This window comes from Actinophytocola sp., assembly GCF_035942955.1.
Classification (GTDB): Bacteria; Actinomycetota; Actinomycetes; order Mycobacteriales; family Pseudonocardiaceae; genus DASYTH01.
Genome location: NZ_DASZCQ010000261.1, coordinates 1 through 55871 on the forward strand (window position 1 = coordinate 1; position 55871 = coordinate 55871).

Sequence of the window (55871 nt, forward strand, 5' to 3'; positions counted from 1 at the left end):
ACGCCGAGCGGGCCGCGGGCGCGCGCCGGGCGGACCTCGACCGCCGCAACGACGACGCCACCAACCGGGCCGCCGCCGTGTCCTCGGAGCTGCGTGAGTTTCTCACTGAGACTAACTCCGCGGTCGTCGCGCAGCAGCGCACCCAGCAGGAGCGCAATGCCGCGACCGCCGCCAACTGGCGGTCCTATCTGGACCGGCTCAAGGCCCTCGGCATCGTCCCGCCGAGCGCCGGGCAGCTGCGCGACCCGGCCCGCCTGCCGGCCGGGCTGGCCCCGCTGCCCGGGTCCGCCGGCCCCCAGCCCGGGGTGGCCCAGGTGACACTGCCCTCCGGCGAGCGGATCCTCGTCCTGCCCGCCGAGACCATCGCCGCGGTCAGCGCCGCCGTCGACGCCCTCGGCACGCCCTACGTGCCCGGCCAGGACGCCGTGGGCCCGGCCGCCTACTCGTGCGACGGCCTGATCCGCGCCGCCTACGCCGCGGGCGGCCGGTCCGTGCCGGCCTCCGCCGCCGATCAGCTGGCGTCCCTCACTCCGGTCCCCGCCCCCGACGCCCAACCCGGCGACCTGGTCTTCCTCGGCCCCGCCCGGTACGGCGTCCAGGGCGTCGGCATCCTGCTCGACCAGCACACGATGCTCGTCGCCGACGCCCGGCTGGCCGGCGTCGTCGTCGCCGACCTGCCCGCCGGCGACACCGTGCTCGGCATCGCCCGCCCAGCTCTCCCGCCGCGTGCTCCGGAGCCCGTGCCCCGGCCGTCCGACGGCGGCCTGACATGGCGCTGCGGCGGCGTCGAGCTGCCCCCGCGGGCCGCGGGGGAGGCCGCCGGCGCCTGGGGCGGTTACCCCAACGGTTTCATCCCGCTGACCGCGCTGTGCTCCATCGGCCTTGCCGGCCACGCCCTGCGCTGCGACGCCGCGCAGGCCTTCCGGGCGATGAGCGCCGCCTTCGCCGGGTCCTTCGGCCGCCCGCTGTGCGTCACCGACTCCTACCGCACCTTCGACTCCCAGGTCCGCCTCTACGGGATCAAGCCCGCGCTGGCCGCCATTCCCGGCACCAGCAACCACGGCTGGGGCCTGGCGGTGGACCTGTGCGGCGGCGCGCAGTCCTACGGCACCCCCGAGTACGCCTGGCTGGCCCGGTTCGCCCCGACCTTCGGCTGGTCCAACCCGCCGTGGGCGCTGCCCGGCCGGGGCCGCGAGGAGCCATGGCACTGGGAATACGTCGGCTGACCAGCCACAGTGTCAGATTCAACGTGAGGGCCGGGCTGGAAGCACTACTCGTCGTCGTCGGCCGGCGGCTGGCAGACACCGACCCCTCGGCGAGCCTTCGGCCCGGCCTCGGCGCCGGTAAGCCCTCACAGGCGGGTGCATGTCTGGCCGGCGTTCGAACATGTGACCGGAATTGTCGGTGGGGCGGCCTAGCCTGCGTGGCAGTGAAGGACCGTGCAGGAAGGAACCGCCATGTCTGCTCTGATCGTCGACTGTGACACCTGCGTCGTGCGGGGTCTGTCATGCCAGGACTGCGTCGTCAGCGTGCTGCTGGGGGCGCCCCCCAACGTGGAGCTCGACCCGTTCGAGCGGCGCGCCATCGACGTGCTCGCCGGAGCCGGTCTCGTGCCCCGACTACGGCTCATCCCCACCGAACCGGAGGAGAAAACTGCTTGACCAACCGCCGACACGCCCGGACGAAAACTGTCCATCGGTGAGCGGTCGGCAGCAGTCGACGAGCGGCACACGACCAGGTGAACGGGGGTGTAGCGGCGGTCACAGGCCGCAGTTGGTACTGCTCCAACGGGGTGTTCGCGGACGTTCGTCGCGTTTTTCGACGGGTCCGGTAGACGGGTTGACTCACGTTTCGTAACCTGTCCGAGATCTCGCGGCCGACGGCCGTCTACCCCGAGGACGGCGACGCGGGATCGCCGCTGATTCAGCCTTGTCGGGAGGCTGGACCGGAATCCCCCACGGTGGGGTGGAGCCCTGCAGCATGCGGGCTCGCCCCGTCAGCGGTCCGATGCCGAAGGAGACACCCGCCGACGTGGCGTCGCATCGAACGAAGCGCGCAGTCCGTGGAGCCGTCAGCATCTCCGCCGTGATCACGGCGGTGAGCTTCTCCCCCGTCCCGGCGCTCGCGCAGCCACCAGCCCAGCCCCCGCCCCCGAACAACGCGTCCGAGGCCCTCGCGCAGTACAAGGAGATCTCGGAGCAGGCGGAGAAGGCGAACGAAGACCTGCTCGCCGCCAAGGACGCCTTGGTGGCCCGGCAGGCCGACCTGGACAAGGCCACCGCCGACCTCGGCGTGGCCCAGCAGGCCGAACAGGCCGCCAAGGCCGAGGAGGAGAAGTTCCGCGGCACCGTGGACGCGCTGGCCAGCGCCTCCTTCCAGGGCGCCCGGTTCAACAAGATCTCCGCGCTGCTGACCGGTTCGTCGCAGCAGGAGTTCCTGGAGCGCGCGTCGGCGTTGAGCGTGCTCGCCCAGGAGAACCGCGAGGTGCTGGACAAGTTCACCAGCGCGGTCGACGCGGCCGCCGCGGCCCGCAACAGCGCGCTGGACGCCCAGCGCCGCTCGCAGGAGGCCAGGGACGCGGCCGAGAAGCTGGTCACCGACATCAACAACGCGGCGGCCGAGCTGGAGACCCGCAAGGAGGAGGCAAGGAAGGCCTACGACCGGCTCAGCGGCAACGACCGCAAGGCCCTCGTTGGCGAGCCGGACACCGGCGTCTACCTCGCGCCCCCCGGCGTCGCCGGCCGGGCGATGGAGGTCGCCCTCGCCCAGCGCGGCAAGCCGTACGTCTACGGCGCCGAGGGCCCGAACTCCTTCGACTGCTCCGGGCTGACCAGCTACGCCTACGCGCAGGCCGGCCTGACCATCCCGCGCTCCAGCCGCCAGCAGTACACGATCGGCAAGCCGGTCGCGTACGGCGAGTGGCAGCCCGGTGACCTGCTCTTCTACGGCGGCAGCGCGGGCAGCATCCACCACGTCGCCATGTACATCGGCGGCGGCCGGATCGTGCACGCCTCCACCTCCGGCGTGCCGGTGAAGACCGACACCGTCGCGGGCGGCGGCAGCGACTACTTCGGCGCCAAGCGCGTCGCCGGATAGCTGGATAGGGGACACTTTCTCGGGGCCGGCGGTGCGACCGCCGGCCCCGAGTCGTATGCGCCGTACCATCCACTCCCGTGACCGACAGACCCGCCCTTCGCGCCGTCCTTGGTGCGGCGGTGGCCGTGGCCATCGTCGGGGGGATCCACCTGGTCGCGATGCCGGCGAGCGAGCCGGTCGCGCCGCCGCCGGCCGGGCCGGGGCAGCCGCTGGGGGGCGTCACACCGGCCCTGCCGCCGGTCGACCTGATCGACATCGATCCGGCGCGCGAGGAGTCGGTCACCGAGCTGCTGCGCCGCCGGGCCGACGCGATCATGCGGCGGGACGAGGGCGCGTTCCTGGCCACCGTCGACCCCACCGCGGACGCCGAGTTCGTCGGCAAGCAGCGCGAGCTGTTCGCCAACCTGGCCGGGGTCGCCTTCGACGAGTGGACCTACCTCCTGCACGCCGACGAGTCGATCGATCTCTCCGCCGTGCCGTTCCCGCCGGCCAGCCCCGGCACCGACGAGCTGTGGGCACCGGCGGTGGAGCTGCGCTACGCCCTGCGCGGCGCCGATCTGCTCCCGACCACCCGCGGCATGGGCTACCTGTTCGCCCGCCGCGGCGACACCTGGTACCTCCGCTCGGACACCGCGCTCGACGAGCTTGGCCGGCGCACCTGGCGCGGCCCGTGGGATTACGCGCCCTGCCTGGTGACCGCGACGCGAACCGGCATCGTGCTGGCCCACCCGGGCAGCGAGCCGATGGCCGAGCGGCTCGCCAAGGAGCTGGACGCCGCCGTGCAGGCGGTCAGCGCGCTGTGGGGGACCGGCTGGTCGCAGCGGGTGGCCCTGATGCTGCCGGACAGCGTCGCCGAGATGCGCTCGCTGGTCGGCCCGGACTTCCCGGTCGAGTCGGTGGTCGCCGTCGCGGTGGCCGACCGGGTGGACACCAAGCGGCGTACGGTCGCCGGGCAGCGGGTGGTGCTCAGCCCGTCGGGGTCGCGGGCGCTGTCGGTCGCCTCGCTGCGGGTGGTGCTGCGGCACGAGATCCTGCACGTGGCCGCCCGCGCCGACACCGTGGACGGCGCGCCGATGTGGCTGCTCGAGGGGTTCGCCGACTACGTGGGCTACCGGGACAGCGGCATCACGCTGCCGCAGGGTGCGCCGGATCTGACCGACGTGGTCAGGCGGGACGGGCCGCCGCAGTCCCTGCCGGACGACGCCGCCTTCCACGCGCACGGCCGCGACCTCGACCTGGCCTACCAGCAGGCCTGGTCGATCGCCCGGTACGTCTCCGACCACTACGGGGAGGACCGGCTCGTCGCGCTCTACCGCAAGCTCGCCGGCGCCGGACCCGCGTCGGCAAGCGACACCGACGAGATCCTGCGCCAGGTGATCGGCCTGGACCGGGCCGGGCTGATCGCCGGCTGGCGGCAGTACCTGCTGGACACCATCGGGTGAAACGGCCCCGGGTAGGGTGCACGGAGTGCCGAGAACCCTGCTGGTGACCAACGACTTCCCGCCTCGACCGGGCGGGATCCAGTCCTACCTGCACGCGCTGGCCACCCGGCTGCCCGGGCACGACCTGATCGTCTACGCGCCGTCCTGGGAGTCGGGGACCGGTTCGCACCGCGAGTTCGACGCGGCCCAGCCGTTCGCGGTGGTGCGGCATCCCGGCACGCTGATGCTGCCGACACCCGTGATCGCAAGGCGGGCGAGCGAGATCATCCGGGCCGAGCGGTGCGAGTCGGTCTGGTTCGGCGCCGCCGCGCCCCTCGCCCTGCTGGCGCCGCGGCTGCGGGCGGCCGGGGCACGCCGGATCGTGGCGAGCACGCACGGCCACGAGGTGGGCTGGTCGATGCTGCCGGTCGGCCGGCAGGCGCTGCGCCGGATCGGGACGACCACCGACGTGGTCACGTTCGTCAGCCGCTACACCCGCTCCCGGTTCGCCTCGGCCTTCGGGCCGATGGCCGCGCTCGAGCACCTTCCGTCCGGAGTAGACATCGAGCAGTTCCAGCCGGACCGTTTGGGGCGCAAGGAGATCCGCGAGCGATACGGTCTCGGCGACCGGCCGGTGGTGGTGTGCGTTTCCCGGCTGTGGCCGCGCAAGGGCCAGGACATGCTGATCAGGGCGCTGCCGGTGATCCGGCGCCGGGTGCCCGACGCGGCCCTGCTGCTCGTCGGCGGCGGCCCCTACCAGGGCAGGCTGATCGCGCTGGCCGAGCAGCTCGGCGTGGCCGGGCACGTGGTGCTCACCGGCCGGGTCCCCTGGGCGGAGCTGCCCGCCCACTACGTCGCCGGCGACGTGTTCGCCATGCCCTGCCGCACGCACGGCCGCGGCCTCGACGTCGAGGGCCTCGGCATCGTCTACCTCGAGGCGTCCGCGTCCGGCCTGCCCGTGGTGGCCGGCCGCTCCGGCGGCGCCCCGGAAACCGTCCTGCCCGGCGTCACCGGCCACGTGGTCGACGGCCGCCAGCTCGACCAGATCGTCGACACCGTCGGCGGCCTCCTCGTCGACCCGGACCGCGCCGCCACCCTGGGCGAAGCCGGCCGCCGCTGGGTCTCCGACCACTGGCGCTGGGACCGCATCGCCGCCCGCCTGTCCGCCCTCCTCGACGGCCGGCTCGCACCGCCGCTCTAGCCCCGGTCCCGTGGTGTGCAAAGAGGCCGCGGGCCAGACCACTGCAACGATCGGGTCCGCGGATCGCGCGACACATCGATCCCCCGTGGGCGGCCACCATACGGATAGACCGTCCGACGACGATGAACCGCCCTGTATGCCCGCACAGTCACGTCATCCCGCGTACTCGGCTCGGTCGCGGCAATGCGCCGGAGGCCTGGCCGTTGGCACCGGGTCGCCGGGTCTCCGACAGATTGCCGGGGTTGCACGATGGTTGCCGGACCCGACCCGGCGAGTGTTTCCCCCGGCGAGTTCGTCAGCTCGGGTCCGGCAATGCCGGTGGACGGATCACCGGGGATGAGCGGCGGCCCGCGCCGCGCGCTCGGCGCGGCCCGCCCCCCATGCGCGTTCCCGACCCGCCAACTTGGTTTCTTACCGCGGGACCGCCCAGCTCTCGATGGCGGAGAAGTCCTCGACCGGCGCGGGTGTGGGCTCGGGCACGGGTGGCACCAGTAGCTGCAGGAGTTCATCTCCGGCAAGGGGTTCGAGGGTGGTGATGCCTTCGGCGAGGGCGGTGGCGGAGGCTTGGAGGGTGAGGCGGTGGATTTCCGATGCCAGGTGGGTGGGGGCGAGGCGGAGGGCGGCGTCGGTGAGGTCGAGGCCGATCAGCTGACCGTCGAGGTTGACGGTGACCGAGATGCCGTGCTCTGTTGCGCGGGCGGTGATTCGGGCGAGGCGGTCGAGCAGGCCGTCGGCGCGGTCGTCGAGTGCGGCGCTGGCGGCGATCAGCTCGTCGATGGTCAGGGTGGCCGGGGCCATCAGACCCTCCAGGTGGGCGGGGTGGTGGTTTCGACCCGCTCCGCCAGGTCGGGGTCGGTGGGCAGGCCGATGATCGTGAGCGCGTCGGCGAGGGCGTGCCGGGTGCGCTGGTTGGCCCGCGCGGTGGCCTCGGCGACGGCGTCGAGGATGGTTGTGGCGAGGGTGCGGGCGCCGAGGGCCGTCGCGCGGTCGGAGAGGGTGAGGGCGGACAGGGCGCCGCCGGGGTGGACCTCGACGGTGACGGGTCCGCGGCGGGCCGTGCCGGTGATCTCGTGGTTCATCGGGGGTGGACTCCGCCGTAGAAGGTCGAAGGGGACAGGGTGTGGGGCACCCGCTGGACCCGGTCGCTGGAGTTGCCCTCGATCAGCGTGACCGTGTTGCCGTGCACGGATTCCACGATCCCGATGTGGGTGCTGGTGCTGGTGCTCTGCGGGCCGGTGCCGAACAGCAGCACGTCGCCGGGGCGCACCTCGTCGAGGTGCTTGCTGTTGTACGCCAGGCCGTGGCGCTGGCCCCAGGTGTAGACGTCGCCGGTGAACGGCAGGATCGGAATGTCCACACCGGACTTTCGCCAGACCCAGGTGGCGAACGACGAGCACCAGGCGGCCGCGGGGCCGTACTTGTTGCTGTTGCCGGGACCTTCGTGGTAGCCGAGTTGGCTCCGCGCCACCTTCTTGATCTTGTTTCGCAGGCCGGACCGGGTCTTCTGGTTGCCACCGGGGTGCTTCGGCCGGCGGTCCGGGCGTTTGTCCGGGCGCCGCTCGCGCCGCTCACCCTGCCGGCGCCGGCGCTGCGGGTCGACGATGCCGTCGTGCTCGACGGCGCGCTCGAGGGCCGTCAGCTGTTTGGCCGACTCCCGCAGCTGGTGCTGCGCCGCGCCGAGGTGCTTGGCGGATTCGCTGGTATAGGTCCGTACCAGGTCGACCACCTGACCCACCGCGCGCACCAGCGCCGCTTGGGCGCCCGCGCCCTTCACCGCGAGCCCGGCGTCGAGGGCCTGCGCCGCCTTCGTCGTGTACTCCTCGACCAGCCGGACGACCGCTCGATGGTTACCGTCCACAGCGGACGCCGCGGCCGCGACGATCTCCGCGCCGCGGCCGGCGGACGTCGCGGTGACGTCCAGCGATCGGGTCATCCGCCGGGCCCGCCGGTCGAACGCGGTGGCGTTGGCGCCGGTCCAGTGGCTGGTCGCGGTGGCGGCGCCGGCCTTGTGCTCGTCGCGGTGCTCGGTCAGCGCCGTCGCGGCGGCGGTGAGCGCCTCCTGGGCCAGCAGCGCGTCCTCGGCCTTGCCGGCGAGCCGGTTGCGGTGCTCGATCAGCTGACCGGCGACCTTGCGCGCGATGAGCCTGGTGTCCAACGTGACGTCCTTACGTGAGCAGGTTCATGAGGTCCTCGGCCAGCTCCTGGTCGTCGCGGCGGTAGCCGCGCGCGGTCTTGGCGACCCCGTCGCTGAGCTTGTCCGCGTTGCGCGCCACGCCGTGCACCTGGTGCTCGAGCGCGCCGGCGAAGCGGTTGAGCGCGGCCGCGAAGCCGGTCTCCTTGCCGATCTTGCCGAAGCCGTCCTCGGCGATCGTTTGCACCGAGTTGATCTTCCGCTTGGCCAGCCGGTGCAGCTCCTCGGCCAGGTTCCTTGTCTGCCGCACGTAGCCGGTGAGCTCGTCGGTGGCAATGCTGAAGCCCTGTTCCACGCCGCTCACGATGGCGGGTCCATGCGCGGCGCGGCCACCGGTCGTGCACGGGTGAGCAGCGGGGTTGCTCAGACGGAGTGGACCGGGATCCCGATGCCGCGGAAGAAGTGGCCGAGCCGTTCGGGCACCGGCGCCCCCACGGCGACCACCGACGTGCACCGCCCGCCGAGCGCGACCCGCAGCTTGGGGTAGACGAACTTGCTTGCCATCAGGTGCTTTCCACGCAGCGTCACGGCCGGTCCGAACCCGTCGAGCGCGCGGCTGAACTCCACCGCGACGGCCTCGGCGGCGTCGAAGAACCGGCCCCGGTCCTCGGCGTGTGCCCGGCGCCGGGCCGCGTCGTGCACCTGCGCCAGCAGCGCCGGCTCGGTGACCACCACGGTCGGCCGGAACGTGCCGAGGTCGGCCAGCGGGTCGTCGGCATTCGGGCTGTGCGCCAGCGTGGTTCTGGTGTACACGCAGCACAACGCCATGACCCTGGCCACCACGTCGGTCAGCGGCACCCGGATCAGCATCGAGTTGCCGGCGCCGAACCACCGGTCGGCATGCCGGGCGATCGTCGACCGCACCCGGCCGAGCAGCGCGCGGTGCGACAGCGTGCCCGGCCCGTCGGGGCCGTAGACCAGCGTCGCGACGTCGTCGCTGCGCACCCCCAGCCGCCGGGCGTGCGCCTCGGCGTCGTCGACCCGCCGGCCAAGCTCGGTCAGCTCGGCGCCGAGCCGCCACACCGGGATCTCGGTGCGCGGCCGCACCAGCTCGCGGTGCGCCTCGGTCTCCACCACGACCGCCCTGGCGTCCGAATCGGACAGGATGAACGCGGCCCGCTCGGCCGGCGCCCCGTCGGTGATCGGCACCGTGACGCAGCCCGCGGCCCAGATCGCGAAGTCGATCAGCGACCACTCGTACCGGGTGCCGCACAGCAGCCCGATCCGGTCGCCCGGCCGCATCCCGGCCGCGATCAGTCCCTTTGCGACGGCCAGCACCTGGGCGGCGAAGTCCCGCGCGGTGACGTCCAGCCAGGAATGATCAGCCCGGCGGCGAAAGCTGATCGCGTCCCCGAACCGCTCCGCGTTCGCCCAGACCATGTCGGTCAGGCTCTCCTGATCGGTGACCGACACCCCAGCACTAGGCACGCACCGTAACCTACAACTGTCACAGTTCAACATGAGGGCAGGGCTGGCAGCGCTACTCGCCGTTGTCGGCTGGCGGTTGGCGGACACCGACCCCTCGGCGAGCCTCGGGCCGGCCTCGGCGCCGGTAAGCCCGCACAGGACAACCTATGCTGGCCGCGTGCCCGATCTGGACGTCGTCGACGAGACGTTTCTCGCCGTGCCGCCGAAGCAGGTGGCCGCGGTGTTCGCCGAGCCCGCGACCTGGCGGCGGTTCTGGCCCGACCTCGAGCTCGAGGTCTACGCCGACCGCGGCGACGAGGGCCTGCGCTGGACCGTCCGCGGCGCGCTGGTCGGCACCATGGAGGTCTGGCTCGAGCCGATGCTCGACGGCACGGTGCTGCACTACTTCCTGCGGGCCGACCTGCCCGCCGCCCCGCCCCGCCCGCGGGCGATGCGACGCGAGCGCACCCGCCGCCAGCTCGCCGCGAAGTCCGTGGCCCTCGACCTGAAGCTGGAGCTGGAGAACGGCCGCCGGCCGGGCTTCCCGCCGGACCTGACGTAGGGTCGGTGGACGTGCGCGTTCATGTGGTGTCCGATGTGCATGGCAATGCGGACGCCCTGGCCAGGGCCGGGCAGGGGGCCGACGCGCTCGTCGTGCTGGGGGATCTGATCGACTTCGTCGACTACCACGACCATTCCCGCGGCATCCTCGGTGCGGTGTTCGGGCCCGAGAAGGTGGCCACCTTCGCCAAGCTGCGCAGCGAGCGGCGGCACCACGACCTTGCCGCGTACGCCACCTCGCTGTGGACGAGCCTGACCGATCCGGCGGCCGTGGTCGAGGATGCCATCCGGGACCAGTACCGCACGCTGTTCGGCGCCATGACCGCGCCGACCTTCGCCACGCCCGGCAACGTCGACGCGCCCGCGCTGTGGCCGGAGTTCGCCGGCGAGGGGGTGCGGGTGCTGGACGGAGAGGTCGCCGAGATCGGCGGGCTGCGGTTCGGCTTCGTGGGCGGCGCGCTGATCCCGACCAACGTGATCAGGCGGCGGCGCGGCGGAGGGTTCCGGCCGTACCTGCGGACCGAGGAGGACTACGCCGCGGCGGTCGAGCGGCTCGGCGCGGTCGACGTGGTGTGCAGCCACATCCCGCCCGACGTTCCCGAGCTGACCTACGACGTGGTGGCCCGCCGGCCGGAGTACGGCTCGGCCGCGCTGCTGCGCCTGATCCGCCGGCACGCGCCGCGCTGGTCGGTGTTCGGTCACGTCCACCAACCGCTGGCCGAGCGGATGCGGGTGGCGCGCACCGAATGCGTGAACGTGGGCCACTTCCAGCGAACCGAGCGGCCGTACGTGCTGCGCTGGTGACCGGGTAGCCTCCCGGCATGGCCGATGAGTCCACTCAGTCGATCGTGGTCGATGCCCCGCCCGCGGCGATCATGGCGGTGATCGCGGACTTCGCCGAGTACCCGGAGTGGGCCAAGGCGGTCAAGAAGACCGAGGTGCTGGAGACCGGACCGGACGGCAAGGCCCAGCAGGTGCGCTTCACCCTGGACGCCGGGCCGTTCAAGGACGTCTACACGCTGTCCTACGACTGGGCCGACGACGGGCTGTCGGTGAGCTGGACCCTGGTCAAGGGCCAGATGCAGCGGGCCCAGGAGGGCACCTACCGGCTCACCCCGGAGGGCGACTCGACCCGGGTCACCTACACGCTGTCGGTGCAGCTCGTGGTCCCGATGATCGGCCTGTTCCGGCGCAAGGCCGAGAAGGTGATCATGGACACCGCCCTCAAGGAGCTCAAGCGCCGCGTCGAGGGCAACTAGGCTCCCGCCTTGCGAATCCTGCTGTTCACCGGGAAGGGCGGGGTGGGCAAGACCACCCTCGCCGCGGCGACGGCCGCCCGACTGGCCGCCGGCGGGCACAAGGCGCTGGTCGTGTCGACCGATCCCGCGCACTCCCTTGCGGACGCGTTCGGCGTACCGCTCAGTGCCGATCCGTCCGAAGTGGATAGTTTGCTGTTCGCGGCCCATGTGGACAGTAGGAGACTCGTCGACCAATCGTGGCGAGAGCTGCGGGCGCAGCTGAGGACCGTGCTCACCGGCGCCGGGCTCGACGAGCTGGACGCCGAGGAGCTCACCGTGCTGCCCGGCGTCGACGAGCTGCTCGCGCTCACCGAGGTGGCCCGGCTGGCCGGCACCGGCCCGTGGGAGGCCGTGATCGTCGACTGTGGACCGACCGCGGAGACGCTGCGGCTGCTCGCCCTGCCCGACGCGATCGCCGGCTATCTCAACCGGACCCACTGGAAAGGCGTTGCCGGCGCCGCCGGGCGGCTCGCCGCGCATCTCGCGTCGCTGCGTCGGCTGCTGGCCGATCCGGACGTCGCCGCCGTGCGGCTGGTGCTGACCCCGGAGCGGATGGTCCTCGCCGAGACCCGGCGCACGCTCACCGCGCTGGCCCTGCGCGGCATCCACGTCGACCGGCTGGTGGCCAACCGGCTGGTGCCGAGGGCGCGGAAATGGGGCGGGCCGGCGGCGAGCTGGCTGCGGACCCGGCGCGCCGAGCAGGACGCGGTGCTGGCGGAGCTGGCCGCGTCGACCCCGCTCCCGGTGCAGGTGGTCGAGCACCGGGCCGCCGAGCCGGTCGGGCGTGCGGCGTTGCTGGAGCTGGCCGCGGAGCTGTACGCCGGGTCCGAGCCACTGGAGCGCAGGCACGATCCGGCCCCGCTGCTGCGGGTGCGGACCGCCGGGTCGGGCTACGAGCTGACCGTCGCGATTCCGCTGTCCGACGCGGCGGACCTGGACCTGGCCAGGGTCGGCGACGACCTGGTGATCACCGTGGACGGGGTGCGCCGCCTCGTCGCCCTTCCGGTGCTGCTGCGGCGTTTCGCGGTCACCGACGCCGAGGCCGACGCGGGCGGGCTGGTGCTGCGGTTCCAGCCGGACGGGGCCGGGCGGTGACCGCCGCCGAGGGTCCCGGCTCGCGGCTGGTCGAGGAGCTGCGGCTGCTGCTCGACGCGGTGGCCGAGCGGGCCGGGCCGTGGCTGGACCGGGTCGCGGCCGGCGCCCACGACGAGCACGCCGACCTCGCGGGTGCGGGGACCTGGTGCCCGGTGTGCGCGGTGCTCGCGTTGATCAAGGGGGAGTCCTCCTCGGAGCTGGCGGCGCGCAGCCTGGAGCGGGCGGCCGATCTCGTGGCGCTGCTGCGTGCCGTGCTCGCCGACCGGTGGGAGCCCGGCGTGCCGCACATGCCCGGCTTCCGGCCGCCGCCGCGCCCGTCCAAGCGGGTCCAGCGGATTCCCGTGCGCCGCAAGGGAAAACCGGATTGAGGCGGACCATCGGCGTGGACGTCGGGGGCACCAGCGTCCGGGCTGGGGTCGTGGACCGCTACGGGACCGTGCTGGACACCGCGCGGGCGCCGACGCCGGCCGGGGAGGCCGCCCTCGAGGAGGCGGTCGCCGCGGTCGTCGGCGCCCTGCTGGCCCGGCACCGGGTGAGCGCGGTCGGCCTTGCGGTGGCCGGGTTCGTCACCGCCGACCACCGCTCGGTGATGTTCGCCCCGCACCTGGCCTGGCGCAACGCCCCGGTCGCCGACCGGGTGGCCGATCGGCTCGGCCTACCCGTCGTCCTCGAGCACGACACCAACGCCGCGTTGCACGCCGAGTACCGGTTCGGCGCCGCGCGCGGCGCCCGGGTCGCCGTGCTGGTCGCGATCGGCACCGGCATCGGCGGAGCGCTGCTGCTCGACGGCACCCTGTTCCGCGGCGCGCACGGCGTCGCCCCCGAGTTGGGCCACCTGTGCCTCGTGCCCGGCGGCCGACCCTGCTCGTGCGGCAAGTACGGCTGCTGGGAGCGCTACTGCAGCGGCACCGCGCTGTCCGCCACCGCCGTCGAGCTGCTCGCCCGGCACCCCGGCCGCTCCACCGTGCTGGCCCGCGAGGCCGCCGGCGACTCCCGCGCGGTGACCGGCCGCAAGGTGGCCGCCGCCGCCCGCGACGGCGACCCGCTCGCCAAGCTCGCCATGGCCGAGCTGGCCAGCTGGCTGGGCAAGGGCCTGTCCCTGGTCGCCGACATCTACGACCCGGAGATCGTCGTCATCGGCGGCGGCGTCTCCGAGTCGGCCCCGCTGTTCCTCGACGACGCCCGCGACCACTACAAGTCGACCATCACCGGCGCCGGCTACCGCCCCCTTGCCCGCATCCGCACCGCCCAGCTCGGCGACGACGCCGGCCTCGTCGGCGCCGCCACTCTCGCCGCCGAACTGGATTAGGGCCAGTTCGGTGAGGTCTTGGTCCTGCCAACCGCACCTCAGGGGACCGTGACGGCGCCCAGCGACAATCAACCTGGCACCCGCACCATCCGCTGGAACGCAACAACAGCAGTTAATTCCGGAGAGGCGGAACAGCTAGACCTGGGCGCCGTTGTCGGTGGGGGGTGTGCGGCGGATGCGGAGGAACAGCAGACCGAAGCCCGAGGTCAGGGCGAGCAGGGCGATGGGGGTGCCGATCCGGCGGTCCAGGCCGATGAGGTCGGGGATGAGGAGCAGGACGCCGGCCACGACGAGGAGCAGCGCCACGATCGTCAGCGGGCGCAGGCGGGGGAGTGGGGGTGGCTCGGGCGGGACGTAGTGCTCGTCGTCGGTGCCCCAGGACCAGTCCCACTCGGTGTCGTGGCCGCGCCAGGCCGCGATCGGGGCGGTGGGCTCGCCGAGGGGGGCGGTCTGCTCGCCGGCCGTCTCGATGCGGTCGGTGTCCTCGAGCGCGCTCGCCTTGAGCGGGTGGGTGAGATCCTCGGTACGTTCGGTGGCGTTGTCGAGGTCGGCCCCGAGACCCTCTCGCTCGAGGTCGGCCACGATCGCGGCGAACGCGGCGTCGACGTCCTCGGGTCGATCCGACACCTCGGCCTCCTCGCAGCACCCGGGCCGGTGGTTGGTGATGTGCCCATCGTCGCATGAACTCACCCCCGCTTGGCCAGTCGCCAGGGGATGTTTCGTTGTTATGTACCGTGTTACGTGTCCGGCTCGGGATTGTGCCAGGCAGTGGGCCTTCGTAGGCTCGTCGAGCGGACGGGGGTCGGTGGGACGAGAACGGGAGGCGCGTGTCGCGGTGCTGTATTGGCTCATGAAGCGGGTGTTCCTCGGCCCGCTGCTGCACCTGTTCTTCCGGCCGCAGATCGAGGGCGCGGAGAACATCCCTGACCAGGGCGGTGCGATCCTGGCCAGCAACCACCTCGCCGTGGCCGACTCCTTCTTCCTGCCGCTCAAGGTGCGCCGCCGGGTGACCTTCCCGGCCAAGCTGGAGTACTTCACCCAGCCCGGCATCAAGGGCAAGCTCAAGAAGTGGTTCTTCACCGGCTGCGGGCAGATCCCGATCGACCGCTCCGGTGGCGCCGCCGCACAGGCCGCGCTGGACACCGGCGTCCGCCTGCTGCGCGAGGGGCACCTGCTCGGCATCTACCCGGAGGGCACCAGGTCGCCGGACGGACGGCTGTACAAGGGCAAGACCGGGCTGGCCCGGATGGCGCTCGAGGCCAGGGTGCCGGTGATCCCGGTGGCCATGTTCGACACCGACAAGGTCAACCCGATCGGTTCGAAGATGTGGAAGCCGCACAAGGTCCGGATCAAGGTCGGCAAGCCGCTGGACTTCTCGCGGTACTACGGCCTCGCCGGGGATCGGTTCGTCGAGCGGTCGATCACCGACGAGATCATGTACGCGCTGATGGAGCTGTCCGGTCAGGAGTACGTGGACATGTACGCCGCCAAGGCCAAGGAGCTGATGGGCTTCGCGGCCACCGGCCCGCTGGTGCCGCGGCAGAAGTCGTCCGCCGACGCCGACCGGATCTCGGAGATCAAGGCGGGCTGAGGCTTCGCCGATGCGTTTCTTCTACGACACCGAGTTCATCGAGGATGGGGTGACCATCGACCTGGTGTCGATCGGTGTCGTCGACGAGAACGGGCGCGAGTTCTACGCGGTGTCCACCGAGTTCGACGCGTCCAAGGCCGGCGGCTGGGTGCGCGAGCACGTGCTGGCCAAGCTGCCGCCGCCGGCCGACCCGGCGTGGTGCGACCGCAAGACCATCCGCGAGCGATTGATCAAGTTCCTCAGCCCGCACGGCGAGAAGGTCGAGCTGTGGGCCTGGTTCGCCGCCTACGACCACGTCGCGCTCGCCCAGTTGTGGGGCGACATGCCGGCGCTGCCGAGGGCGCTGCCGCGGTTCACCCGGGAGTTGCGGCAACGCTGGGAGGACGTCGGCAAGCCGCCCCTTCCGGTACCGCCCGACGACGCGCACGACGCGCTCGCCGACGCCCGACACAACCTCGCCCGCTGGCGGGTGATCGAGGCCGAGCGCGTTCGCCGAGGATTTCCCGCCACTTAACCGGGGTCGGTTGCTGCACCGATCAAGCTGGTGGGACCCTGGCGGCGGAACAGCGTGGTTCAGTTTTGGGGCGAGTCTGTCTCGAGCCGCTTGATGGAGGATGGCGCACATGCGCGTTGGCTTGCTCACCGGTGGTGGTGACTGTCCGGGGTTGAACGCCGTGATCAGGGCGGTGGTTCGCAAGGGAATCGAGACGTACGAGTGGGACGTCGTGGGGTTCCGCAACGGCTGGCAGGGTCCGCTCGAGGGCAACCTGCGGCCGCTGGGGCTCACCGACGTCGAGGACATCCTGGCTAGGGGCGGCACGATCCTCGGTTCGTCGCGGACCAACCCGTACCGCGACGAGGGCGGTGTCGACCGGATCAAGGGCGTGCTGGCCGAGCACCAGGTGGACGCGCTGATCGCGATCGGCGGCGAGGACACCCTCGGGGTGGCCAAGCGGCTCACCGACGACGGCGTCGGCGTCGTCGGCGTGCCGAAGACCATCGACAACGACCTGGCCGCCACCGACTACACGTTCGGCTTCGACACGGCGGTGCACATCGCGACCGAGGCGATCGACCGGCTGCGCACCACGGCCGAGTCGCACCACCGAGCGCTGGTGGTCGAGGTGATGGGCCGGCACGCGGGTTGGATCGCGCTGCACTCCGGGCTGGCCGGCGGCGCCAACGTGATCCTGGTGCCGGAGCGGCCGTTCAGCGTGGAGAAGGTCGTCGAGTGGGTGAAGCGGCGCTTCGAGCGGCAGTTCGCGCCGATCATCGTGGTGGCCGAGGGCGCGGTCCCGGAGGGCGGCGCCGAGGTGCTGGCCCGCGGGGAGAAGGACGCGTTCGGCCACGTCGCGCTCGGCGGCATCGGGGCCTGGCTGGCCGACGAGATCGCCAAGCACACCGGCGCCGAGTCGCGGGCCGTGGTGCTCGGCCACACCCAGCGCGGCGGCACCCCCACTGCCTACGACCGGGTGCTGGCCACCCGGTTCGGGCTGCACGCGGTGGACGCGGTCCGGGACGGCGACTTCGGCGTGATGGTCGCCCTGCGCGGCACCGACATCGTGCGGGTCAAGCTGGCCGAGGCCACCGCCGAGCTGAAGACCGTGCCGCTGGAGCGCTACGAGGAGGCCGAGGTCTTCTTCGGCTAGGTAATGGACCAACGCGTGAGGTCTTGGTCCTGCCAATCGCAGCTCAGGGGTACCGTGACGGCACCCAGCCACAATCAACCTGACAACCGGACCGCTCGCTGGGACGCAACAACCGCATAAAAATCCCGGAGAGGCGGAATGGCCGACGAGTTGCTGTGGGCCGGGGCGGACGCGCAGGCGGCCGCGTTGCGGGACGGCGCGGTGTCGTCGCCCGAGCTGACCGCGGCGGTGCTGCGCCGGATCGAGGCGCTCGACCCGAGCCTGAACGCGTTCCGGATCGTCTACGCCGAGCAGGCCGGGCGGGCCGCGGCGGCCGCGCAGGAGCGGATCGACGCGGGGGAGCGCACGCCCCTGCTCGGCGTGCCGGTGGCGGTCAAGGACGACCTCGACGTCGCCGGCGACGTGACCGGCATGGGCGGGCGCCCGCAGTTCCCGCCCGCCGAGCAGGACAGCCCGGCCGTGGCCCGGTTGCGCTCGGCCGGCGCGGTGATCGTCGGGCACACGCGCACCCCGGACCGCTGCCTGTGGCCGTTCACCGAGTCGCTGACCCACGGCGCGACCCGCAACCCGTGGCACCTCGACCACACCCCCGGCGGCTCGTCTGGCGGTTCGGCCGCCGCGGTGGCCGCCGGGATCGTCGGCGTGGCAACGGGTTCCGACGGCGGGGGGTCGATCCGCATCCCGGCGGGGGCGTGCGGCATCTTCGGCCTCAAGACCACCCGCGGGCTCATCGACACCGGCCCGGAGGAGCACTGGCACGGGCTGGCGGTGATCGGCCCGCTCGGCCGCCGGGTCGCCGACGCCGCCGCCATGCTGGACGTGGTCGCCGACGTGCGGGCCGCGCTCGGCGACGGCGAGTCCGGCACCTACCGGGCCGCGGCCGACGCCGACCCCGGCCGGCTGCGGATCGCGCTGTCCTGGCGCACGCCGCTTGGCAACCCGCCGATGGAGGCGCAGCGCAAGCGGGCCGCCGAGGACGCCGCCGAGCGGCTCAGCGCGCTCGGCCACGACGTGGTCGTGGCCGACCCGCCGCTCGGCGCCCGGCCGTCCCCGCAGTTCCTGGTCCGCTGGCTGCGCGGGGTGGCCGACGACGTGGCCGGCCTGCCGCACCCGGAGTGGCTGGAGCCGCGCACCCGGCGGATCGCCGCGCTCGGCCGCCGAGTCCCGGACCGGACGCTGGCCTGGGCCCTGGCCGCCGAGTCCGATTTGGACAGTCGGATGCAGGGGTTCTTCGCCGACTACGACGTCATCCTGCAGCCCGGGTGGACCCGGCGGCAGCCGCGGATCGGCCGGTACCACGGCGCCGGGGTGGCCAACACGCTCGCCGGCGTCTCCATGGGGATCCCGTACTTCCCCACCTGGAACGTGCTCGGCTACCCGGCGGCCGCGGTGCCGGTCGGCCGCGACTCCGCGGGCCTGCCGATCGGCGTCCAGCTCATAGGCCCGGCCTTCTCCGAGCGGCTGCTGCTGTCCCTCGCCGGCCAGTACGAGCGCGCCCACCCGTGGACGGGCGACCGGCCCCCGCTGTAGTGCTCAATCACGAGCCGGCGGCCAGATCTCGGCGCTCTGCACGTACCGCATCGCCTCGATGAACTCGGGTGCCGCGGCCCGGCGCGCCAGCTCGTCGGCGTCCGGCTCGGCGACGCGCTGCTGGATCCACCAGAGGTTGCCAAGCGGGTCGCGTACCCGCCCGACCCGGTCGCCCCAGAACAGCTCGGTCAGCTCGGTCACCGGGGTGGCCCCGGCCGCCAGCGCCCGCCGGAACACCGCGTCGCCGTCTTCGACGTACAACCGGAGGAACCCCGGGGTGTCCGGCCATTCCGGGCGGGCGTCGAACATCATCACCACCGCGCCGCCGATCACCACCTCGGCGTGGCCGATGCTGCCGTCCTCGTTGTGCACGCGGGCCTTCTCCTCGGCGTCGAACGCCATCGTCACGAAGTCGATCAGCCGGGCGGTGTCCTTGGAGATCAGCCAGGGCGTCACGGCGGTGTAGCCGTCGGGAATCGGTTTGATCGTGTTCATGCCGGCCACGGTATCGGCCATGTAGGTCAGAATCTGTCCTACATCGCTGGCATTCTTGACGCCGTGAGTGAGACGTCGGCCCGGCTGCTCGCCCTGCTGTCCCTGCTGCAGACCCCGCGCGAGTGGTCGGGCGGCGAGCTGGCCGAGCGCCTCGGGGTCAGCCGGCGCACGATCCGCCGGGACGTCGAGCGGCTGCGCGACCTCGGCTATCCGGTGCAGGCCACGATGGGCGCCGACGGCGGGTACCGGCTGGGCGCGGGCGCGGCCATGCCGCCGCTGCTGCTCGACGACGAGGAGGCGGTGGCGATCGCGGTCGGCCTGCGCACGGCCGCCGCGCACGCCGTCGGCGGCATCGAGGAGGCGTCCGTGCGGGCGCTGGCCAAGCTCGAGCAGGTGCTGCCGTCCCGGTTGCGGTACCGGGTCGGCGCGCTGACCACCGCCACCGTCCCGATGCTGGCCTGGAACCGGCCGACCGTCGAGCCCGCAGCGCTGACCCTGCTGGCCACCGCCATCGCCAACCGGGAGCGGCTGCGCTTCGCGTACCGGGGCGCCGGCGGCGCCGAGAGCCGGCGGCACCTCGAGCCGCACCGCCTGGTCTCCGCCGGCCGCAGGTGGTACCTCGTCGGCTTCGATCTCGACCGCAACGACTGGCGGATCTTCCGGGTCGACCGGATCTCCGCGCCCGCGGCGACCGGAGCCCGGATCACCCCGCGCAAGCTGCCCGCCGAGGACGCCGCCGCGTTCGTCACACGCACGCTGTCCGGGCTCGCCCCGGTCTACCGCGCGGAGGCCACCCTGCACGCGCCGATCGAGCGGATGGCCGCCCGCCTCGGCGACGGCGCGGTCGACCTCGAGCCGATCGACGAGCACAGCTGCCGGCTGCGCGGCCACACCGACACCCTGGACTGGCTCGCGCTGCGGCTGGCGACGCTGGGCTGCGAGTTCGAGGTGCACGAGCCGCCCGAGCTGATCGATTACCTGCGGGCGCTCTGCGACCGGGTCAGCCGGGCGGCCGGTACGGCGGAAGGGCCCAGTCCCAGGCCGGCATCGGCGACTCGGCGGGCGCCTCGACGCCCGGCTGGGAGAGCATGACCGCCATCCGGGTGCCCCACTCCAGATAGCCCACGAACGACGCCCGGAACTCCGGGTCGTCCGGCAGCCCGACCTCGTCGGCGGTGTCCAGCAGCAGGGCCAGCCACCGCCGGCGATGCTGCTCGGTCAGCGCCCGGCCGAGGTGGCGCCTGACCATGTGGGCGTGCCCGCCGCGCGTGGTCGAGTAGTCCTTGGGCCCGCCGAAGACCTCGCCCAGCCAGGCCGCAACGTGCTCGGGTGCTCGGGATCCATGCCGGCGAACACCGGAGCGAGCAGGTCGTCGGCCCGCACCCGCTCGTAGAACCGCTCGAACAGCTTCCGCAGGGCCGCGGCGCCGCCCGCCCACTCGTACAGCGTCGGGGTCACGCGGAGAACGCAATCACCCCGGCCCGTCACGATCAAGTCATTACCTCCTACCCTTGGCATGTGAACTGGACCGTGGACGTGCCGGTGGACACGCTGCCCGAGCTGCCCCCATTGCCCCCGACGTTGCGAACCCGGCTCGACGACGCGCTCGCCCGGCCGGCCGCCCAGCAGCCGGAGTGGCCCGACCCGGAGCTGGTGCGCCAGGTCCGCACCGTGCTGGAGAGCGTCCCGCCGATCACCGTGCCCGCCGAGATCGACCGGATGCGCGAGCGGCTGGCCGAGGTCGCCCTCGGCGAGGCGTTCATGCTGCAGGGCGGGGACTGCGCGGAGACGTTCGCCGACAACACCGAGCCGCACATCCGGGGCAACGTCCGCACGCTGCTGCAGATGGCCGTCGTGCTGACCTACGGCGCGAGCATGCCGGTGGTCAAGGTCGGCCGGTTCGCCGGCCAGTACGCCAAGCCGCGCTCGAAGCCGACCGACCACCTGGGACTCCCGGCGTACCGCGGCGACATCATCAACTCGCTGGTGGCCACGCCCGAGGCGCGGGTCCCCGACCCCGGCCGCATGATCCGCGCCTACGCCAACGCCGGCGCGGCGATGAACCTGCTGCGCGCGCTCACCGCGGCCGGCATGGCCGACCTGAGCAACCTGCACGAGTGGAACAAGGACTTCGTGCGCATCTCGCCGGCCGGGCAGCGCTACGAGGCCCTGGCCACCGAGATCGACCGGGGCCTGCGGTTCATGGCGGCCTGCGGCGTGCAGGACAGCACCCTGCACACCACGGAGATCTTCGCCAGCCACGAGGCGCTGCTGCTGGACTACGAGCGCGCCATGCTCCGGCTGGACACCACCGGCGACGAGCCAAGGCTGTACGACCTGTCCTCGCACTTCCTGTGGGTCGGGGAGCGGACGAGGCAGCTCGAGGGCGCCCACATCGCCTTCGCCGAGCTGCTGGCCAACCCGATCGGCGTCAAGATCGGCCCGACCACCACGCCGGATCAGGCCGTGGAGTACGTCAAGCGGCTCGACCCGCACCGGGTTCCCGGACGGCTGACGCTGATCAGCCGGATGGGCCACGCCAAGGTGCGCGAGGTGCTGCCGCCGATCATCCAGGAGGTCACCGCCTCCGGGCACAAGGTCATCTGGCAGTGCGACCCCATGCACGGCAACACCTACGAGTCGTCCACCGGCTACAAGACCCGCCACTTCGACCGGATCGTCGACGAGGTCCAGGGCTTCTTCGAGGTGCACCGCCGGCTGGGCACCCACCCCGGCGGCATCCACATCGAGCTCACCGGCGAGGACGTCACCGAATGCCTCGGCGGCGCCCAGGACATCTCCGACGCCGACCTGCACGGCCGCTACGAGACCGCCTGCGACCCCAGGTTGAACACCCAGCAGTCGCTGGAGCTCGCCTTCCTCGTCGCCGAGATGCTCAGATCTTGATATCCGGCGTGTTTGCCGCTCACGTCGTCGTGTTGGCGTCGTGCGCGGCCAACACGACGACGCCAGGCGCAAACACAGCGACGCCAGGCGCCAACACGCCGGACTGGTCGAGCAGGACCTGCAGGCCGAAGGGGAATCAGGGGAAGCCGAAGATCGACACCTTGGAGCCGGCCTCGACCCGGGAGCCCGGGAGCGGGTTCTGGGCGATGACGCGGCTCTGGTCGGGCGGCGCCAGGTGGGCGGCCTCCACCTGCAGGCCGAGCGCCTGCAGCGCGTTGCGGGCCTCGGTGACCGTCCGCTGCGACACGTCGGGCACGGTGACCGCGCTGGACAGGAACACCCCGACCCGCTTGCCGTCGGTGTCGCCCAGCTCCTTGCCGGCCGGCGGGTTGGTGCGGACCACCTTGCCGCCGTCGACGTCGCCGGCGAACTCCGCGCCGGCGTCGAACGGCTCGAAGCCCGCCTCGCGCAGCACCTGGAACGCCTCGTCGCGGGTCTTGCCGCGGACGTCAGGAACCGGTTTGGGCTTGGGCCCCTTGCTCACGACGATCTTGACCGGGGTGTCGATGGTCAGCTCGGTGCCCGGCGCCGGATCCAGCCCGACCACGGCGCCCTTGGGCACGGTGTCGTTGAACTCGTTGCGCCCGTCGTCGCGCTGCGGCTGCAGGTCGGCGTCCTCGAGGGCCCGCGCCGCCTCCTCGAAGGCGATGCCCGGCTTGACGTTGGGGACCTTCGGGCGGCCCATCGAGACGATCAGCTTGATCTGGTCGCCGCGCAGCGCCTCGGCCCCGCCGGCCGGCTCCGTCGTGATCACCAGGCCGGCCGCGATGTCGTTGTGCCGCACCTGGACCAGCTGCGGGCTCAGGTCGGACTCGGTGAGCTGCCGCTCGGCGCTGGCCCGGTCGAGGCCGGCGACGCTGGGCACCGACGTCCAGCGTCCGGCGGCGAACCACCAGGTCGCCGTGCTCACCAGGGCCACGACGAGCACGCCGACGAGGCTCAACAGCACGATCCGCCGGTTGCGGTTGGGCGGCCGGGGCGGCGCATGCACCGGCTGGCCACCGGTCGGCGGGTGCGTGCCGTACGGGGGGCTCTGCGGGGTGAACGGCGGCGGGGCCGCGGTCAGCACCGGCACCGGCGCGCTCGGCGGCGCACCGGGGGGCGGGCCGGGCGGCTCGAGGTCGGTGCGCAGCCAGGCCTTGGTGCCGCGCGGTCCGACCGCCTGGAACCCTTGCGGTGCATGGCTTACCAGCGTGGCCGACGCGACCGGGGCGACGGTCCCGGCGTCCGGACCGTGCGCGTCGAGCGTGCCCGAGGTCGAGCCGGCGTCGATCGGCACCTCCAGGCCGAGCGCGCGGACCTGGTCCTCGGCGGTCACCGGCAGCGTGCGGTCCACGAGGTGGTGGCGCGGCACCGGAATCGGCACCGCCGGAATCGGCACGGTGGCGCGGATCCGCTGCAGCTCGAGCAGGAACGCGCCGGCGTCGAGCGGACGGGCCGACGGGTCCCGGCGGGTGGCCCGCAGCACCAGCTCCGCCAGCTCCGCGGGCAGGGCGCCGCTGGCCGGGGTCGGCGCCGGGACGTCGTCGTTGACGTGCCGGTACGCGATGGACAGGGCGTTGTCCCCGGTGTACGGCGGAGTGCCGGTGAGCATCTCGTAGAGCAGGATGCCCGCCGAGTACACATCGCCGCGCGCGGTGGCGGTGCCGGTGGTGACCTGCTCGGGCGACAGGTAGGCGACGGTGCCGAGGATGACGCTGCTGCTCGTCGTGCCCGCGCTGGCGACCGCGCGGACCAGGCCGAAGTCGCCCACCTTGACCGCGCCGTTCGCGCCGATCAGCACGTTCTCCGGCTTCACGTCGCGGTGCACCAGCCCGGCCCGGTGCGCGGCGGCGAGCGCGCCGAGCACCGGCTCCATGATCGACAGAGCCAGCGGGACACCCAGCGCGCCGCGCTCGGCCAGCAGGTCGCGCAGCGTGCCCCCGTCGACCAGCTCCATGACCAGGAAGACGTGGTCGCCGTCGAGCCCCTGGTCGTGCACGGCCACGACATTCGGATGGTGGATCCTGGCCGCCGACCGGGCCTCGCGCTCGAACCGGTCGACGAAGGCCCGGTCGGCGGCGAACCGCGGGTCCATCACCTTGATCGCGACCGGCCGGTCCAGCCTGGTGTCCACGCCGCGGTAGACCGACGACATCCCGCCGCGGGCGAGCAGCGCGTCGACCCGGTATCGCTGCTCGAGCAGGGCTCCGGCGAGGCTGGCTGCGTCCTCCACGACCGCGATCGTACGGAGCATGAGCCGGCCGCGTGGTCAACCCTCACATTTGTAACCAACCCGCTTGCGCCCGTTGATTCATCGCCGCAGGGCCGCGGGTATGGCACCCTGTTCGGCGTGAGTCAGATCCCGGCCGCTGAGGACGTGCTCGACCCCGCGGTGGAGGTGCTGACGCTGCCCGAAACGGCGCAGCGGCTCGGCCTACCGGTCACCAGGGTCCAGCAGGCTCTGCGGGACGGCCACCTGATCGCGATCCGGCGCGGCAGCGAGCTGGTCGTCCCGACCGCCTTCCTCACCGACGACGGCGCCATCGTCAAGGGCCTGCCCGGCACGATCACCGTGCTCACCGACTCCGGGTTCACCCGGGACGAGATCGTTCGGTGGTTGTTCACCGCCGACGACTCCCTCCCCGGCACGCCGATCGAGGCACTGCGCACCAACCGCGGCACCGAGGTCAAACGCCGGGCACAGGCGCTGGCGTTCTGAGCCGATTCGGATGAGGGTTGTTCAGAACGCGGGCGGTGCGTGCGTGGTCCTGCGGTTGCGTGTCCGACCGCTCGGGCGGGCCTCCGGTCCACCCTCGCTAGTCGGAGTTCTGAATCACCCTCGGGGCAAGCAGCGCGGCCGTCAGACCGGCGGCGGCGACCAGTGCCCGGCGGCGCGCGGGCACGGCGACCCGGCGGTCGAGCACGGCGTAGTCGGCGGCGACGATCTCGTCCAGGATGCCGCGGTAGAGCGTGCTGGCGGTGCGCACGCACGGCCGGGACTCGGGGCGCAGCAAGGCGATCCCGGGCTCGGCGGTGCGGTACACGGCGTAGGTGTGTATGCGACCAGGTGGGCCAGCGCGCGGCGGATCGCGGGGTCGGGCCGGCCGGTGCGGCGCGCCCGGACCAGCCTCGACCGGTCGACACCGAACGCGGCCAGCTCCTCGGCCGGCAGGTACACCCGGCCGCGGTCGAGGTCCTCGCCCACGTCCCGCAGGAAGTTGGTCAGCTGGAACGCCTCGCCGAGCGCGCTGGCCGCCGGCTCGGCGGCCGCGATCGGTCCGACGGTGCCGAGCACCGGCAGCAGCTGCAGCCCGATCACCCCGGCCGAGCCGTGCATGTACCGCGCCAGCTCGGCGAACGACGCGTAGTCGGTGACGGTCAGGTCCATCCGCATCGAGGCGAGGAACTCGGTGAGCAGCTCCACCCGGATCCCGTACCGCCGCACGGTGTCGGCCAGCGCGACGAGCACCGGTCGGGCGGGCCCGCCGTCGAGCGCCACCCGCAGCTCGGCGGCCAGCGCGTCGAGCGCGCGGGCCCTGGTGGCAAGGTCGGCGCCGGGCGCGTCCACGATCTCGTCGGCCACCCGGGCGAACCCGTACAGCGCGTGCACCGCCGGCCGCCGGTCCGCCGGCAGCATCCTGGTCGCCAGGAAGTAGGTGCGCCCGTGCCGCGCGTTGATCCGCCGGCACTCCCGGTATGCCGACCTCACCGGGTGCAGCTGACCCACTGGCCCGCCGGGCAGCCACCCTTGTCCGAACGGTAGGCGTCGACCAGCTGCTTCTCGAGGGCGTACGCCGACGCCGCGTTGTCGGTGGCGGTGACCAGGGAGTAGCCGCACACCGCCCGGTTGGTGGCCAGGCAGGTGCGCAGCTGGCCGGTGGCGTGATCCTGCCAGTACTTGCTGCCGACCACGCCGTACTTCCACACCTTGTCGGCGTAGGAGATCGAGTAGACGTAGTGGCTGCCCTCGGTCTTGCGGTCCTTCGGGTCGGCGGGCTTGGCCTGCGCCTTGCCGGAGATCGACGACAGGTCGGGCGGGTCGGCGAGGACCAGCGGGGCCCAGGACGCGCCGTAGGGATGGGTGCCGACCACCGAGTGCGCGCGCTTCCAGAACTCCACCCACTCCGGGGTGGCCAGCGTGCAGGTCGCGGTGCCGGGCTGGCCGGGGGCGACCGGGCCGACCTCGATCTCGCACGAGCCGAGCGGCGCCTCGTCCCCGGTCCAGTTGGCCTTGACGTGCACCCGGACCGGCACCTTCGCCGTGTTGGTGAACTCCACGATCAGCGAGCAGCTTTCCGGCCCGCACGCGTCGAACCGGTGCGGCCCCTGCTCGACCGTGGTCAGCGCGTCCACCGCGGTGGTGAGCTGCGCGGCCTGGGCGGCCAGCTCCTGGTAGAACTTGCCGGCCTCGCCCGTCGTGTCGGCCACCTCGGCGACCAGGTCCTCGACCCGGGTGTTGTCGGTGTTGCCGAACCGGGACAGCGCGAGCTTGACCATGCCGTGCGGCGGCTCCGCGGCCAGGAACATCGCGCCGAGGTCCAGCGGAACCTTGATCACCTGGAGGCCGGACTCGGTGGACTTGGGCCGCTCGGCGAGGGCGCCGTCCCCTCCGGTCACCGGCTCCTTGGCCAGGTTCTGGCTCACCAGGTCGGGCGTGAGCATCTCGCCGAACTCCACGCCGAGCAGCACCGGCGGCAGCTTGACCCACCGGTCGGCGATGGCCGTGCCCTTGTCCTGACCGTTGCCGATGCCGCGCAGCGCCGCCCAGAACGCGGCCGGGGCCTTGACGTACAGCGTCTTGTTGACCACCAGGACGTTGCCCGGCGCGTCGTCCACGGTCACCGTGCCGAGCACCTCCCCGGCGTTCGACACGGTGAGGTCGAAGGTGATCTTCTCGTCCGACGCCGAGGTGAGCGTGCCCCGGTAGTGCACGGTCCCGGCCTCGCCGAAGTTCAGCAGCGACTGGGTGATCGACTCGGCGGCGGTCAGCTCCGGGATGACGGCGGGCTCGGGTTGGCCGCTGACCTCGTTGCGGCAGGCGGCGCACAGCATGGCCACGATCCCGAGCAGGGCGACGAGCCTGGACCACCCTCGCCGTCCCAGATCCATCCTTGCTCCCACCTCGCCGCCGGTGTCCGTCACCCAGTGTGCGGCATCCGGTCCGCCTCTCCGGAACCAACTGCTGTCGCCGCGTTCCAGCGAAGGGTGCGGTTGTCCGGTGCCGTCACGGTCCCCTGAGGTTCCGTTGGTTGGTGCAAGGATCCCACACGAGTTTCACGAACCGGGCCTCGTTGGTCTCAGTGGTCATCGCGATCTGCGCCCCGCCGCAATCGCTGCGGCGGGGCCCACCCACCGGTCGATCACCCGACCCGCTCCGGGCCCCGCCTTCGGCCGGGGCGCCCTCGATGGTCACCCCGGGTGCCGCGGGATGCCCTGGCACCTTGTCTGTCAAGTGATTCTCATTGCCGCCAGCCGTCCGGAGACGAGCACCGGCGGGATGCCGACACCCGGGGTGGTGCCGCAGCCGGCGAGCACGGCGTTGTCGATGCCGGGCACCAGGTTGCGCGGCCGGAACGGGCCGGTCTGGCGAAACGTGTGGGCCAGCGAGAACGGTGTGCCGGCGGCCAGGCCGCGCCGCGCCCAGTCGGCCGGGGTGACCAGCCGCTCGACCTCGACGGCGGCGTCGAACCCGGCCAGCCCGCGGGCCTCGAGCACGCGGCCGAGCTCGGCCCGGTAGGCCGGCCCGACCCTGGCCCAGTCGACCGGGCCCACCCGGGTGTTGGGGCACGGGGCGAGCACCGAGACGAGCTGCCGGCCCGGCGGCGCCATGGTCGGGTCGGTCGCCGTCGGCCGGGTCACCAGCAGGGAGGGGTCGCTCATCAACCGGCCGCGCACGGTGATCTCGTCGAAGGTCCGGTCCCAGTGCGCGCCGAAGAGCACCGTGTGGTGGGCGAGGCACGGCCACGTCGCGGTCAGGCCGGCGTGCAGCACCACCGCCGAGGGCGACCAGCGCGCCGCCCGGCGCGGGGCGATGCCCAGCAGGCGGTAGCTCACCGGCAGGTCGGGGGTCAGCACCACGGCGTCGCAGGGGATCCGCTCGCCGGTGTGCACCGCGACGATCCGGGCGCCGCGCCGCTCAACGGCCCGCACCGGCGTCGCGTACCGCAGCGTCGCCCCGGCCTCGGCCGCCGCGCCGGCCATCGCCCCGGCGACCGCGCCCACCCCGCCCTTCGGGAAGTACACCCCGGCCACGGTGTCCATGTAGGCGATCACGGCGTACGCGGCCAGCGCCCGAGCCGGCGGCACCCCGGCGTAGAGCGACTGGAAGGAGAACAGCCGGCGCAGCCGCTCGTCGCGCAGGAACCGGCCGACCGCCGGGCCCAGCCGGCCGAACCCGCCCAGCGCCACCAGCCTGGCCAGCTCGGGGACCAGCAGGTCGAGCGGCGAGTCGAAGTTGGCGCCGATGAACCGGTCGCGCTGCACCCGGTACAGCTCGGTCAGCCAGGCCCGCAGCCGAAGGTAGCCCGCGGCATCCCGGGCGCCCGCGACCCGGCGCACCTCGGCCGCCATGGCGTCGCCGTCGGTGTGCACGGCGATCGCGCTGCCGTCGGCGAAGTGCGCGAGGTAGGCCGGGTCGAGCCGGACCAGCTCGACCCGGCCGGCCAGCGACGCGCCGACCGCGGCGAGGGCCTCGTCCGCCAGCTCCGGCATGGTCAGCACGGACGCGCCGGTGTCGACCGTATAGCCGTCCATTGTGGACTGACCGGCGCGACCGCCGGGGCCGTCCTCGGCTTCCAGCACGGTGACCCGGCGCCCGGCGCCGAGCAGGTGCAGCGCGGCCGACAGCCCGGCCAGGCCGGCGCCGACGACTACCACGTGATCGGTGCGCCCGGGGACCCGCCGCACCGTCAGCGGTCCCGGGCGGTGGCCGCGACGGCCAGCTCGGCCAGCCGGGTGGCCGCCGGCTCGGCCAGGTCCGCGGCGGCCAGTGCGTCCATCGCCGACGCGGTGAGCGTCTCGATGCGCCGCTCGACGGCGGCCACCGCGCCGAGATCGGTGAGCACGCCGCGGATCCGCTCGATCGTCGCCGCGGTCAGCTCCTGGTCGCCGAGCGCGGCCCGCAGCGCGTCCGCGTCGGCGTGCCGCCCGGCCTCCTCGGCGTGCCGCATGCCGAGCGCCACGAGCAGGGTCCGCTTGCCCTCGCGGAGATCGTCGCCGGCCGGCTTGCCGGTGGCCCTGGTGTCGCCGAACACCCCGAGCAGATCGTCGCGCAGCTGGAACGCCACGCCGAGGTCGGCGCCGAACCGGCGGACCGCGGCCACCGTGCCCGAGTCGGCCCCGGCCAGCGCCGCGCCGAGGTGCAGCGGGCGCTCCACCGTGTAGGCCGCGGTCTTCATCTCCGCCACGGCCAGCGCCGCCGCCGGCGACTCGTCGCCCTCGGCCTGCGCGAGCACGTCGAGGAACTGCCCGGCGAGCACCTCCGAGCGCATGGTCTGCCACGGCTCGCGGGCGCCGGCCAGCAGGTCCGGGGTGAGCCCGGAGCCGGCGAACATGTCCTCGGCCCAGGCAAGGGCGAGGTCACCGATCAGGATCGCGGCGGCCATGCCGAACCGCTCCGGATCACCCAGCCAGCCCTTGGCCCGGTGGGCGCCGGCGTACGCGACGTGCACCGTCGGCGCGCCCCGGCGCACGTCCGACGCGTCAATCAGGTCGTCATGGATCAGGGCGCAGGCCTGCAGCAGCTCAAGCGCGCTCACCGCGCACAGCACCGCGCCGGCCCGTTCGCCGGCCGCCTCGCCGCCCGCGCCGCGCCAGCCCCACCACGCGAACGTCGGGCGGATGCGCTTGCCGCCGTTGAGCACGAAGCCCGACAGCGTGTCGACGGCGTCGGCGAAGGCCGGCGCCCGCTCGGTCAGGACGGCCCGGCGCACGGTCAGGAACCGGGCGAGGGCGTCCTCGACGTTGGCCGTGACCGCGTCGTCGATCGTGGTCAGCTCGGAGGGGGCTGGCATTCGACCATGGTGCGCCGTGACGGGGGTGACCCGGGCTCCGGGGCCTCCATTACTCTCGGGCGCATGACCTCGGTGGTGGAACGGCTGCGCCGCGACCATCCCGTGTTCTCCGTCGAGTTCATGCCGCCTCGCGACGACGAGGACGAACGTCGGCTGTGGCACGCGATCCGCTCGCTGGAAGGGCTCGACCCGGCGTTCGTCTCGGTGACCTACGGCGCCGGCGGCTCCAGCCGGGACCGCACGATCCGCACCACCGGCCGGGTCGCGCGGGAGACCACCCTGGTGCCCATGGCCCACCTGTGCGCCGTCGACCACTCGATCGCCGAGCTGCGCAACGTGATCGGCTGGTACGCCGCGCTCGGGATCCGGAACATCCTCGCGCTGCGCGGAGATCCGCCGGGCGATCCGATGGGCGACTGGGTGCGCCACCCCGAAGGCCTCAACTACGCCGAGGAGCTGGTGCGCCTCGTCCGCTCCCTCGGCGACTTCTGCGTCGGCGTGGCCGCCTTCCCGTACGGCCACCCCCGCTCCACCGATCTCGAGACCGACACCGACCACCTGGTCGGCAAGCTGCGCGCCGGCGCCGACTTCGCGATCGCCCAGCTGTTCTTCCAACCCGAGGACTTCCTGCGGCTCCGCGACCGCCTGGCCGCGCGCGGCTGCGACTCCCCCCTGCTGCCCGGCATCATGCCGCTCACCACCCCCCGGGTCCTCCACAAGAGCGTCGAGCTCTCCGGCTCCCCGGTCCCCCCCGCCATCGCGTCCCGCCTCGACCCCCTTGCCGACGACGCCCCCGCCTTCCGCGCCGAGGGCATGGACATCGTCACCGAGCTGTGCCACCGCCTGCTCGCCGAGGGCGTCCCGGCCCTGCACTTCTACACGTTCAACCGCTCCAAGGCGACCATGGAGGTCGTCGACCGCCTTGGCCTGGTCGCCAGCCGCACAGGTCCGCCTCTTCGGAATTGAATGCGGTCGTTGCGTTTCGGCGAATGGTGCGGATGTCGGGTTGACTGCGGCTGGCTGCCGTCACGGTCTCCCTGAGGTTCCGTTGGTCAGCCCTCCGGTCGGCGGCGCCGATCAGCGGGCCTGCGCCTGCTCGGCGGCGAGGGTGCGGCGGTGGGTGAACAGGGCGAGCGCGAGGACGATCAGTGCGACGCCGACGGCGGAGCCGCCGACGATCATGACCCAGCGGGTCCAGGAGACGCCGGAGGTGTCGGTGTACTCGGCGGTGACGTTGAACTCGGTGACCGCGCCCGGCTTGGGCTTCCAGACGACCGTGCCGTCCTCGTTGAGCCCGTTGGTCCGGTTGATGGCGCCCGGGAACGCCATTCTGACCTCCACGTCGGCCTTCTCGGCCGGCAGCTGGGTGAGGTCCATGGAGCCGTTCATCGACACCAGGTCGCCGGAGCGACGGAAGCTGAGCCGGTACTGCTTGCCGGTCGTGATCGTCTCGACGAGCCGGGTCATGTCGGCGAACCGCATGTCGGTGAAGGTCAGCTTCTGGCCGACGTAGCCGTCCTGGACGTACTTCTCGCTGCGCACCTTGTCGGCCAGCTCCGGCACGATGGTTAGCGGCGGGCCGTTGTCCCCCTGCCGGCTCGGCAGGGCCGCGATGATCACCTCGCCGGACACCAGGTCGTCCTGCGAGACGGCCAGCGCGGCATGGATCCGCACGCAGCCGCTCAGCGAGAGCACGGCCAGCACGGCGAGCAGCCCGAGGGTGATGAGCCGGCGCAGGGGGCGGGGGAACACGCGGTCATCCTGCCAGTCGTCGATGAGCCGCAACCCACCGGCCGAAAGCGATGCCGGCCGGAGGATCCCGAACGGTAGCGTGCCGGGCATGGCGTCTGTCGAGAACGGTGTGCACCCCATCAGCGATCGGTATGTCGAGGACTACGCGGCCCTGGATCCGATCGTCGCGACCTTCCAGGGCATTATTGGACATGACGATCAGCTGCCGGATCTGTCGCCGGACGGGCACCTGGCCCGCGCCGAGCTGGCCGCGGGCGCGTTACGCGCGATGGCCGCCGCCGAGCCGGCCGACGACGCCGAGCGGACCGCAAAGGCCGTCTTCGCCGAGCGGATCGGGCTCGAGGTGGAGCTGCACGACGCCGGCCTGCCGGCCGCCGCGCTGAACGTGATCGAGAGCCCGCCGCAGATCATCCGGCAGGTGTTCGACCTGATGCCGGCGGACACCGAGGAGCACTGGGCGGCGATCGCCGCGCGGCTGACCGCGGTGCCCGACGCGCTGGCCGGCTACCGGACCTCGTTGCTGCACAGCGCCGACCGGGGCGTCGTCTCGGCGCTGCGCCAGGTGGAGCGCACGGCCGAGCAGTGCGACGTCTGGTCCGGGGTGAACGGCGGCACGTCGTTCTTCACCACGCTGGTGGCCGCCGCCGACGGTGTGGACGACGTGCTGCGCGCCGAGCTGGAGGCCGGGGCGCAGGCGGCCAGCAAGGCCTACGCCGCCCTGGCCACGTTCCTGCGCGAGGAGGTCGCGCCGCGGGCGCCGATCGAGGACGCCGTCGGCGCGGAGCGCTACCGGCTGTGGTCGCGGCTGTACCTCGGCGCCGAGATCGATCTCGCCGAGGCCTACGAGTGGGGCTGGGCCGAGTTCACCCGCCTCGAGACGGAGATGCGGCAGGTGTCCGGGCGCATCTCCGCCGGGGGGAGCCCGGCCGAGGCGGCCGCCCAGCTCGACGCCGACCCGCGCTACCGGCTGTCCGGTCAGCGCGCGCTGGTCGAGTGGATGCAGCGGCTGTCCGACCAGGCGCTCGCCGACCTGCGCGACGTTCATTTCGAGATTCCCGACGAGCTGATGCGGCTGGACTGCCGGATCGCCCCGCCGGGCGGCAGCGTCGGCGCCTACTACACCAGCCCGACGGACAACTTCGGCCGGCCGGGCACGATGTGGTGGTCGGTGCCCGCCGACCGCGAGGAGTTCCTCACCTGGCGGGAGACCAGCACCGTGTACCACGAGGGTGCGCCGGGGCATCATCTTCAGGTCGCCACCGCGGTCTACGAGTCGGCCCGGCTCAACCGTTTCCAACGGCTGTTGGCCTGGGTGCCGGGTTACGGCGAGGGGTGGGCGCTCTACGCCGAGCGGCTGATGCGCGAGTTCGGCTACCTCGACGACGACGGAGACCTGCTCGGCATGCTCGACGCCCACCTGTTCCGGGCCGCGCGAGTGATCATCGACATCGGCATGCACCTGAAGCTGCCGATCCCGGCCGGCACGGGGTTCCACGAGGGCGAGACGTGGACGCCGGAGCTCGGACTGGAGTTCATGATCACCCGGACGCTGACCGAGCCGGTGTACGCCCGCGACGAGGTCGACCGCTACCTGGGCTGGCCGGGCCAGGCGCCGGCGTACAAGCTCGGCGAGCGGCTCTGGCTCGCGGCGCGCGACGGGGTCCGGGCCCGGCACGGCGCCGAGTTCGACCTCAAGCGCTTCCACATGGACGCCCTGCGAATGGGACCGATGGGGCTGGACACGCTCAAAGAGCGGCTGGCCACCCTGTAGGGCGACTCAGAGGGGGAGCTCGCGCCCCAGCACGCCGAACGGCCGCGGGTCACCGGTGAACCGGTAGCGGCGCAGCACATCCACGAAGCCCAACCGTCCATAGAGGACCCAAGCGCGCGACGGACCCTCCGGTGTGGACAGCAGGACCTTGGCCGCCCGCACCCCGGAAAGCAGCCGCCGCAGCAGCTCCTCGCCGATGCCGCGGCCCTGGCTGTCCGGCCGCACGTGCACCTCGGTCAGCTCGAAGTAGTCGCTGAGCCATGCGTCCGCGGCGGCCGGGCCGGCCTGCTCGATGATCCCCCGCCGCACCTGCTCGTGCCACCACTGACCCGGCGCCCCCCGGTAGCCGTAGGCGATGCCGACCAGCCGCTCATCGGTGTCCAGCGCGGCGACGCACCGCCAGCCGGCCCGCAGCATGTGCGCCAGCCACATCGGGGCGCGCTGTTCCGCCGTGCCCTTCGGGTACCGCATCGCGTTGACGTACAAGGCGAGCGCCTCGTGAAGTCGGCCCCGCAGCTCGTCGGGCGACAGCTCGACGAACCGCTCGACGCGGGGCGGCACTGCGGTCACGGGGACCCATCCTCCTCCTCCCAGGAGACCAGCGCAGCCATGCCCCCCGTCAACGTGACCAGATCGTCGAACGTGGTGGGGAAGACGGACCTCGGATGCCCGGCCGCCGCCCACACCACGGGGTAGCGGGCCAGGTGCCGGTCGACGAACGTGCGCACCGGCCGCGGGTGGCCGACCGGCGCCACCCCGCCGATCGCCTGCCCGGTGTGCTCCCGCACGAACGCCGGGTCCGCCTTGACCACCCGCCGCGCGCCGGCCAGCTCGGCCAGCCGGTCCGGGTCCGCCCGGTGCGCCCCGGAGGTGAGCGCCAGCAGCGCCGCGTCCCCGTCGTCGTGCACGGCGCGGAACACCAGGCTGTTGGCGATGGCGCCGACCGACACGCCGAGTGCCCGCGCGGCGAGGGCGGCGGTGCGCACCTCGTCGTCCAGGATCCGGATCCCGTCGGCCGCCGCGGCCATCCCGGCCGCCCGGAGCACGGCGGCCACGGTGCTCACCGAAGGGTGCTCCAGCACGCTCATGACCTCATCAGATCATGCTTGTGAGGGCTTGCCGGCGCCGAGGCCGGGCCGGAGGCTCGCCGGGGGGTCGGTGTGTGCCAGCCGTCGGCCGACAACGGGATGTAGTGCTTCCAGCCTTGCGCTCACCTTGATTCGACACCGTCGAGGTCTTTGCCCGAGTGGGGTTGAGCCCGCCTCCTAGCCGGGTTAAGCTCGAATTGTTCGAACTGGTGTTCGAACAATTGGCCCGGTGGTGGGGTGGGGGAAGCGCCTCACCACCGGGCGCCGCCGGCTTCCCCACGGCGTTGTCGTCACAGTCGGTGACGATCGGAGAGCGCGAGGAGGCCCCGATGACCATGGCTCTGGACTTCCCGATCCGTCGCCCCACCGTCCCCCCGTCCGTCCAGCGGCTGCTGACCGAGGCCGAGCAGGGCCTGGCCGCGGCCGAGCAGGAGACCGAGCCGGCCCACCGGTTCGCCACGGCGTACCTGTCCGCGCTGCGCGCCGCCGCGGCGATGCTCGCCATGCGCGGCCGCCCGCATCGGGGCCGGGCGCGACCGACCAGCGTGTGGACGCTGCTCGCCTCCGTCGCCCCCGAGTTCCGCGAGTGGGCTGCGTTCTTCGCCGCCAGCTCGGCCACCCGGGCGTCGGTGCAGGCCGGCATCACCCGGGTGGTCAGCCAGCGTACCGCCGACGACCTGGTCCGCCAGGTGGGGCAGTTCGTCGACCTGGTCCGGCGCGCGATCCGGGGCGCCAGCCGATGACCGGACGGGTGCTGGTCGGCTACGACCGGCTGCTCGACACGATCGGTACGGAGGCGGAGCGGATGACCGGCTCGGCGGCCGGCGCCGACCCCGAGTTCGACGTTCCCGGCTGTCCCGGCCTGACGCTGGGGGAGACGGTCCGCCACGTCGGCAGCATGTACCGGATGGTCCTGGCCTGGTTGCGCACCGGCGAGCGGCCGAGCACCTGGCAGCGCGAGCCGGACGAGGGGCAGCCGGTCGAGGAGTACCTGCTGTCCGGGATGCGGGCGGTGGTCGACCACCTGAGCGCGTACGACCCCGAGGAGGGCTGCACGACCTGGTGGCCGGAGCACCAGGCGTACGGGTTCTGGTACCGCAGGTTGGCGCACGAGACGACGGTGCACCGCTTCGACGTCCAGGGCGCGGCCGGCCTCGAGCCGGACCGCGTGCCCGACGACATCGCGCTGGACGGCGTGGACGAGATCCTGCACCTGTGGTTCACCCACCGGCTGGCCGCGCTCGGCGTGTCCGGCACCCGGCACGGCCGGATCAAGGTACGCAGCGGCGGGCGGGCCTGGCTGGCCAGGGCCACCCCCACCGGCGCCGCGGCGTGGCGGGTGGAGGCCGACGACGAGCCGGCCGACGGGACCATCACCGCGCTGCCGCACGACATGTACGTCTGGCTCTGGGGCCGGATTCCGCCGCACACCCAGGCCCTGACCCGGGCGGGCAGCGACGACGCGATCGCCCAACTGTGGGCATTGCTGCGGCTGGCGACCCGCTGAGCGCGGGATTGTCGGAGCGACCGGATAGCGTCTGCCCATGCCGTGGAGGCTGACCAGCGTCGTCTTCGAGGCCGCCGACGTGGCGGCCCTTGCCGACTTCTGGGCCTCCGAGGTCGACGGCTGGGCGTACCGGCCCGCGCGCGGCGAGGTGCGCTTCGTGCCCACCGACGCCGAGGACGGCCCGGTCGAGCTGGTGATCGCCCCGGCGCCGCGGCGCAGGGGCGGGAAGAACCGGATCCACCTCGACCTGAACACCCACGGCATGCAGGAGTACCAGACCCGCAGGGACGCCCTCGCGCTCGCCGGCGCGCGGCCGGTGGACATCGGGCAGGGCGAGCTGGTCCCGTGGACGGTGTTCGCCGATCAGGAGGGCAACGAGTTCTGCCTGCTCAAGCCGCGCGACCGGTACCGGGACGCCGGCCGGATCGCGGCCATCGTGGTCGACTGCGCCGACCCGGAGCCGCTCGCCCGGTTCTGGTCGGCGGCCACCGGCTGGGAGATCGTGGAGAGCGAGCCGGGTTTCGCCGCGCTGCGCGGGCCCGGCGCGCACGGCCCGTTTCTGGAGTTCTCCCGGGTCGCCGACCGCAATCCGGAGCCAAGCCCGGTGTCGCTCGGCTTCGAGTCGTACTGGGCGCACCAGCACGAGACCGACCTCGACGGGTTGTGCGCACTCGGCGCCCGGGTGGTCGGCAAGCACGACGGCGAGGTGTCCTACACGGTCCTGGCCGACCCGGAGGGCAACGAGTTCCGGGTCGTGATCCCGGTGTGGCCGCCACCGACCTCCTAACATGGCGATCATGCCCACCCGGATCACGGAGCTCGCCTACGACGCCGCCGATATCGGTCTGCTCGCCCGGTTCTGGTCGGATCTGCTCGGCTGGCCGATCACCCAGGAGTCCGACGACGAGGTCGACATCGAGCCCCCGGACGAATACGCCCTGCCCGAGGGGATCGCGTTCGGGCCGGTACCCGAGCCGAAGACCGGCAAGAACCGGCTGCACCTCGACCTCGCCAGCTCGTCTCCCGAGCACCAGAACGAGATCGTGACGAAGGCGCTTGACCTGGGCGCCCGCCGGGCCGACATCGGTCAGGGCGACGTGCCCTGGGCCGTGCTGACCGACCCGGAGGGCAACGAGTTCTGTGTGCTCGAGCCGCGGCCGTACTACGGCGAGACCGGCGCCCTCGCCGCGATCGTGCAGGACTGCCCGGATCCGGTGGCGCTGGCCCCGTTCTGGTCCGCCGCCAGCGGCTGGCCGATCTTCCTGTGGCGACCGCACCTGGCCGTGCTGCGCCCGCCCGGCGGCCGCGGTCCGTGGCTGGCGCTGGTGCGGACCGCGGAACCCAAGCGGGTGAAGCAGCGCATCCACATCGACGTCTCGCCGTTCACCGGCGAGGACCATGCGGCGGAGGTGTCCCGGCTGATCGACCTCGGCGCCGCGCACGCCGACGTCGGCCAGGGCGACGTCCCGTGGGCGGTCATGACCGACCCCCAGGGCAACGAGTTCTGCGTGCTGACGCCGCGGTGAGGGCTTACCGGCGCCGAGGCCGGGCCGGAGGTCCGCCGAGGGGTCGGTGTGTGCCGACCGCCGGCCGGCAGCGGCGAGTAGTGCTTCCAGCCCTGCCCTCACATTGGATTCAACACTGATCACGCCCGGCCGTAGACCGGGACGTGCGCGCCGCTGATCACGCCGGAGCTGTCCTCGCACAGGAACCGGATCACGCCGGCGATCTCGGCCGGGGTGACCCAGGTGCTGAAGTCGGCGTCGGGCATCTCGGCCCGGTTGACCGGGGTGTCGATGACGCTGGGCAGGACGGCGTTGACCCGGATGCCGTCGTCGCGGTACTCGACGGCCATCGCGTCGACGAGGGCGAGGACGCCGGCCTTGGCGGTGACGTAGCCGGCCGCGCCGGGGAACGGGCGGACCGCGGCGCGGCTGGACACGCACACGATCGACCCGCCGCCGGCGGCGATGAGGTGGGGGAGCGCGGCGTGGCTCATCAGGTAGGTCGGCCGCAGGTTGAGCCGGAGCTGCCTTTCGAAGTCCGCCACCGGGGTCTCGTGCACCCGACCGCCCACGGCGAACCCGCCGACCAGGTTCACCACGGCGGCCAGCGGCGCGCCGGGCTCGCCGGCCGCGAACGCGGCGACGTCCGCCGCGGAGTCCGGGTCGAACAGGTCGGCCCGGATGGTCCGCACCTCGGGGGTGAGCCGGGACAGCTCCGCCTCCATGATCCAGGGGACCACGACCCGCCACCCCGCGGTCACGAACGCCGCGCTGACGGCGCTGCCCAGCCCGCCGCTTCCACCAGTGATCACGACCGTGCGCATGGACTCTCCGGTTCGCCGAGCTGACGTCGTCCACCGGGATTGTTCCGCGTCCGGCCCGACCCGGCCGACCCGGCGCGCGCCGATCGCGCAGACTGGCGGCGTGCTGTCCGTTCCGGACCTGTCCCTGGTCGTGCTGATCGGTCCCGACGCCGCGGCGTTCGCCCGCCGGCGGTTCGCGCCGACCCAGGTGCTGCTCGGCGCCGCGCCGGGCGACGTGGTCGAGCGGCGGCTGGCGGCGGGCCGGGTCACGGTCGTCGACGGCACGGACGCGCCGCGGGCCCCGCTGGTCGCGCTGGCCAAGGCTCATGACGTGCACGCGGTCGCCATCGTCGTCGGCCTGGCCGAGCCGGAGCTGGGCCGGACGCTGAAGTCGTTGGCGCGGGACGGTTTCCGGCGGGTGCACGTGCTGGGCACCCTCGCGGAGGAGATCGTCGTCGAGCCGCTGCCGTGTGACCGGCGGGCCGACACCGGACCGTTCGACGTGCTCGGCGACGTGCACGGCTGCCGCGCCGAGCTGGAGGAGTTGCTGCGGCTGCTCGGCTATGCGATCGAGCGCGACGCGGGCGTGCCCGTGGGCGCCCGGCACCCGATGGGCCGGCGCGCGGTGTTCGTCGGCGATCTGGTGGACCGCGGCCCGGACACTCCCGGCGTGCTCCGGCTGGTGATGGGCATGGTCGCCGCCGGCGCCGGGCTCGCGGTGTGCGGCAACCACGAGCGCAAGCTGGTGCGTGCGCTGCGCGGGCGCAATGTCCGGACCTCATTCGGCCTGGCCGAGTCGCTGCTGCAGCTCGACCGGCAGACGCAGGACTTCCGCACGCGGGTCGAGGAGTTCTGCGCCGGCCTCGTCGCGCACTACGTGCTGGACGGCGGCAACCTCGTTGTCGCGCACGCCGGGCTGCCCGAGCGCTACCACGGCCGCGAGTCGGCCCGGGTCCGCGGCTTCGCGCTGTACGGCGACACCACGGGCGAGACCGACGAGTACGGCCTGCCGATCCGGCTGCCGTGGGCCAACGACTACCGCGGCCACGCCATGGTCCTCTATGGACATACACCGATCCTCGACCCGGTGTGGGTCAACAACACCATGTGCCTGGACACGGGCTGCGTCTTCGGCGGCCGCCTCACGGCGCTGCGCTACCCCGAGCGCGAGGTCGTCTCCGTCGCCGCGCACCGGGTCTGGTACGAGCCGGTCAAGCCGCTGGGGCCCTAGGACGCGGACTCTCCCGGCCGGCGCCGGGACTGCAGCCGGCCGCGCAGGACCCGGCGCATCATGAGGGAGGCCTTGGCGAACGCGCCTTCGGCCTCGACGTCGGACTCGGTCTCGAAGGAGTCGGCGAACTTCTGCAGCAGCTCGTTGGTGGACCTCCACAGTGGAACGAGCGCACCCGAGATCGGGCCGCCGCCGACGATCGGGCCCCCGGACAGCTCGGTCACCTTGTTGGCCAAGGAGACCGTGGCCTCGTCCCGGAACACGAGCTGCACCTCGCCGTCGACGACGCGCAGCTCCATCCGGCGGGCGGCCGCCTCCTCGGGGCTGGCGTCGGTGGTCTCCTCCGGATCCAGCTCGTCGATCTTCGCCGCGATCGCCTCCGCGTCCACGCCGAGCGACTCGAGCACCCGCGCGGCCATGCTCCCCTCCGCCCGCACCAGCGCCTCGAGCATGTGGTGGGTGCCCACCGGGGCGTCCCCGGCCAGCGCCTCGGTCGCCGCCGAGACCTCGTCCGTGGCCGGGGTCCACCGCTTCTTGCCTGCCGTTCCCGACTCCGGCTCGGATCCGATGCTGAGCAGGTGCAGCACCATCGACCGGACCTTGGTGAAATCGCCCAAGCGCCGCGCCATGATCTGCGCCGCGACCCCCTCGCCCTCGCGGATCAGGGCCAGCACGATGTGCTCGGTCCCGATGTAGTTGTGCTTGAGCTGCAACGCCTCCCGCAGCGCCAGCTCGAGGCACTTCTTGGCGCGCGGCGTGAACGGGATGTGCCCGCCCGGCTTCTCCTTGCCAGGGCCGATGATCGACTCGACGTCCTCGCGGACCATCTCCCTGGTGAGCCCGAGCCGGCGCAGCGCCTGGGCGCCGATGTTGTCCGGCGAGTTGAACAGGCCGAGCAGGAGGTGCTCGGTCCCGATGTAGTTGTGCTGCAGGAGCCGGGCCTCTTCCTGGGCGCTGACGACGACCGTGCGGGCCTTGTCGGTAAATCGCTCGAACATGCCTCCATGGTGACAACCCTGTCAATGCGCTGTCAGTGATAGAGTCACCCTCATGACATCAGAGTGGGAGGACCGCCTCGCCAAGTGGCAGGCCGAGCTGGAGCTGTTCGCCCAGCTCGACGACGTTCAGTGGGTCCCCCTCGCCCAGGCCGAGGCCGAGACCGGCGTGTCCCGGTCGGCGCTGCGTTCCTGGTACCGCAACGGCGAGATCCAGTCCCGGCTGGTCGACGGCCCCAACGGCCCGCAGCGCCTGGTGCCCCTTGACGCCGTCGTCGAGCGCGCCGCCAAGTCCCCGCGCATCCAGCGCCGCGCCGAGCGCGAGATCAGCCTGGAGGCCCAGGTGACCCTGCTGCGCCACCGGATCGACCAGCTCGAGCTGCGCCTGGCCGCCCTCGAGCGCCGCGCGGACGGTTAGCCGGCCTCCTCGCGCAACGGCATCTCCCGGGCCAGCGCCCAGGTCGCGGCCAACGCGACGGCGAAGCCGCCGATACCGGACGCGAGCGCCAGCCCCACCGAGCCGGATCCGGTGACGTTCGCAAACCGCGCGCCGACGCCGATCTCGGTCGCGGCGACGACGGCCACCGCCAGCGGCGCCGTGATCACCAGGCCGTACCAGTACAGGCGCCGGAACGTGGCGGCGGCAAGGGCCCCTGCCACCGCCCACGCGAGGTAGACCAGCACGTAGGTGAGCAGGATCGGCCCGACCTCGCCGCCCGAGGTGAACAGGTAGTCCCGGGTGAGCCGGTGCGGCCAGCCGGCGACCCGGTAGAGGGCCAGCTCGAGCAGGTAGCCGACCGTCGTCAGCGCGGCCAGGACGGCGGCGAACGCGACCAGGTAGACGCTGGCCCGCCGCAGGAAGTCGCGCCTTGTCCGCCCGTGGGCGACGTGCAGGCGCAGGTAGACGCCGGTCAGCCAGATCCCGGTGCCGAACGCGAACCACCTGAGCACCTGGGTGAGGTGCTCCCAGAAGCTCCCGGTCACCGTGCCGAAGATCGCGCGTCCGGCCACGAAGAGGACGCTCAGCAGGAACAGGCCCAACCAGATCAGCACGGCGTAGGCCAGCGCGCCGGGCTCCGGGAAGCGGGCGATCGACCACGCCCTGCGCTCGGTCATGCCGGCTCCTTCTCGGTGAGGTGGATGAACAGGTCCTGCAACCCGACCGGCCCGAGCTCGAGCCCGGCGGCTCGGGCCCGCTCGAGCAGCGAGTCGTGGATCGGACCGTAGATCGTCGTCGACTTCGTCGGCCCGAGCTGCCGCTCGCCGAGCACCGGATACCCGTTGACGATCCGGTCGACGGCCTCGGCCGGCCCGGTGACCGCGACCCCGCGCGAGCGCAGCGCCTCGACCTCCTCGTGCAGCACGAGGCGGCCCCGGTCGATGATCACGACGTCCTCGAAAAGCGCGCCCACCTCGTCGATCAGGTGCGTGGACAGGACGAACGTGCGCGGGTGGGCGATGAAGTCGCTGAGCAGCTCGTCGTAGAACAGGTACCGGGTGGGCACGTCCATGCCGAGGTGCGACTCGTCGAACAGCGTCACCGGCGCCCTGGCCGCCAGCCCGAGCACGGCGCCGAGCGCGGACCGCTGCCCCCTGGACAGCGAGCCGATGGTCTTGCGCGGCGACAGCCCGAACCGGTCGAGCAGCGTGCCGGCGTACTCGGCGTCCCAGTGCGGCCGCAGGTCCGCGGCGAAGCTCAGCGCCACCTCGACCCGGTCGGACCTGCCCACCGTGTCGCAGGTGCTGCGGATCAGGCACACCTGGCTGGTGACCTTCGGGTTCTCGAACACCGGCTGCCCGCCGATCCGCACGGTTCCGCCCGACGGCTTGCAGAACGCGGCCAGCACCGACAGCAGGCTGGTCTTGCCCGACCCGTTGCGCCCCAGCAGCCCGTAGATCTTCCCACCGTCCAAAGTGAACGTCAGCCCGTCCAGCGCGGCGACGTTCCCGTAGCGCAGCCGCAGATCCGCGACCTCGATGGGAGGACTCATCGCCCCTCTCCGTCCGCGTGCTCCTCGATGCGCGCGATCACGTCGGCGAGCGGGATGCCGATCGCCCTGGCCTCGGCCACCATCGGATCGACCACGTCGGCGAAGAAGCTCTTCCTGCGCTGGGCCCGCAACGCGTCCCGGGCCGTCGGGCTGACGAACATGCCGATGCCTCGCTTCTTGTACAGGACTCCCTCGTCCACCAGCTGCTGGAACGCCTTGGCGGCGGTCGCCGGATTGATCCGGTAGAAGGCGGCGTACTGGTTGGTCGACATGACCTGCTCGTCCCGGTCGAGCGCCCCACTGAGCACATCCGCCCTGATCCGATCGGCAATCTGCCGGTAGATCGGACTCCGGTCGTCGAACATGCCCGCCTCACTGGTTCATTACTGATGTAAGGAACCATAGCAGCTGCGCAACCACGCGCTCAACCGGCAGCCGCCGACGCCACTCGGCCACCCGCCAAACAGTGCGCCCGCGGCCCCCGACCCCGATCGGTCACGCCCGCAGGCGCAGTCCCCTTGGCGTGGCGCGGAACCCGGCGTCGCGGAGGATCTCGGCGAGGCGGGAGGTGAGGGCGGTTTCGCCGTCGGCCTTCTGCACGGCGAGCTGGCCGAGCCAGCCCTCGCGGACCGCGCGGGAGAGGCGTTCGGCGGCCGTGCGCAGGGCGGCCTCGTCCTCGGTGAAGGACAGCAGGGAGCGGCCGCCGCGCTCGACGTAGAGCACGGGGACACCGTCGACGAGCACCGCGAGGGCGCCGGCTTTCCTTGCCGGACGGTGCTTTCCACCGCCCACCGGGTCCGGCCATGGCAGCGCGGCGCCGTACGGCTGGGCGGGGTCGGCGGCCGCGAGCACGACCGCCGCCGGGTCGGCGGGCGGCAGCGAGCCCTCCGAACGGGACAGCGCGCGCAGCCGGTCGACCGCGCCGCGGGCGGCGAACTGGGCCGCGCCGAGGCCCTCGACCACGTAGCCGCGGACGATCTGCCCGGACTCCTCCTGTGCCCGCAGCACCCGGTAGACCGCGCTGAACCCGCCGCTGACCCGTTCGGTGTCCAGCGCTCCCCGGGTGAGAACCCCGTGCCGCTCAAGGAAGGCCTCGGCCCTGGCGTGTGCGCGGCGGGTCGGGTCGGTCTCCCTGGGGGCCACGAGGGACCAGCGGCCGGCGACGGTCGGCGGGCCGGTGCGGGTGGGCATCGCCGGCCGCGTGGCCCGAAGGCGCGCGTAGCGGCCGCGAGGCGCCGAGCGGCGCGGCTTGTGCGCCGCCCCGCCACCGGACACCAGGGCCCGCAGGGGGGCCAAGGTGTCGTTGGTGACCAGCCCGGCCCACAGCAGATCCCACAGCGCGGCAACGACATCGGTGTCCGGGGGAGCGGTCGCGCCGCCGTCGACCAGCATCATGGCCGCCCGGTCGGCCACCTGCCGGAAGAACAGCGCGCCACCGTCCAATGAGGACAGAACGGCGCCGTGCAGCGGGGTGTCCGGCACCGCCTCCTCGACGTCGGGCAGCAGCAGGTCGGCCACATCCGTCGGGGCGACGGCGATCCAGCCGTCCCCACCGGCCAGCGGCCCGCAGCCGCACCAGGTCACCTCGCCGGCCGCGGTCAGCTCGTCGAGCAGGGCGGGCGAGTAGCCGGGCAGCCGGGACGGCAGGATCAGCGACTCGACCGCACTGGCCGGCAGCGGCGCCCCGGCCAGCTGCTCCACCACGGCAAGCACGTCGTCGGCGGTCGGCGCGGTGCGCATCCGCTTGCCCACGCCGTGCCAGGCCGGCAGGAACCGCCCGAGCGCCGCCGGTTCGACCGGCTCCACCTCGGCCCGCAGCCGGGCCAGCGACGCCCTGCGCAGCCGCCGCAACACGTCCGCGTCGCAGTACTCCGTGTGCGTCCCACCCGGCCGCAGCTCGCCGCGCACCAGCCGGCCAACGGCCACCAGCCGGTCCAGCACCCCGGTCACCACCGAGACCCCGAGCCCGAACCGGGCCGCCGCCTCGGCCGCCGGGAACGGCCCGTGCGTGCGGGCGTAGCGGGACACCAGGTCTCCCAACGGATCCGCCACCGGCTCGGTGAACGCCTCCGGCACTCCGACCGGCAGCGCCACCCCCAGTGCGTCGCGCACCCGGCCGGCGTCCTCGATCGCCACGTACCGCTCGTCGCCGGCGATCCGCACCCTGATCGCCCGCCGCGCGGATTCCAGCTCGGCCAACCACTCCGGCCGCACCCCGCGCTCCGCGGCCTCCACAATGGACAGATCACCGAGGAACCGCAGCAGGTCGGCGGCGTCCTCGACGTGCCGGGCGTGCCGGGACGGGTCCAGCCGCTGCAGCGACCGCTCGACCTCGGCCACCACGTCGGCGTCCAGCAGCTCCCTGATCGCCTCGGAGCCGAGCAGCTCGGCAAGCAGCGCCGAGTCCAGCGACAGCGCCGCGGCCCGCCGCTCGGCCAGCGGAAGGTCGGCGTCGTAGAGGAACAGCCCGGCGTAGCCGAACATCATGCTGCGCGCGAACGGCGACGCCGACTGGGTCTCGACCTCGACGACCCGCACCCGCCGGGCCCGCACGTCGGTCATCAGCTCGCGCAGTCCCGACACGTCGTACACGTCCTGCAGGCACTCCCGCATGGCCTCCAGCACCACCGGGAACCGCTCGTACTTCGCCGCAACGGACAGCAGCTGGGCCGAGCGCTGGCGCTGCTGCCACAGCGGGGTGCGCCGCCGGGGATCCCGGCGGGGGAGCAGCAACGACCGCGCCGCGCATTCCCGGAACCTCGACGCGAACAGCGCGGAGCCGCCCACCTCGGCCACCACGATCTGCTCGACCTCCTCCGGGTCGAGCAGCACGTCCTCGGCGCCGGCCACGATCTCCGCGCCGGCGTCGTCCACCAGGTCCGGCAGCCGCACCACGATGCCGTCGTCGGAGTGCACCACCTGGGTCTCGATCCCGCGCCGCTCGCGCAGCCGCGCGGCGATGGCCAGCGCCCACGGGGCGTTGACCTGAGCGCCGAACGGCGAGTGCACGACCATCCGCCAGTCGCCGAGCTCGTCGCGGAACCGCTCGACGAGCAGGGTCCGGTCGTCCGGCACGTGCCGGGTGGCCTCCCGCTGCTCGGCCACGTAGGCGAGCAGGTTGTCGGCGGCCCACTCGTCCAGCCCGGCCTCGGCCAGCCGGGCCCGCGCCGCCGCATCGTCCATAGTGGACAGCTCGCGGACGAACCTCCCGTACGCCCGGCCGAGCTCCAATGGTCTGCCGGGGGCGTCGCCCTTCCAGAACGGCATCCGGGCCGGCTCGCCCGGCGCCGGCACCACGATCACCCGGTCGTGCGTGATGTCCTCCACCCGCCACGCCGAGGTGCCGAGCAGGAACGTGTCGCCGACCCGGGACTCGTAGACCATCTCCTCGTCCAGCTCACCCACCCGGGAGCCGGGCCCGCCCTCCGAGCCGGGCGTCGTCACGGTGAACAGGCCGCGGTCGGGGATCGTGCCGCCCGAGGTGACCGCCAGCCGCTGCGCTCCCGGCCGGCCGCGCAGCTCCCCGGTGATGCGGTCCCAGGTGACCCGGGGCCGCAACTCCCCGAACTCCTCGCTCGGGTAGCGCCCGGCCAGCATGTCCAGCACCGAGTGCAGCGCCGAGTCGGGCAGCGAGGCGAACGGCGCGGCCCGCCGCACCAGCGTGGCGATCCGGTCGACCGTCCACGGCTCCAGCGCCACCATCGACACGATGTGCTGGGCCAGCACGTCCAGCGGGTTGCGCGGGTAGCGCACGGCCTCGATCGCCCCGGCCGCCATCCGCTCGGCGACCACCGCGCAGGACACCAGATCTCCCCGGAACTTGGGGAACATCACCCCGCGGGACACCGCGCCCACCTGGTGGCCGGCCCGGCCGATCCGCTGCATCCCCGCCGAGACCGTGGGCGGCGCCTCGATCTGGATCACCAGGTCGACCGCGCCCATGTCGATGCCCAGCTCCAGCGAGGACGTGGCCACCACGCACGGCAGCCGGCCGGACTTGAGCTCCTCCTCGACCACGGTGCGCTTCTCCCGGGCCATCGACCCGTGATGGGCCCTGGCGATGACCGGATCGGCCACGCCGGCCGCCCAGCCGGACTCGGCGATCACCTCGGCCGGGAAGTGCCCGACGTCCTTCGGGTACACCGGGTCTTCCGCGGCCAACTCGTTGAGCTTGGACGTCAGCCGCTCGGCCAGCCTCCTGGAGTTGGTGAACACGATCGTGGACCGGTGCTGCCGCACCAGGTCGAGCACCCGCCGCTCCACCGACGGCCAGATCGACGGGCGCCGCGCCTCGCCCGACTCCGGTTCCTGCTCGGATACCGCGGCCATGTCCTCGACCGGGACCTCGACCCGCATCTCGATGGTCTTGCTGATCCTCGGCTGGATCACCGTCACCGGCCGGCCGCCGGCCAGGAACGCGCCGACCTCGTCCACCGGACGGACCGTGGCCGACAGCCCGATCCGCTGGGCCGGCCGGGGCAGCATCGCATCCAGCCGCTCCAGCGACAGCGCCAGGTGCGAGCCGCGCTTGGTGCCGGCCACCGCGTGCACCTCGTCGACGATCACCGTCTCCACCCCGCGCAGCGACTCCCTGGCCGCGGAGGTGAGGATGAGGAACAGCGACTCGGGCGTGGTCACCAGCACGTCGGGCGGGGTGCGGGCGAACGAGCGGCGCTCTTCGGCCGGCGTGTCCCCGGTGCGCATGCCGACGGTGATCGACGGCTCCGGCAGGCCGAGCCGGTGCGCGGCCTGGCGGATGCCGGCCAGCGGCGCGCGCAGGTTGCGCTGCACGTCGACGGCCAGCGCCTTGAGCGGGGACACGTACAGCACCCGGCACCGCTGCGTGCGGTCGATCGGCGGCCCGGCGGAGGCCAGCCGGTCCAGCGCCCACAGGAAGGCGGCCAGCGTCTTGCCCGACCCGGTGGGCGCGACCACCAGGGCGTGCTCGCCGGCCGCGGCCGCCCGCCACGCGCCGACCTGGGCCTCGGTGGGCGCGGCGAACGCACCGGCGAACCAGTCCCTCGTCGCCGGCGTGAAGAGGTCGAGCACGGTGCCGTCGCTGCCCACGCCCACCATCTTGACCCAACCCACCGACAATGCCGTCGATCTGGGAGACCGAGCCCACCGCGGTGGACAGTCATGGCAGCATCTTCGGCAGCAGTTCAGGCGAGGGGAGAACGGTGAACGTCCTGTCGGTGGATCTCGGCACGTCCAACACCGTTGCCGTGCTCGCCGCGCACGGTCGACCGCCGCGAGTGGTCGATGTGGACGGGGCGTCGATGATGCCGTCCGCCGTGTTCGCCGCCGAGGACGGGAGCCTCGTCGTCGGCCGGGACGCCGACCGGCGGGCCCGGTTGGATCCGTCGCGGTTCGAGCCCAACCCCAAGCGTCGCATCGACGAGGGCACGCTGTTGCTGGGTGACGCGGTGGTGCCGGTGACCGACGCGCTGGCCGGGGTGCTGCGCCGGGTCATCGAGGAGACCTCGCGCCAGCTCGGCGGCAAGCGCCCGGACGAGGTCCGGCTGACCCATCCGGCGCAGTGGGGTCCGGTGCGGCGCAACGTGTTGCTGTCGGCGGCCCGGCAGGCGGGGATGGGCTCGAACCTGGTGTTGGTGCCCGAGCCGGTGGCCGCGGCCGCGCATTTCGCGTCGTTTCCGGATCGGAGTCTGGTGCCGGGCCAGGCGTTGGCGGTCTACGACCTGGGTGCCGGCACGTTCGACGTGGCGGTCGTCGGCGCGACCCAGAACGGGTTCGTGGTGCTGGCCGAGGCGGGTCTGCCCGACCTCGGCGGGCTGGATGTCGATCAGGCGTTGCTCGAGCACGTCGGCCGGCAGGTCTCCGCCCGCGACCCGGCCCGCTGGCAGAACCTGCTCCGCCCGACGTCCACCGGCGACCGGCGGGCCCAGCGGGCGTTGCGCGAGGACGTGCGCGCCGCCAAGGAGTCGCTGTCCCGGCACCCGCAGACCGACCTGCCGCTGCCCGAGCCGTTCAACGACGTGCTGGTGACCAGGGTCGAGCTGGAGGCGTTGATCCGGCCCGGCATGCTGCGCAGCGTCGAGCTGCTCGCGGCCACCATCCGCTCCACCGGGCTGAGCCCGGACCGGCTGGTCGGCATCTACCTGGTCGGCGGTTCGAGCCGGATCCCGCTGATCGCCACGCTGATCGCCGAGCAACTGCGGGTCGTGCCCACCAGCCTCGACCAGCCCGAGACCGCGGTCGCCCTCGGCGCGCACCACGTGCCGCAAGAGGGCATCACGATGCGCACCAGCGACATGAGCAGCACGATCGAGGTCGTCCAGCGGACCCAGCGGATGGCCCCGCCCGCCGGGTACACCCCGCCGGCCGCGTCCCCTCCCGGCGGCTTTCCGGCCAGCGGGCCACAGCCGGTCGTGCCCCAACCGGGACCGCAGAGCGGACCGGTTCCGGTGGCCGCGCCGCCCCGGCCGACGCCGCAGTTCGTCGGCCACCCGCCCCAGCCCGAGCGTTCCAACAAGAAGCCGCTGATGATCCTCGGGGCCATCACGGCCGTCGCGCTGATCGCCGTGGCGGTGGTGTTCTTCGTGACGTCCGGCGGCTCGGGCGGCGGCGGAGGCGGTGGCGGCGTGACCGCCGAGCAGTGCGGCGACCAGACGCCGGACGACAAGGGGTTCAGTGGCTGCATGCGCACGCTGGCCGGCCGGGTGCTGGAGAACAACGACTGCCAGCCCGGAGTGACGTTGCCGACCGGCGGCGACCCGATCCCCGCGCCCGGCGCCACGGCGGCGACCTGCACGCTCGACGGCGGCCGCACGGTCTTCTACTACCACTTCACCTCGCCCGAGGTCGCCGAGCAGAGCATCGACGCGGTCCTCGCCGGGTTCCAGAAGAGCAGGGAGGAGGCCGACGGCGGCGACTGGGAGGGCGGCGGACTGCGGGGCAGGTACTACGCCGTCGACACCAACCTCGGCGTCGAGTTCCTCGCCTTCACCGCCAACGACAGCCCGGTCATGGGCATGCTGATGCAGGTGGGCAGCGGGTCGTCCGGCCAGAGCCTGACGGACTACTTCAACGAGCACATCAAGCCCGGTTCGAACGGCTGATCCGCGTGCCCGTCCTGTCGGTGGCTCTCGGCACGTCCAACACGGTCGCCGTGCTGTCCGGGCACGGGCGGCCGTCGCGGGTGGCGGAGGTGGACGGCTCGGCGCAAGGACCGGCCGCTGGTCGGCTGGCTGACCCGGACCCGGCCGGGCGGCGACGACCTCACCCCGGACACGCTGGCCGACTACTTCGGCCAGCAGGTCCGGCCGGGAACCTAACGCCGGTTACGCAGTGCGAGCAGCCCGACGACGATGCAGGCCACCAGGCTGCCGATCACCCCGATCGTGAGCAGCGTGGACTCCAGCCCGGACATCTCGAGGTCCATGCGCCCGATTCTGCCGGGCACGTAGGGTGGTGTCGATGCGCATCACGGTCTTCCGCAGGCTGATGGCCCAGGAGTTCGGCGAGGTCCGCGCCGACATGCTGGCCCGCGACCACGTCTTCAGCTCGCTCGGCAACCGCACGGTCGACGAGGCGCTCGAGGCCGGGTTGCCCACCAAGGAGATCTGGCGCGCCGTCTGCGACACCTTCGAGATCCCGCCCGAGCGCCGCTGAGGGGCCGGCAAGCATACCCGCCCGGCGTGTCGTAACATCCTCGAACATCAGTTCGTCTAGTGTGTTGTCCACAGCCGGGTCAGCTGTCCACAGATCGGCGCGGCAAGCCCAAAACGTCGGCCCCCGGCCGTAGCGTCGGCGGCGTGAGTGCACAGACTCGAACCAACCGAGGTGGATCCAAGATGCCAGCAGCACCGGACCGGGAGAAGGCGCTCGAGCTCGCCCTCGCCCAGATCGACAAGAACTTCGGCAAAGGGTCGGTGATGCGCCTCGGCGACGAGGGCCGCGCTCCGATCGAAGTCATCCCCACCGGCTCCATCGCGCTGGACGTGGCGCTGGGCATCGGTGGCCTGCCGCGCGGCCGGATCGTGGAGATCTACGGCCCGGAGTCCTCCGGCAAGACGTCGCTCGCCCTGCACGCCGTGGCCAACGCGCAGCGGGCCGGCGGCATCGCGGCGTTCATCGACGCCGAGCACGCGCTCGACCCCGACTACGCCAAGGCGCTCGGCGTCGACACCGACGCCCTCCTGGTCTCCCAGCCCGACACCGGCGAGCAGGCCCTGGAGATCGCGGACATGCTGATCCGCTCCGGTGCCCTGGACGTCCTCGTGATCGACTCCGTCGCCGCCCTGGTCCCCCGCGCCGAGATCGAGGGCGAGATGGGCGACAACCACGTCGGCCTCCAGGCCCGCCTCATGTCCCAAGCCCTCCGCAAGATCGCCGGCGCGCTCAACACCTCCGGCACCACCGCCATCTTCATCAACCAACTGCGCGAAAAGATCGGCGTCATGTTCGGCTCGCCGGAGACCACCACCGGCGGCAAGGCGTTGAAGTTCTACGCCTCCGTCCGCCTGGACGTGCGCCGGATCGAGACCCTCAAGGACGGCGGCGAGGCGGTCGGAAACCGCACCCGGGTCAAGGTGGTCAAGAACAAGTGCGCGCCGCCGTTCAAGCAGGCCGAGTTCGACATCCTGTACGGGCACGGCGTCAGCCGCGAGGGTTCGCTCATCGATATGGGTGTGGAGCAGGGAATTCTGCGCAAGTCCGGTGCCTGGTACACCTACGAGGGCGATCAGCTCGGGCAGGGCAAGGAGAACGCGCGCAAGTTCCTGCGGGACAACCCCGACGTGGGCAACGAGATCGAGAAGCGCATCAAGGAGAAGCTCGGCATCGGCCCCAAGCTCGACGCCGACGACAAACCCGCCCCGGTTGATTTCTAGGTTCCGGAGGAGGGGGACCGGGGTGGGCCCCCGGGGGTTGGAGGCGCGCTTGTATGTGGATGGCTGGGTTTTCGTTGGCGGGTGCCGGTTGGCGGGTGGGGCGCGGTAGTCGGGCGGTGGTGAGGTTGGGTCGGCGGGTGGCGGTTGTCGGGGATGGCTGACGCGCCGAACGTTGAGGATCCGGTGCAGCGGGCCAAGGACATCTGTTTGCGGTTGCTGACGGTTCGGCCGCGGACCCGGGCGGAACTGCAGCAGGCGTTGGCCCGCAAGGGAATTGATGGCGAGGTCATCGAGGGGGTGCTCGGGCGGCTCGACGCGATCGGTCTGGTGGACGACAGGTCGTTCGCCGAGGTGTGGGTGCGGTCCCGGCACACCTACGAGGGGCTGGGGCGGCGGGCGTTGGCCGCGGAGCTTCGGCGCAAGGGGGTGGAGGAGTCGGTGACCGCCGAGGCGGTGGCGGCGATCGACTACGGCGCCGAGGAGGAGCGGGCGCGTCAGTTGGTCCGCAAGAAGCTGCGCACGCTCGGCGGGGCCGACGACGCCGTCAGGGTCCGACGGCTGGTGGGCATGCTGGCGCGCAAGGGCTACTCGCAGGGCATGTCGTTCCGGGTGGTTCGGGACGAGCTCCGGTCGGCGGACGCGGACACCGACCTCCTCGACGACGCCCCGCTCGACTGATCCGGTCGGCCGTCATCGCGGTGAGGCCGTGATCACACCACCAACCGGGGGCTTACCAGGCGATTCGCGGCGTGTGGTACTTGTCCTACCGGCACCGGAGCGGCACAGTCAGCGGTACGGGGCCACCGGTGGCAAGCCGGGCGGTGGTTACTCGACGTGACGGTGTTGAATCGTCGAATCACCCAGGATCAGGCCGGATAACCGAAGACGAGGACACGATGACCACAAGCGTGGGCGCCAAGAGCCGGGCGCAGATTCCCGCGCGCACCCTCCGTACCGATCGTTGGTGGCGTCCGCCGGTGGTGACCGGCGCCGTTCTCGCCTTCTTCATCGTGTACGCCACCGGCCGGATCTTCATGAACGACTATTACTGGGTCCCGGAGTTCCAGTATCTGACGCCGGTCTACTCGCCGTGCGTGAGCGAGTCGTGCGTGCCCGGCTCGGTCCACTTCTTCACGATTCTGCCCGCCATGCCGGTGTTCATCCCGATCGCGCTGATCACGTTCGCGATCCTGGCCGGCTTCCGCGGCACCTGCTACTACTACCGCAAGGCCGGCTACCGGTCGTTCTTCCTGGCGCCCGCGGCGTGCGCGGTGCCCGAGCCGCACAAGAAGTACACCGGGGAAAGCCGGTTCCCGCTGGTGCTGTTGAACGCGCACCGCTACTTCTTCTACGGCGCCGTGCTCTTCGGTCTGATCAACATCTACGACGGCGTCCTGGCCTTCCACGGCAAGGACGGCGGGTTCGGCATCGGCCTCGGCACCCTGATCATCTGGGTGAACCTGGTGATGCTGTGGGGCTACACGCTGTCCTGCCACGCCTGCCGGCACATCGTCGGCGGCAAGCTGAAGAACTTCTCCAAGCACCCGCTGCGGTACGCCTACTGGAACTTCGTGTCCAAGCTCAACGCCAGGCACGCCCAGTTCGCCATGATCTCGCTGTTCACGGTGATCTTCACCGACGCGTACATCATGGCGGTGTCCGCGGGCTGGATCTCCGACCTTCGCTTCGTCAACTGAGTAGGAACCATGATTCAGGTTGAGCGGCATGCCTATGACGTGGTCGTGATCGGCGCCGGGGGCGCCGGTCTCCGCGCGGTCATCGAGGCGCGGCAGCGGGGGCACAGCGTGGCCGTGGTGTGCAAGTCGCTGTTCGGCAAGGCGCACACCGTGATGGCCGAGGGCGGCTGCGCCGCGGCGATGGGCAACGTCAACTCCAACGACAACTGGCAGGTCCATTTCCGCGACACGATGCGCGGCGGCAAGTTCCTCAACAACTGGCGGATGGCCGAGCTGCACGCCAAGGAGGCCCCGGAGCGGGTCTGGGAGCTGGAGACCTACGGCGCGCTGTTCGACCGCACCAAGGACGGCCGGATCAGCCAGCGCAACTTCGGCGGCCACACCTACCCGCGGCTGGCCCACGTCGGCGACCGAACCGGCCTCGAGCTCATCCGGACCATGCAGCAGAAGATCGTTTCCTTGCAGCAGGACGACTTCAAGGAGTTCGGCGACTACGAGGCGAAGATCAAGGTGTTCGCCGAGTGCACGATCACCGAGCTGCTCAAGGACGGCGATCGGATCGCCGGCGCGTTCGGCTACTGGCGCGAGTCCGGCCGGTTCATCCTGTTCGAGACGCCGGCCGTGGTGCTGGCCACCGGGGGCATCGGCAAGTCGTTCAAGGTCACCTCGAACTCCTGGGAGTACACGGGGGACGGTCACGCGCTCGCCCTGCGCGCCGGCGCCACGCTGATCAACATGGAGTTCGTCCAGTTCCACCCGACCGGCATGGTCTGGCCGCCGAGCGTGAAGGGCATCCTGGTCACCGAGGGCGTCCGCGGCGACGGGGGAGTGCTCAAGAACTCCAAGGACGAGCGGTTCATGTTCGGCTACATCCCGCAGGTGTTCAAGGGCCAGTACGCCGAGGCGCCGGACGAGGCCGACCGCTGGTACACCGATCCGGACAACAACCGGCGCACCCCGGACCTGCTGCCCCGCGACGAGGTGGCCCGCGCGATCAACACCGAGGTGAAGGAGGGCCGCGGATCCCCGCACGGCGGCGTGTTCCTCGACATCGCCAGCCGGCTGCCGGCCGAGGAGATCAAGCGCCGGCTGCCGTCGATGTATCACCAGTTCAAGGAACTGGCCGATGTGGACATCACCAAGGAGCCGATGGAGGTCGGGCCGACCTGCCATTACGTGATGGGCGGGGTCGAGGTCGACCCCGACTCCGGGTCGTCGGTCGTCCCCGGCCTGTTCGCCGCCGGCGAATGCTCCGGCGGGATGCACGGCTCCAACCGGCTCGGCGGCAACTCGCTGTCCGACCTGATCGTGTTCGGCCGCCGGGCCGGCCTCGGCGCCGCGTCCTATGTGGAGTCGTTGGACCGCAGGCCGGCGGTCAACGAGTCCGATGTGGACGCCGCGGCGCACGCGGCCGTCGCGTCGTTCGACCCGCCGCCCGACGGCGTCGAGGCGGAGAACCCCTACACGCTGCACAGCGAGCTGCAGCAGGCGATGAACGACCTGGTCGGCATCATCCGCACGGCCGACGAGATGAAGCGGGCGCTGGACAAGCTGGCCGAGCTCAAGCAGCGGGCGCGCAACATGATGGTCGAGGGGCACCGGCAGTTCAACCCGGGCTGGCACCTGGCCATCGACCTGCGCAACATGCTGCTGGTCAGCGAGTGCGTGGCCAGAGCGGCGCTGGCCCGCAAGGAGAGCCGCGGCGGCCACACCCGGGACGACTACCCGGACATGGAACCCAGCTGGCGCAACAAGTTGCTGGTCTGCCGGGCCGCAGCGGACGACGACGCGCCGGTGCCCGCGGTCACCGTCACCGAGCAGCCGCAGGAGCCGATGCGGCCGGACCTGCTCGAGCTGTTCGAGCTGTCCGAGCTCGAGAAGTACTACACCGACGCCGAGCTGGCCGCCTACCCGCGAAAGAAGAGCTGACATGGGCTACAAGGCCGAGTTCCGGGTGTGGCGCGGGGACGCCGACTCCGGGTCCCTGCAGGACTTCACCGTCGAGGTGAACGAGGGCGAGGTCGTGCTCGACATCATCCACCGCCTGCAGGCCACCCAGGCGCCCGATCTCGCGGTTCGCTGGAACTGCAAGGCGGGCAAGTGCGGCTCGTGCTCGGCGGAGATCAACGGGATGCCGCGGCTGCTGTGCATGACCCGGATGTCGATCTTCGAGGAGAACGAGGTCATCACGGTCACCCCGATGCGGACCTTCCCCGTGGTCCGCGACCTGGTCACCGACGTGTCGTTCAACTACACCAAGGCCCGCGAGATCCCCGCGTTCCATCCCCCGGCCGGCGTCGCCCCCGGCGAGTACCGGATGCAGCAGGTCGACGTGGAGCGCTCGCAGGAGTTCCGCAAGTGCATCGAGTGCTTCCTGTGCCAGAACACCTGCCACGTGGTGCGCGACCACGAGGAGAACAAGGAGAGCTTCGCCGGTCCGCGCTACCTGATGCGGATCGCCGAGCTGGAGATGCACCCGCTGGACGCCGCCGACCGCACCCGCGCCGCCCAGTCCGAGCACGGCCTCGGCTACTGCAACATCACCAAGTGCTGCACCGAGGTCTGCCCGGAGCACATCAAGATCACCGACAACGCCCTGATCCCGATGAAGGAACGCGTCGCCGACCGCAAGTACGACCCGGTGGTGTGGCTGGGCAACAAGCTGTTCCGCCGCGGCCGCTGATCACAGCAGGGCAAGCAGGGCGGCGCCGACCGGGCCCAGCCAGCGGCCGATCCTGGTCAGCGCCTCGACCACCGAGCCGCCCGCGGAGGCGAGCGCACCGGCGTCCTTGAGCGCCTCGGTGAACCGGCGCAGGTGCCCGCCGATCCCGGCCTGATCGTGGGCGGCGGCCGCGACCCTGGCCTCGTCGAGCG

Annotated in this window: 55 protein-coding genes and 3 pseudogenes (1 of these 58 running past the window's edge); 33 read left to right on the forward strand and 25 right to left on the reverse strand. The window is 72.5% G+C overall.

Annotation, left to right across the window (positions count from 1 at the left end; all coding sequences use genetic code 11):
- The 5 genes from VGX25_RS26380 to VGX25_RS26400 form a co-directional block, all read left to right on the forward strand.
- On the forward strand, positions 1-1226 hold a 1226-nt coding region (locus VGX25_RS26380; RefSeq protein WP_326920601.1), incomplete at its 5' end, for a D-alanyl-D-alanine carboxypeptidase family protein.
- A 231-nt stretch (positions 1227-1457) separates the two neighbouring features.
- A complete protein-coding gene (locus VGX25_RS26385) occupies positions 1458-1661 on the forward strand; it encodes a hypothetical protein (protein WP_326920602.1) in 204 nt (67 codons plus the stop codon).
- A gap of 424 nt (positions 1662-2085) precedes the next feature.
- The gene (locus tag VGX25_RS26390; RefSeq protein WP_326920603.1) at positions 2086-3096 is read left to right on the forward strand and encodes a C40 family peptidase; all 1011 of its coding nucleotides are present in this window, start codon (positions 2086-2088) and stop codon (positions 3094-3096) included.
- Between the two features lie 77 nt (positions 3097-3173).
- Positions 3174-4538, forward strand: coding sequence for a peptidase MA family metallohydrolase (locus VGX25_RS26395; RefSeq protein ID WP_326920604.1), 1365 nt, complete (start codon positions 3174-3176; stop codon positions 4536-4538).
- A 25-nt stretch (positions 4539-4563) separates the two neighbouring features.
- Positions 4564-5718: a glycosyltransferase family 4 protein gene (locus tag VGX25_RS26400; protein WP_326920605.1), complete on the forward strand. Its 1155-nt coding sequence runs from the start codon at positions 4564-4566 to the stop codon at positions 5716-5718.
- A gap of 411 nt (positions 5719-6129) precedes the next feature.
- On the opposite strand, the gene VGX25_RS26405 is transcribed toward VGX25_RS26400, so the two are convergent.
- The 5 genes from VGX25_RS26405 to VGX25_RS26425 are packed head-to-tail and all read right to left on the reverse strand — an operon-like array spanning position 6130 to position 9337.
- On the reverse strand, positions 6130-6516 hold the full coding sequence (locus VGX25_RS26405) for a hypothetical protein (RefSeq protein WP_326920606.1): 387 nt from the start codon (positions 6514-6516) through the stop codon (positions 6130-6132).
- Positions 6516-6797, reverse strand: a complete 282-nt coding sequence (locus VGX25_RS26410; protein ID WP_326920607.1) for a YbaB/EbfC family nucleoid-associated protein — start codon at positions 6795-6797, stop codon at positions 6516-6518. Before VGX25_RS26410 ends, VGX25_RS26405 begins: the two co-directional genes overlap by 1 nt.
- The gene (locus VGX25_RS26415) at positions 6794-7873 is read right to left on the reverse strand and encodes a CHAP domain-containing protein (RefSeq protein ID WP_326920608.1); all 1080 of its coding nucleotides are present in this window, start codon (positions 7871-7873) and stop codon (positions 6794-6796) included. The genes VGX25_RS26410 and VGX25_RS26415 overlap by 4 nt, the downstream gene beginning before the upstream one ends.
- Before the next feature lie 10 nt (positions 7874-7883).
- Positions 7884-8213: a hypothetical protein gene (locus VGX25_RS26420; RefSeq protein ID WP_326920609.1), complete on the reverse strand. Its 330-nt coding sequence runs from the start codon at positions 8211-8213 to the stop codon at positions 7884-7886.
- 59 nt (positions 8214-8272) lie between these two features.
- Positions 8273-9337: an AMP-binding protein gene (locus VGX25_RS26425; RefSeq protein ID WP_326920610.1), complete on the reverse strand. Its 1065-nt coding sequence runs from the start codon at positions 9335-9337 to the stop codon at positions 8273-8275.
- 157 nt (positions 9338-9494) lie between these two features.
- On the opposite strand from VGX25_RS26425, the gene VGX25_RS26430 reads away from it, so the two are divergent.
- Genes VGX25_RS26430 through VGX25_RS26455 form a run of 6 tightly spaced genes read left to right on the forward strand, consistent with a single transcriptional unit; the run spans position 9495 to position 13579 of the window.
- On the forward strand, positions 9495-9878 hold the full coding sequence (locus VGX25_RS26430) for a polyketide cyclase / dehydrase and lipid transport (RefSeq protein ID WP_326920611.1): 384 nt from the start codon (positions 9495-9497) through the stop codon (positions 9876-9878).
- Positions 9879-9889: 11 nt separating this feature from the next.
- On the forward strand, positions 9890-10681 hold the full coding sequence (locus VGX25_RS26435; protein WP_326920612.1) for a metallophosphoesterase family protein: 792 nt from the start codon (positions 9890-9892) through the stop codon (positions 10679-10681).
- Between the two features lie 17 nt (positions 10682-10698).
- Complete coding sequence (locus tag VGX25_RS26440) at positions 10699-11136, forward strand: SRPBCC family protein (RefSeq protein ID WP_326920613.1); 438 nt, start codon at positions 10699-10701, stop codon at positions 11134-11136.
- Between the two features lie 9 nt (positions 11137-11145).
- Positions 11146-12270: an ArsA family ATPase gene (locus VGX25_RS26445; RefSeq protein WP_326920614.1), complete on the forward strand. Its 1125-nt coding sequence runs from the start codon at positions 11146-11148 to the stop codon at positions 12268-12270.
- Positions 12267-12638, forward strand: coding sequence for a hypothetical protein (locus VGX25_RS26450; RefSeq protein WP_326920615.1), 372 nt, complete (start codon positions 12267-12269; stop codon positions 12636-12638). The genes VGX25_RS26445 and VGX25_RS26450 overlap by 4 nt, the downstream gene beginning before the upstream one ends.
- 14 nt (positions 12639-12652) lie before the next feature.
- Positions 12653-13579 (forward strand): ROK family protein, encoded by a 927-nt coding sequence (locus VGX25_RS26455; RefSeq protein WP_326920660.1) that lies wholly within the window; start codon positions 12653-12655, stop codon positions 13577-13579.
- Between the two features lie 135 nt (positions 13580-13714).
- Here the strand turns inward: VGX25_RS26455 and VGX25_RS26460 are convergent, their stop codons facing one another.
- Complete coding sequence (locus VGX25_RS26460; RefSeq protein ID WP_326920616.1) at positions 13715-14206, reverse strand: hypothetical protein; 492 nt, start codon at positions 14204-14206, stop codon at positions 13715-13717.
- 208 nt (positions 14207-14414) lie between these two features.
- On the opposite strand from VGX25_RS26460, the gene VGX25_RS26465 reads away from it, so the two are divergent.
- From VGX25_RS26465 to VGX25_RS26480, 4 genes are all read left to right on the forward strand, one after another.
- On the forward strand, positions 14415-15170 hold the full coding sequence (locus VGX25_RS26465; protein WP_326920617.1) for a lysophospholipid acyltransferase family protein: 756 nt from the start codon (positions 14415-14417) through the stop codon (positions 15168-15170).
- 10 nt (positions 15171-15180) lie between these two features.
- Positions 15181-15684, forward strand: a complete 504-nt coding sequence (locus VGX25_RS26470) for a polyadenylate-specific 3'-exoribonuclease AS (RefSeq protein WP_326920618.1) — start codon at positions 15181-15183, stop codon at positions 15682-15684.
- 109 nt (positions 15685-15793) lie between these two features.
- Entirely contained in the window at positions 15794-16819 is a 1026-nt protein-coding gene (locus VGX25_RS26475; protein WP_326920619.1) for a 6-phosphofructokinase, read from the forward strand.
- A gap of 138 nt (positions 16820-16957) precedes the next feature.
- Positions 16958-18349: an amidase family protein gene (locus tag VGX25_RS26480; RefSeq protein WP_326920620.1), complete on the forward strand. Its 1392-nt coding sequence runs from the start codon at positions 16958-16960 to the stop codon at positions 18347-18349.
- 3 nt (positions 18350-18352) lie between these two features.
- Here the strand turns inward: VGX25_RS26480 and VGX25_RS26485 are convergent, their stop codons facing one another.
- Positions 18353-18844 carry a VOC family protein gene (locus VGX25_RS26485; RefSeq protein ID WP_326920621.1) on the reverse strand — a complete coding sequence of 164 codons (492 nt, stop codon included), beginning with the start codon at positions 18842-18844 and terminating at the stop codon, positions 18353-18355.
- Positions 18845-18907: 63 nt separating this feature from the next.
- Between VGX25_RS26485 and VGX25_RS26490 the strand changes: the two genes are divergently transcribed.
- Positions 18908-19936 carry a YafY family protein gene (locus VGX25_RS26490; RefSeq protein ID WP_326920622.1) on the forward strand — a complete coding sequence of 343 codons (1029 nt, stop codon included), beginning with the start codon at positions 18908-18910 and terminating at the stop codon, positions 19934-19936.
- On the opposite strand, the gene VGX25_RS26495 is transcribed toward VGX25_RS26490, so the two are convergent.
- Together VGX25_RS26495 and VGX25_RS26500 are read right to left on the reverse strand one after the other, a co-directional pair.
- Positions 19845-20153: a hypothetical protein gene (locus VGX25_RS26495; protein WP_326920661.1), complete on the reverse strand. Its 309-nt coding sequence runs from the start codon at positions 20151-20153 to the stop codon at positions 19845-19847. The genes VGX25_RS26490 and VGX25_RS26495 overlap by 92 nt on opposite strands.
- Positions 20063-20302, reverse strand: coding sequence for a hypothetical protein (locus VGX25_RS26500; RefSeq protein ID WP_326920665.1), 240 nt, complete (start codon positions 20300-20302; stop codon positions 20063-20065). Before VGX25_RS26500 ends, VGX25_RS26495 begins: the two co-directional genes overlap by 91 nt.
- 60 nt (positions 20303-20362) lie before the next feature.
- Between VGX25_RS26500 and VGX25_RS26505 the strand changes: the two genes are divergently transcribed.
- A complete protein-coding gene (locus VGX25_RS26505; protein WP_326920623.1) occupies positions 20363-21751 on the forward strand; it encodes a class II 3-deoxy-7-phosphoheptulonate synthase in 1389 nt (462 codons plus the stop codon).
- A gap of 136 nt (positions 21752-21887) precedes the next feature.
- Here VGX25_RS26505 and VGX25_RS26510 read toward each other — a convergent pair whose 3' ends face one another.
- On the reverse strand, positions 21888-24047 hold the full coding sequence (locus VGX25_RS26510) for a Stk1 family PASTA domain-containing Ser/Thr kinase (RefSeq protein WP_414635973.1): 2160 nt from the start codon (positions 24045-24047) through the stop codon (positions 21888-21890).
- A gap of 96 nt (positions 24048-24143) precedes the next feature.
- Here VGX25_RS26510 and VGX25_RS26515 point away from each other — a divergent pair, with 96 nt between their 5' ends.
- The gene (locus tag VGX25_RS26515) at positions 24144-24512 is read left to right on the forward strand and encodes an Rv2175c family DNA-binding protein (RefSeq protein WP_326920625.1); all 369 of its coding nucleotides are present in this window, start codon (positions 24144-24146) and stop codon (positions 24510-24512) included.
- A gap of 97 nt (positions 24513-24609) precedes the next feature.
- Here VGX25_RS26515 and VGX25_RS26520 read toward each other — a convergent pair.
- The 4 genes and pseudogenes from VGX25_RS26520 to VGX25_RS26535 all read right to left on the reverse strand — a co-directional run bounded on the left by VGX25_RS26520 (position 24610) and on the right by VGX25_RS26535 (position 29805).
- Positions 24610-25535 (reverse strand): annotated as a pseudogene (locus tag VGX25_RS26520) (phytoene/squalene synthase family protein).
- Positions 25499-26902, reverse strand: coding sequence for a hypothetical protein (locus VGX25_RS26525; protein WP_326920626.1), 1404 nt, complete (start codon positions 26900-26902; stop codon positions 25499-25501). The pseudogene VGX25_RS26520 and the gene VGX25_RS26525 overlap by 37 nt, the downstream one beginning before the upstream one ends.
- A gap of 339 nt (positions 26903-27241) precedes the next feature.
- Positions 27242-28699, reverse strand: coding sequence for a phytoene desaturase family protein (crtI, locus tag VGX25_RS26530; protein WP_326920627.1), 1458 nt, complete (start codon positions 28697-28699; stop codon positions 27242-27244).
- 2 nt (positions 28700-28701) lie between these two features.
- Positions 28702-29805 (reverse strand): polyprenyl synthetase family protein, encoded by a 1104-nt coding sequence (locus VGX25_RS26535; RefSeq protein WP_326920628.1) that lies wholly within the window; start codon positions 29803-29805, stop codon positions 28702-28704.
- A 63-nt stretch (positions 29806-29868) separates the two neighbouring features.
- On the opposite strand from VGX25_RS26535, the gene VGX25_RS26540 reads away from it, so the two are divergent.
- On the forward strand, positions 29869-30771 hold the full coding sequence (locus VGX25_RS26540; protein ID WP_326920629.1) for a methylenetetrahydrofolate reductase: 903 nt from the start codon (positions 29869-29871) through the stop codon (positions 30769-30771).
- Between the two features lie 111 nt (positions 30772-30882).
- Here the strand turns inward: VGX25_RS26540 and VGX25_RS26545 are convergent, their stop codons facing one another.
- Positions 30883-31647: an LppM family (lipo)protein gene (locus VGX25_RS26545; protein WP_326920630.1), complete on the reverse strand. Its 765-nt coding sequence runs from the start codon at positions 31645-31647 to the stop codon at positions 30883-30885.
- On the opposite strand from VGX25_RS26545, the gene VGX25_RS26550 reads away from it, so the two are divergent.
- Positions 31646-33328, forward strand: a complete 1683-nt coding sequence (locus VGX25_RS26550; protein WP_326920631.1) for a DUF885 domain-containing protein — start codon at positions 31646-31648, stop codon at positions 33326-33328. The two genes, VGX25_RS26545 and VGX25_RS26550, sit on opposite strands and share 2 nt — an antisense overlap.
- Before the next feature lie 6 nt (positions 33329-33334).
- Here the strand turns inward: VGX25_RS26550 and VGX25_RS26555 are convergent, their stop codons facing one another.
- On the reverse strand, positions 33335-33898 hold the full coding sequence (locus VGX25_RS26555) for a GNAT family N-acetyltransferase (protein ID WP_326920632.1): 564 nt from the start codon (positions 33896-33898) through the stop codon (positions 33335-33337).
- Positions 33895-34416 (reverse strand): YbaK/EbsC family protein, encoded by a 522-nt coding sequence (locus VGX25_RS26560; protein ID WP_326920633.1) that lies wholly within the window; start codon positions 34414-34416, stop codon positions 33895-33897. The genes VGX25_RS26555 and VGX25_RS26560 overlap by 4 nt, the downstream gene beginning before the upstream one ends.
- Before the next feature lie 329 nt (positions 34417-34745).
- Between VGX25_RS26560 and VGX25_RS26565 the strand changes: the two genes are divergently transcribed.
- From VGX25_RS26565 to VGX25_RS26580, 4 genes are read left to right on the forward strand one after another with little or no spacing between them, the layout of a single operon-like run.
- On the forward strand, positions 34746-35159 hold the full coding sequence (locus VGX25_RS26565; RefSeq protein ID WP_326920634.1) for an SAV_6107 family HEPN domain-containing protein: 414 nt from the start codon (positions 34746-34748) through the stop codon (positions 35157-35159).
- Positions 35156-35923 carry a maleylpyruvate isomerase N-terminal domain-containing protein gene (locus VGX25_RS26570; protein WP_326920635.1) on the forward strand — a complete coding sequence of 256 codons (768 nt, stop codon included), beginning with the start codon at positions 35156-35158 and terminating at the stop codon, positions 35921-35923. Before VGX25_RS26565 ends, VGX25_RS26570 begins: the two co-directional genes overlap by 4 nt.
- Before the next feature lie 37 nt (positions 35924-35960).
- A complete protein-coding gene (locus VGX25_RS26575) occupies positions 35961-36710 on the forward strand; it encodes a VOC family protein (RefSeq protein ID WP_326920636.1) in 750 nt (249 codons plus the stop codon).
- Positions 36711-36720: 10 nt separating this feature from the next.
- Entirely contained in the window at positions 36721-37449 is a 729-nt protein-coding gene (locus VGX25_RS26580; RefSeq protein WP_326920637.1) for a VOC family protein, read from the forward strand.
- 119 nt (positions 37450-37568) lie between these two features.
- On the opposite strand, the gene VGX25_RS26585 is transcribed toward VGX25_RS26580, so the two are convergent.
- Complete coding sequence (locus VGX25_RS26585; protein WP_326920638.1) at positions 37569-38252, reverse strand: SDR family NAD(P)-dependent oxidoreductase; 684 nt, start codon at positions 38250-38252, stop codon at positions 37569-37571.
- Between the two features lie 100 nt (positions 38253-38352).
- Here VGX25_RS26585 and VGX25_RS26590 point away from each other — a divergent pair.
- Positions 38353-39453 (forward strand): annotated as a pseudogene (locus tag VGX25_RS26590) (metallophosphoesterase); the annotation flags it as partial.
- Positions 39454-39458: 5 nt separating this feature from the next.
- Here VGX25_RS26590 and VGX25_RS26595 read toward each other — a convergent pair.
- Positions 39459-39929: a Clp protease N-terminal domain-containing protein gene (locus VGX25_RS26595; RefSeq protein WP_414635976.1), complete on the reverse strand. Its 471-nt coding sequence runs from the start codon at positions 39927-39929 to the stop codon at positions 39459-39461.
- A gap of 36 nt (positions 39930-39965) precedes the next feature.
- A pseudogene (locus VGX25_RS26600) lies at positions 39966-40460 on the reverse strand (Clp protease N-terminal domain-containing protein); the annotation flags it as partial.
- A gap of 52 nt (positions 40461-40512) precedes the next feature.
- Between VGX25_RS26600 and VGX25_RS26605 the strand changes: the two are divergent.
- Positions 40513-40875, forward strand: coding sequence for an excisionase (locus VGX25_RS26605; RefSeq protein ID WP_326920639.1), 363 nt, complete (start codon positions 40513-40515; stop codon positions 40873-40875).
- On the opposite strand, the gene VGX25_RS26610 is transcribed toward VGX25_RS26605, so the two are convergent.
- From VGX25_RS26610 to VGX25_RS26625, 4 genes are all read right to left on the reverse strand, one after another.
- The gene (locus tag VGX25_RS26610) at positions 40872-41573 is read right to left on the reverse strand and encodes a hypothetical protein (protein ID WP_326920640.1); all 702 of its coding nucleotides are present in this window, start codon (positions 41571-41573) and stop codon (positions 40872-40874) included. The two genes, VGX25_RS26605 and VGX25_RS26610, sit on opposite strands and share 4 nt — an antisense overlap.
- On the reverse strand, positions 41570-42448 hold the full coding sequence (locus VGX25_RS26615; RefSeq protein WP_326920641.1) for an ABC transporter ATP-binding protein: 879 nt from the start codon (positions 42446-42448) through the stop codon (positions 41570-41572). The genes VGX25_RS26610 and VGX25_RS26615 overlap by 4 nt, the downstream gene beginning before the upstream one ends.
- A complete protein-coding gene (locus VGX25_RS26620) occupies positions 42445-42813 on the reverse strand; it encodes a GntR family transcriptional regulator (RefSeq protein WP_326920642.1) in 369 nt (122 codons plus the stop codon). The genes VGX25_RS26615 and VGX25_RS26620 overlap by 4 nt, the downstream gene beginning before the upstream one ends.
- A gap of 130 nt (positions 42814-42943) precedes the next feature.
- Entirely contained in the window at positions 42944-47515 is a 4572-nt protein-coding gene (locus tag VGX25_RS26625; protein WP_414635974.1) for an ATP-dependent helicase, read from the reverse strand.
- 113 nt (positions 47516-47628) lie between these two features.
- Between VGX25_RS26625 and VGX25_RS26630 the strand changes: the two genes are divergently transcribed.
- The 7 genes from VGX25_RS26630 (at position 47629) to VGX25_RS26660 (ending at position 55680) form a co-directional block, all read left to right on the forward strand.
- Positions 47629-49527 (forward strand): Hsp70 family protein, encoded by a 1899-nt coding sequence (locus tag VGX25_RS26630; RefSeq protein ID WP_326920643.1) that lies wholly within the window; start codon positions 47629-47631, stop codon positions 49525-49527.
- A gap of 358 nt (positions 49528-49885) precedes the next feature.
- Positions 49886-50080 carry a DUF3046 domain-containing protein gene (locus VGX25_RS26635; RefSeq protein WP_326920644.1) on the forward strand — a complete coding sequence of 65 codons (195 nt, stop codon included), beginning with the start codon at positions 49886-49888 and terminating at the stop codon, positions 50078-50080.
- Positions 50081-50262: 182 nt separating this feature from the next.
- Positions 50263-51300 (forward strand): recombinase RecA, encoded by a 1038-nt coding sequence (gene recA / locus VGX25_RS26640; RefSeq protein WP_326920645.1) that lies wholly within the window; start codon positions 50263-50265, stop codon positions 51298-51300.
- Positions 51301-51453: 153 nt separating this feature from the next.
- Positions 51454-51978 (forward strand): regulatory protein RecX, encoded by a 525-nt coding sequence (locus tag VGX25_RS26645; protein ID WP_326920646.1) that lies wholly within the window; start codon positions 51454-51456, stop codon positions 51976-51978.
- A 218-nt stretch (positions 51979-52196) separates the two neighbouring features.
- Complete coding sequence (locus VGX25_RS26650; RefSeq protein ID WP_326920647.1) at positions 52197-52997, forward strand: hypothetical protein; 801 nt, start codon at positions 52197-52199, stop codon at positions 52995-52997.
- Between the two features lie 9 nt (positions 52998-53006).
- A complete protein-coding gene (locus VGX25_RS26655) occupies positions 53007-54926 on the forward strand; it encodes a fumarate reductase/succinate dehydrogenase flavoprotein subunit (RefSeq protein ID WP_326920648.1) in 1920 nt (639 codons plus the stop codon).
- 1 nt (position 54927) lies between these two features.
- Positions 54928-55680 carry a succinate dehydrogenase/fumarate reductase iron-sulfur subunit gene (locus tag VGX25_RS26660; protein ID WP_326920649.1) on the forward strand — a complete coding sequence of 251 codons (753 nt, stop codon included), beginning with the start codon at positions 54928-54930 and terminating at the stop codon, positions 55678-55680.
- Here the strand turns inward: VGX25_RS26660 and VGX25_RS26665 are convergent, their stop codons facing one another.
- Positions 55681-55871: the 3' end of a hypothetical protein gene (locus VGX25_RS26665; RefSeq protein WP_326920650.1), read on the reverse strand. The gene runs 244 nt beyond the window's last position; the window shows 191 of its 435 coding nt (coding positions 245-435); its start codon lies beyond the right edge, outside the window; its stop codon occupies positions 55681-55683.

Bases quoted from the DNA above. Each gene is read 5' to 3' on its own strand.
- VGX25_RS26545 (WP_326920630.1), bottom strand. From the start codon at position 31,647: ATGCCCGGCACGCTACCGTTCGGGATCCTCCGGCCGGCATCGCTTTCG.
- VGX25_RS26550 (WP_326920631.1), top strand. From the start codon at position 31,646: ATGGCGTCTGTCGAGAACGGTGTGCACCCCATCAGCGATCGGTATGTC.
- VGX25_RS26385 (WP_326920602.1), top strand. From the start codon at position 1,458: ATGTCTGCTCTGATCGTCGACTGTGACACCTGCGTCGTGCGGGGTCTG.
- VGX25_RS26650 (WP_326920647.1), top strand. From the start codon at position 52,197: ATGACCACAAGCGTGGGCGCCAAGAGCCGGGCGCAGATTCCCGCGCGC.
- VGX25_RS26575 (WP_326920636.1), top strand. From the start codon at position 35,961: ATGCCGTGGAGGCTGACCAGCGTCGTCTTCGAGGCCGCCGACGTGGCG.
- VGX25_RS26565 (WP_326920634.1), top strand. From the start codon at position 34,746: ATGACCATGGCTCTGGACTTCCCGATCCGTCGCCCCACCGTCCCCCCG.
- VGX25_RS26480 (WP_326920620.1), top strand. From the start codon at position 16,958: ATGGCCGACGAGTTGCTGTGGGCCGGGGCGGACGCGCAGGCGGCCGCG.
- VGX25_RS26560 (WP_326920633.1), bottom strand. From the start codon at position 34,416: ATGAGCGTGCTGGAGCACCCTTCGGTGAGCACCGTGGCCGCCGTGCTC.
- VGX25_RS26660 (WP_326920649.1), top strand. From the start codon at position 54,928: ATGGGCTACAAGGCCGAGTTCCGGGTGTGGCGCGGGGACGCCGACTCC.
- VGX25_RS26610 (WP_326920640.1), bottom strand. From the start codon at position 41,573: ATGACCGAGCGCAGGGCGTGGTCGATCGCCCGCTTCCCGGAGCCCGGC.
- VGX25_RS26485 (WP_326920621.1), bottom strand. From the start codon at position 18,844: ATGAACACGATCAAACCGATTCCCGACGGCTACACCGCCGTGACGCCC.
- VGX25_RS26410 (WP_326920607.1), bottom strand. From the start codon at position 6,797: ATGAACCACGAGATCACCGGCACGGCCCGCCGCGGACCCGTCACCGTC.
- VGX25_RS26440 (WP_326920613.1), top strand. From the start codon at position 10,699: ATGGCCGATGAGTCCACTCAGTCGATCGTGGTCGATGCCCCGCCCGCG.
- VGX25_RS26535 (WP_326920628.1), bottom strand. From the start codon at position 29,805: ATGCCAGCCCCCTCCGAGCTGACCACGATCGACGACGCGGTCACGGCC.
- VGX25_RS26615 (WP_326920641.1), bottom strand. From the start codon at position 42,448: ATGAGTCCTCCCATCGAGGTCGCGGATCTGCGGCTGCGCTACGGGAAC.
- VGX25_RS26655 (WP_326920648.1), top strand. From the start codon at position 53,007: ATGATTCAGGTTGAGCGGCATGCCTATGACGTGGTCGTGATCGGCGCC.
- recA (WP_326920645.1), top strand. From the start codon at position 50,263: ATGCCAGCAGCACCGGACCGGGAGAAGGCGCTCGAGCTCGCCCTCGCC.
- VGX25_RS26620 (WP_326920642.1), bottom strand. From the start codon at position 42,813: ATGTTCGACGACCGGAGTCCGATCTACCGGCAGATTGCCGATCGGATC.
- VGX25_RS26605 (WP_326920639.1), top strand. From the start codon at position 40,513: ATGACATCAGAGTGGGAGGACCGCCTCGCCAAGTGGCAGGCCGAGCTG.
- VGX25_RS26525 (WP_326920626.1), bottom strand. From the start codon at position 26,902: ATGGATCTGGGACGGCGAGGGTGGTCCAGGCTCGTCGCCCTGCTCGGG.
- VGX25_RS26645 (WP_326920646.1), top strand. From the start codon at position 51,454: ATGGCTGACGCGCCGAACGTTGAGGATCCGGTGCAGCGGGCCAAGGAC.
- VGX25_RS26580 (WP_326920637.1), top strand. From the start codon at position 36,721: ATGCCCACCCGGATCACGGAGCTCGCCTACGACGCCGCCGATATCGGT.
- VGX25_RS26570 (WP_326920635.1), top strand. From the start codon at position 35,156: ATGACCGGACGGGTGCTGGTCGGCTACGACCGGCTGCTCGACACGATC.
- VGX25_RS26475 (WP_326920619.1), top strand. From the start codon at position 15,794: ATGCGCGTTGGCTTGCTCACCGGTGGTGGTGACTGTCCGGGGTTGAAC.
- VGX25_RS26510 (WP_414635973.1), bottom strand. From the start codon at position 24,047: ATGCTCCGTACGATCGCGGTCGTGGAGGACGCAGCCAGCCTCGCCGGA.
- VGX25_RS26470 (WP_326920618.1), top strand. From the start codon at position 15,181: ATGCGTTTCTTCTACGACACCGAGTTCATCGAGGATGGGGTGACCATC.
- VGX25_RS26540 (WP_326920629.1), top strand. From the start codon at position 29,869: ATGACCTCGGTGGTGGAACGGCTGCGCCGCGACCATCCCGTGTTCTCC.
- VGX25_RS26585 (WP_326920638.1), bottom strand. From the start codon at position 38,252: ATGCGCACGGTCGTGATCACTGGTGGAAGCGGCGGGCTGGGCAGCGCC.
- VGX25_RS26405 (WP_326920606.1), bottom strand. From the start codon at position 6,516: ATGGCCCCGGCCACCCTGACCATCGACGAGCTGATCGCCGCCAGCGCC.
- VGX25_RS26635 (WP_326920644.1), top strand. From the start codon at position 49,886: ATGCGCATCACGGTCTTCCGCAGGCTGATGGCCCAGGAGTTCGGCGAG.